Origin of the sequence: Konateibacter massiliensis, assembly GCF_900184995.1 — a bacterium.
Taxonomy (GTDB): domain Bacteria; phylum Bacillota; class Clostridia; order Lachnospirales; family Lachnospiraceae; genus Lachnotalea; species Lachnotalea massiliensis.
In genome coordinates, this window is sequence record NZ_LT860099.1 from 1393931 (window position 1) to 1450625 (window position 56695).

Annotated in this window: 58 protein-coding genes, 1 riboswitch and 1 other annotated feature (1 of these 60 only partly in view); of the genes, 17 read left to right on the top strand and 41 right to left on the bottom strand. The window is 41.1% G+C overall.

All coding sequences use genetic code 11. The features are described 5' to 3' along the window. Positions 1–42 precede the first annotated feature (42 nt). From CTY48_RS12225 to CTY48_RS12240, 4 genes are all read right to left on the bottom strand, one after another. Entirely contained in the window at positions 43–294 is a 252-nt protein-coding gene (locus tag CTY48_RS12225; RefSeq protein WP_099468763.1) for a DUF4366 domain-containing protein, read from the bottom strand. Positions 295–468: 174 nt separating this feature from the next. Next, complete coding sequence (gene pcrA, locus CTY48_RS12230) at positions 469–2676, bottom strand: DNA helicase PcrA (RefSeq protein WP_099468764.1); 2208 nt, start codon at positions 2674–2676, stop codon at positions 469–471. 49 nt (positions 2677–2725) lie between these two features. Further along, a complete protein-coding gene (locus tag CTY48_RS12235; RefSeq protein WP_099468765.1) occupies positions 2726–3760 on the bottom strand; it encodes an SPFH domain-containing protein in 1035 nt (344 codons plus the stop codon). Positions 3761–3878: 118 nt separating this feature from the next. After that, complete coding sequence (locus tag CTY48_RS12240; protein WP_099468766.1) at positions 3879–4559, bottom strand: PspA/IM30 family protein; 681 nt, start codon at positions 4557–4559, stop codon at positions 3879–3881. A 146-nt stretch (positions 4560–4705) separates the two neighbouring features. Here CTY48_RS12240 and CTY48_RS12245 point away from each other — a divergent pair, with 146 nt between their 5' ends. After that, positions 4706–5314 (top strand): DUF1836 domain-containing protein, encoded by a 609-nt coding sequence (locus CTY48_RS12245; protein WP_099468767.1) that lies wholly within the window; start codon positions 4706–4708, stop codon positions 5312–5314. A 76-nt stretch (positions 5315–5390) separates the two neighbouring features. Here the strand turns inward: CTY48_RS12245 and CTY48_RS12250 are convergent, their stop codons facing one another. The 4 genes from CTY48_RS12250 to CTY48_RS12265 form a co-directional block, all read right to left on the bottom strand. After that, positions 5391–5798, bottom strand: coding sequence for a bacteriohemerythrin (locus CTY48_RS12250; RefSeq protein ID WP_099468768.1), 408 nt, complete (start codon positions 5796–5798; stop codon positions 5391–5393). A gap of 300 nt (positions 5799–6098) precedes the next feature. After that, positions 6099–6410 carry a YerC/YecD family TrpR-related protein gene (locus tag CTY48_RS12255; protein ID WP_099468769.1) on the bottom strand — a complete coding sequence of 104 codons (312 nt, stop codon included), beginning with the start codon at positions 6408–6410 and terminating at the stop codon, positions 6099–6101. 79 nt (positions 6411–6489) lie between these two features. Further along, positions 6490–7200: a phosphatase gene (locus tag CTY48_RS12260; protein WP_099468770.1), complete on the bottom strand. Its 711-nt coding sequence runs from the start codon at positions 7198–7200 to the stop codon at positions 6490–6492. Between the two features lie 270 nt (positions 7201–7470). After that, positions 7471–8010, bottom strand: a complete 540-nt coding sequence (locus CTY48_RS12265) for a rubrerythrin family protein (RefSeq protein WP_099468771.1) — start codon at positions 8008–8010, stop codon at positions 7471–7473. A 139-nt stretch (positions 8011–8149) separates the two neighbouring features. On the opposite strand from CTY48_RS12265, the gene CTY48_RS12270 reads away from it, so the two are divergent. Beyond that, the gene (locus CTY48_RS12270; RefSeq protein WP_099468772.1) at positions 8150–9151 is read left to right on the top strand and encodes an ABC transporter substrate-binding protein; all 1002 of its coding nucleotides are present in this window, start codon (positions 8150–8152) and stop codon (positions 9149–9151) included. Positions 9152–9268: 117 nt separating this feature from the next. Then, on the top strand, positions 9269–9664 hold the full coding sequence (locus tag CTY48_RS12275) for a hypothetical protein (protein ID WP_236354914.1): 396 nt from the start codon (positions 9269–9271) through the stop codon (positions 9662–9664). A gap of 150 nt (positions 9665–9814) precedes the next feature. On the opposite strand, the gene CTY48_RS12280 is transcribed toward CTY48_RS12275, so the two are convergent. Further along, positions 9815–10690, bottom strand: a complete 876-nt coding sequence (locus tag CTY48_RS12280) for a methionyl aminopeptidase (RefSeq protein ID WP_099468773.1) — start codon at positions 10688–10690, stop codon at positions 9815–9817. A 72-nt stretch (positions 10691–10762) separates the two neighbouring features. Further along, on the bottom strand, positions 10763–12256 hold the full coding sequence (locus CTY48_RS12285) for a cohesin domain-containing protein (RefSeq protein ID WP_099468774.1): 1494 nt from the start codon (positions 12254–12256) through the stop codon (positions 10763–10765). A 298-nt stretch (positions 12257–12554) separates the two neighbouring features. Between CTY48_RS12285 and CTY48_RS12290 the strand changes: the two genes are divergently transcribed. Continuing rightward, positions 12555–12914 carry a hypothetical protein gene (locus CTY48_RS12290; RefSeq protein WP_099468775.1) on the top strand — a complete coding sequence of 120 codons (360 nt, stop codon included), beginning with the start codon at positions 12555–12557 and terminating at the stop codon, positions 12912–12914. 204 nt (positions 12915–13118) lie between these two features. Here CTY48_RS12290 and CTY48_RS12295 read toward each other — a convergent pair whose 3' ends face one another. After that, positions 13119–13505, bottom strand: coding sequence for a hypothetical protein (locus CTY48_RS12295; RefSeq protein ID WP_099468776.1), 387 nt, complete (start codon positions 13503–13505; stop codon positions 13119–13121). A gap of 152 nt (positions 13506–13657) precedes the next feature. On the opposite strand from CTY48_RS12295, the gene CTY48_RS12300 reads away from it, so the two are divergent. From CTY48_RS12300 to CTY48_RS12310, 3 genes are all read left to right on the top strand, one after another. Continuing rightward, a complete protein-coding gene (locus CTY48_RS12300) occupies positions 13658–14494 on the top strand; it encodes an AraC family transcriptional regulator (protein ID WP_099468777.1) in 837 nt (278 codons plus the stop codon). Positions 14495–14562: 68 nt separating this feature from the next. Next, positions 14563–16332 carry an arginine--tRNA ligase gene (argS, locus tag CTY48_RS12305; protein WP_099468778.1) on the top strand — a complete coding sequence of 590 codons (1770 nt, stop codon included), beginning with the start codon at positions 14563–14565 and terminating at the stop codon, positions 16330–16332. Between the two features lies 1 nt (position 16333). After that, entirely contained in the window at positions 16334–16984 is a 651-nt protein-coding gene (locus CTY48_RS12310) for an HAD family hydrolase (protein WP_099468779.1), read from the top strand. 66 nt (positions 16985–17050) lie between these two features. Here the strand turns inward: CTY48_RS12310 and CTY48_RS12315 are convergent, their stop codons facing one another. Next, the gene (locus CTY48_RS12315; protein WP_099468780.1) at positions 17051–17737 is read right to left on the bottom strand and encodes an energy-coupled thiamine transporter ThiT; all 687 of its coding nucleotides are present in this window, start codon (positions 17735–17737) and stop codon (positions 17051–17053) included. A 36-nt stretch (positions 17738–17773) separates the two neighbouring features. Continuing rightward, positions 17774–17874: riboswitch (TPP riboswitch) on the bottom strand. A 168-nt stretch (positions 17875–18042) separates the two neighbouring features. Between CTY48_RS12315 and CTY48_RS12320 the strand changes: the two genes are divergently transcribed. Beyond that, entirely contained in the window at positions 18043–19059 is a 1017-nt protein-coding gene (locus CTY48_RS12320; RefSeq protein ID WP_099468781.1) for a glycosyltransferase family 2 protein, read from the top strand. Between the two features lie 113 nt (positions 19060–19172). Here the strand turns inward: CTY48_RS12320 and CTY48_RS12325 are convergent, their stop codons facing one another. Further along, positions 19173–19841, bottom strand: coding sequence for a phosphatase PAP2 family protein (locus CTY48_RS12325; protein ID WP_408609847.1), 669 nt, complete (start codon positions 19839–19841; stop codon positions 19173–19175). Between the two features lie 97 nt (positions 19842–19938). Further along, positions 19939–20862 carry a diacylglycerol/lipid kinase family protein gene (locus CTY48_RS12330; protein ID WP_099468782.1) on the bottom strand — a complete coding sequence of 308 codons (924 nt, stop codon included), beginning with the start codon at positions 20860–20862 and terminating at the stop codon, positions 19939–19941. A 280-nt stretch (positions 20863–21142) separates the two neighbouring features. Between CTY48_RS12330 and CTY48_RS12335 the strand changes: the two genes are divergently transcribed. Further along, complete coding sequence (locus tag CTY48_RS12335) at positions 21143–22363, top strand: 6-phosphofructokinase (protein WP_099468783.1); 1221 nt, start codon at positions 21143–21145, stop codon at positions 22361–22363. Positions 22364–22433: 70 nt separating this feature from the next. Here CTY48_RS12335 and CTY48_RS12340 read toward each other — a convergent pair whose 3' ends face one another. The 4 genes from CTY48_RS12340 to nudC all read right to left on the bottom strand — a co-directional run bounded on the left by CTY48_RS12340 (position 22434) and on the right by nudC (position 25199). Next, entirely contained in the window at positions 22434–23039 is a 606-nt protein-coding gene (locus CTY48_RS12340) for a hypothetical protein (RefSeq protein ID WP_099468784.1), read from the bottom strand. A gap of 83 nt (positions 23040–23122) precedes the next feature. Further along, positions 23123–23320 carry a small, acid-soluble spore protein, alpha/beta type gene (locus tag CTY48_RS12345; protein WP_099468785.1) on the bottom strand — a complete coding sequence of 66 codons (198 nt, stop codon included), beginning with the start codon at positions 23318–23320 and terminating at the stop codon, positions 23123–23125. A gap of 80 nt (positions 23321–23400) precedes the next feature. Beyond that, on the bottom strand, positions 23401–24318 hold the full coding sequence (locus CTY48_RS12350) for an ArsR/SmtB family transcription factor (protein ID WP_099468786.1): 918 nt from the start codon (positions 24316–24318) through the stop codon (positions 23401–23403). 23 nt (positions 24319–24341) lie between these two features. Next, a complete protein-coding gene (nudC, locus tag CTY48_RS12355) occupies positions 24342–25199 on the bottom strand; it encodes an NAD(+) diphosphatase (protein ID WP_099468787.1) in 858 nt (285 codons plus the stop codon). 375 nt (positions 25200–25574) lie between these two features. On the opposite strand from nudC, the gene CTY48_RS12360 reads away from it, so the two are divergent. Further along, positions 25575–26504 (top strand): S1 RNA-binding domain-containing protein, encoded by a 930-nt coding sequence (locus CTY48_RS12360; protein ID WP_099468788.1) that lies wholly within the window; start codon positions 25575–25577, stop codon positions 26502–26504. Between the two features lie 88 nt (positions 26505–26592). On the opposite strand, the gene CTY48_RS12365 is transcribed toward CTY48_RS12360, so the two are convergent. Beyond that, positions 26593–26949, bottom strand: coding sequence for a SpoVA/SpoVAEb family sporulation membrane protein (locus CTY48_RS12365; protein WP_099468789.1), 357 nt, complete (start codon positions 26947–26949; stop codon positions 26593–26595). A 253-nt stretch (positions 26950–27202) separates the two neighbouring features. Here CTY48_RS12365 and arcC point away from each other — a divergent pair, with 253 nt between their 5' ends. After that, positions 27203–28135 (top strand): carbamate kinase, encoded by a 933-nt coding sequence (gene arcC / locus CTY48_RS12370; RefSeq protein ID WP_099468790.1) that lies wholly within the window; start codon positions 27203–27205, stop codon positions 28133–28135. 126 nt (positions 28136–28261) lie between these two features. Here arcC and CTY48_RS12375 read toward each other — a convergent pair whose 3' ends face one another. The 4 genes from CTY48_RS12375 to glnA all read right to left on the bottom strand — a co-directional run bounded on the left by CTY48_RS12375 (position 28262) and on the right by glnA (position 31431). Next, positions 28262–28492: an RDAC family protein gene (locus CTY48_RS12375; protein WP_099468791.1), complete on the bottom strand. Its 231-nt coding sequence runs from the start codon at positions 28490–28492 to the stop codon at positions 28262–28264. Between the two features lie 31 nt (positions 28493–28523). Continuing rightward, entirely contained in the window at positions 28524–29360 is an 837-nt protein-coding gene (gene dapF / locus CTY48_RS12380; RefSeq protein ID WP_099468792.1) for a diaminopimelate epimerase, read from the bottom strand. A gap of 150 nt (positions 29361–29510) precedes the next feature. Continuing rightward, positions 29511–30059, bottom strand: a complete 549-nt coding sequence (locus CTY48_RS12385) for an ANTAR domain-containing response regulator (RefSeq protein ID WP_099468793.1) — start codon at positions 30057–30059, stop codon at positions 29511–29513. Between the two features lie 40 nt (positions 30060–30099). Further along, a complete protein-coding gene (gene glnA / locus CTY48_RS12390; RefSeq protein ID WP_099468794.1) occupies positions 30100–31431 on the bottom strand; it encodes a type I glutamate--ammonia ligase in 1332 nt (443 codons plus the stop codon). Between the two features lie 162 nt (positions 31432–31593). Between glnA and CTY48_RS12395 the strand changes: the two genes are divergently transcribed. Beyond that, positions 31594–32037 carry an FMN-binding protein gene (locus tag CTY48_RS12395; protein ID WP_099468795.1) on the top strand — a complete coding sequence of 148 codons (444 nt, stop codon included), beginning with the start codon at positions 31594–31596 and terminating at the stop codon, positions 32035–32037. Between the two features lie 49 nt (positions 32038–32086). Here the strand turns inward: CTY48_RS12395 and CTY48_RS12400 are convergent, their stop codons facing one another. Genes CTY48_RS12400 through CTY48_RS12410 form a run of 3 tightly spaced genes read right to left on the bottom strand, consistent with a single transcriptional unit; the run spans position 32087 to position 35648 of the window. Further along, the gene (locus CTY48_RS12400; protein ID WP_099468796.1) at positions 32087–34000 is read right to left on the bottom strand and encodes an NAD(+) synthase; all 1914 of its coding nucleotides are present in this window, start codon (positions 33998–34000) and stop codon (positions 32087–32089) included. Between the two features lie 11 nt (positions 34001–34011). Next, on the bottom strand, positions 34012–34893 hold the full coding sequence (hslO, locus tag CTY48_RS12405; protein WP_099468797.1) for an Hsp33 family molecular chaperone HslO: 882 nt from the start codon (positions 34891–34893) through the stop codon (positions 34012–34014). A gap of 2 nt (positions 34894–34895) precedes the next feature. Beyond that, a complete protein-coding gene (locus CTY48_RS12410; RefSeq protein ID WP_099468798.1) occupies positions 34896–35648 on the bottom strand; it encodes a class I SAM-dependent DNA methyltransferase in 753 nt (250 codons plus the stop codon). Between the two features lie 89 nt (positions 35649–35737). Between CTY48_RS12410 and CTY48_RS12415 the strand changes: the two genes are divergently transcribed. Beyond that, on the top strand, positions 35738–36703 hold the full coding sequence (locus tag CTY48_RS12415) for a DUF6709 family protein (RefSeq protein ID WP_099468799.1): 966 nt from the start codon (positions 35738–35740) through the stop codon (positions 36701–36703). A 115-nt stretch (positions 36704–36818) separates the two neighbouring features. Here CTY48_RS12415 and hisC read toward each other — a convergent pair whose 3' ends face one another. From hisC to CTY48_RS12435, 4 genes are read right to left on the bottom strand one after another with little or no spacing between them, the layout of a single operon-like run. Continuing rightward, positions 36819–37874, bottom strand: coding sequence for a histidinol-phosphate transaminase (gene hisC / locus CTY48_RS12420; protein WP_099468800.1), 1056 nt, complete (start codon positions 37872–37874; stop codon positions 36819–36821). Between the two features lie 12 nt (positions 37875–37886). After that, on the bottom strand, positions 37887–38786 hold the full coding sequence (locus tag CTY48_RS12425; protein ID WP_099468801.1) for a DUF2156 domain-containing protein: 900 nt from the start codon (positions 38784–38786) through the stop codon (positions 37887–37889). Between the two features lie 37 nt (positions 38787–38823). After that, positions 38824–39222 (bottom strand): D-ribose pyranase, encoded by a 399-nt coding sequence (gene rbsD / locus CTY48_RS12430; protein WP_099468802.1) that lies wholly within the window; start codon positions 39220–39222, stop codon positions 38824–38826. Between the two features lie 48 nt (positions 39223–39270). Next, a complete protein-coding gene (locus tag CTY48_RS12435; protein WP_099468803.1) occupies positions 39271–41016 on the bottom strand; it encodes an ABC transporter ATP-binding protein in 1746 nt (581 codons plus the stop codon). A gap of 222 nt (positions 41017–41238) precedes the next feature. Here CTY48_RS12435 and CTY48_RS12440 point away from each other — a divergent pair, with 222 nt between their 5' ends. Continuing rightward, positions 41239–42090 (top strand): response regulator, encoded by an 852-nt coding sequence (locus tag CTY48_RS12440; protein WP_099468804.1) that lies wholly within the window; start codon positions 41239–41241, stop codon positions 42088–42090. A gap of 2 nt (positions 42091–42092) precedes the next feature. Continuing rightward, the gene (locus tag CTY48_RS12445) at positions 42093–42554 is read left to right on the top strand and encodes a chemotaxis protein CheX (RefSeq protein ID WP_099468805.1); all 462 of its coding nucleotides are present in this window, start codon (positions 42093–42095) and stop codon (positions 42552–42554) included. 122 nt (positions 42555–42676) lie between these two features. Here CTY48_RS12445 and CTY48_RS12450 read toward each other — a convergent pair whose 3' ends face one another. The 9 genes from CTY48_RS12450 to CTY48_RS12490 form a co-directional block, all read right to left on the bottom strand. Then, the gene (locus CTY48_RS12450; RefSeq protein WP_099468806.1) at positions 42677–43717 is read right to left on the bottom strand and encodes an ABC transporter permease; all 1041 of its coding nucleotides are present in this window, start codon (positions 43715–43717) and stop codon (positions 42677–42679) included. Further along, the gene (locus tag CTY48_RS12455) at positions 43704–45353 is read right to left on the bottom strand and encodes an HlyD family efflux transporter periplasmic adaptor subunit (RefSeq protein WP_099468807.1); all 1650 of its coding nucleotides are present in this window, start codon (positions 45351–45353) and stop codon (positions 43704–43706) included. The genes CTY48_RS12450 and CTY48_RS12455 overlap by 14 nt, the downstream gene beginning before the upstream one ends. Positions 45354–45367: 14 nt before the next feature. Next, a complete protein-coding gene (locus tag CTY48_RS12460; RefSeq protein WP_099468808.1) occupies positions 45368–46213 on the bottom strand; it encodes a carbohydrate ABC transporter permease in 846 nt (281 codons plus the stop codon). After that, positions 46203–47072, bottom strand: coding sequence for a carbohydrate ABC transporter permease (locus tag CTY48_RS12465; protein WP_099468809.1), 870 nt, complete (start codon positions 47070–47072; stop codon positions 46203–46205). The genes CTY48_RS12460 and CTY48_RS12465 overlap by 11 nt, the downstream gene beginning before the upstream one ends. An 11-nt stretch (positions 47073–47083) precedes the next feature. Continuing rightward, positions 47084–49375 (bottom strand): extracellular solute-binding protein, encoded by a 2292-nt coding sequence (locus CTY48_RS12470; protein ID WP_099468810.1) that lies wholly within the window; start codon positions 49373–49375, stop codon positions 47084–47086. 112 nt (positions 49376–49487) lie between these two features. Beyond that, a complete protein-coding gene (locus CTY48_RS12475) occupies positions 49488–50780 on the bottom strand; it encodes a sensor histidine kinase (RefSeq protein WP_099468811.1) in 1293 nt (430 codons plus the stop codon). A 5-nt stretch (positions 50781–50785) separates the two neighbouring features. Then, positions 50786–51460: a response regulator transcription factor gene (locus CTY48_RS12480; RefSeq protein ID WP_099468812.1), complete on the bottom strand. Its 675-nt coding sequence runs from the start codon at positions 51458–51460 to the stop codon at positions 50786–50788. A 131-nt stretch (positions 51461–51591) separates the two neighbouring features. Continuing rightward, the gene (locus tag CTY48_RS12485; protein WP_099468813.1) at positions 51592–52308 is read right to left on the bottom strand and encodes an L-2-amino-thiazoline-4-carboxylic acid hydrolase; all 717 of its coding nucleotides are present in this window, start codon (positions 52306–52308) and stop codon (positions 51592–51594) included. Positions 52309–52438: 130 nt separating this feature from the next. Beyond that, entirely contained in the window at positions 52439–53602 is a 1164-nt protein-coding gene (locus CTY48_RS12490; protein ID WP_099468814.1) for a cation:proton antiporter, read from the bottom strand. A 51-nt stretch (positions 53603–53653) separates the two neighbouring features. Beyond that, positions 53654–53705 (bottom strand) — a sequence feature (sodium ion sensor (DUF1646 type); this cis-regulatory element may regulate processes involved in with the transportation of sodium ions). Positions 53706–54186: 481 nt separating this feature from the next. On the opposite strand from CTY48_RS12490, the gene CTY48_RS12495 reads away from it, so the two are divergent. Next, a complete protein-coding gene (locus tag CTY48_RS12495; RefSeq protein WP_099468815.1) occupies positions 54187–55095 on the top strand; it encodes a helix-turn-helix transcriptional regulator in 909 nt (302 codons plus the stop codon). Positions 55096–55163: 68 nt separating this feature from the next. Next, a complete protein-coding gene (locus tag CTY48_RS12500) occupies positions 55164–55490 on the top strand; it encodes a TfoX/Sxy family protein (RefSeq protein WP_099468816.1) in 327 nt (108 codons plus the stop codon). A 99-nt stretch (positions 55491–55589) separates the two neighbouring features. Here the strand turns inward: CTY48_RS12500 and CTY48_RS12505 are convergent, their stop codons facing one another. Both CTY48_RS12505 and CTY48_RS12510 read right to left on the bottom strand, forming a co-directional pair. Beyond that, positions 55590–56267 (bottom strand): ATP-binding cassette domain-containing protein, encoded by a 678-nt coding sequence (locus tag CTY48_RS12505; RefSeq protein ID WP_328587807.1) that lies wholly within the window; start codon positions 56265–56267, stop codon positions 55590–55592. A 5-nt stretch (positions 56268–56272) separates the two neighbouring features. Further along, a protein-coding gene (locus tag CTY48_RS12510; protein ID WP_143452724.1) for a hypothetical protein crosses the window boundary here: on the bottom strand, positions 56273–56695 show its 3' portion. 201 nt of this gene lie beyond the right edge of the window; only the last 423 of its 624 coding nucleotides appear in the window; the start codon falls outside the window, past its right edge; it ends in the stop codon at positions 56273–56275.

The window sequence follows — 56695 nt, forward strand, 5'->3', positions numbered from 1 at the left end:
TTTCTGAACCGCCATATTTTTTTGCAGCTTTAAGCAGCTAAATTATTCTACTTCTTCTTCCTCTTCGTCAAAAAAGTCATCATCAAAATCATCTTCGAAATCGTCCTCGAAGTCTTCTAAGTAATCCGGTGTAAAGAACTTATAAGCGGCATAAGCAATTCCAGCTACGGCTGCAACCGCACCGATAATCGCAAACACCCAGAGAATCGTGTTTTTGCATTTCTTCTCTTCTTCCTGCTTTCTCAATAGTTCATTAACCTTTGACATACTTAACAATTCATCAAGCTTACCCATAATCTGCACGCCCTTTCTCAATTTGCATCATTTTGATACATTCATTTTCATTATTAAAACTTTATTTCCAAATAAGTTTAACCCTTTTTCAAAAACCAATTCTCACTTTATTTATTATACCATTATTTCACTCATTTTACTATAATATATGAAATATAAATCGCAAGTTTTCTCTTACTCAGCCTTTTTCAGCTTCGCAAACGAAGCAAACATCTTCTTCACTCCGGCTATTTCAAAGTTGACTGTGACCTCGTAATCCCTGCCGCCTTCCACGATTGCAGTCACAACACCGCTTCCAAACTTAATGTGCCGCACAGTATCTCCTATGCCATAACTCAAGCCTTCTGCCTTTTTCACCTCAAACATTTTAGGCTCAAACACTTTTGTCTGGAAAGAACTCTTTGCCTGCCGGTAAATATTGGACGTTGGAAGCTCTTGGATTTTTTCCTCCGCTACCTTCGTGTCAATCAGATCATTCGGAATTTCCTTCATAAATCTAGATACTTTATTATATTGCGTTTCGCCTCTAATCATGCGCTGTTTGGCACAAGTCATGGTCAAATGCTCCCTCGCCCTTGTGATGCCTACATAACAGAGTCTCCGCTCTTCCTCAACCTCTGTCGGGTCATCTGAGGTTATCGTCATGTAGCTTGGAAATATTCCATCCTCCATTCCTGCCAGATAAACATTCGGAAACTCCAAACCCTTTGCACTGTGCAGCGTCATCAAAACAACATGATTGCTCTCCTCGTCCAAATTATCGATGTCCGCCACAAGAGCCACTTCCTCCAAAAATCCGCTTAACGTCGGTTCATCCGTTGATTCCTCATAGGTTACAATCTTACTGATCAATTCATCAATGTTTTCAATTCTTGCCCTTGCTTCTTCATCATTTTCAGCCTCAAGCTCCTTTACATAACCTGTTTCCTCAATGATTTCATTCATAATCTCCGATACAGACAAGAACCCCAGCTTACTTCTAAGCACCTGAATAAAGTTCACGAAAGGCTTAATTTTTACCGCACTTTTTCCGAGAGTCGGTATTTCCTCCGCCGCACGGCAGGCATCATAGAAGGTCATCTCATGCTCAAGAGCAAAGTCCTGTATCCTTGTGAGCGTTGTCGCACCGATTCCGCGCTTTGGAACATTAATAATTCTTCTCACGGAAAGGTCGTCCCTTGCATTGTCAATTGTTTTTAAATAGGCAAGCAAATCCTTAATTTCTTTTCTGGAATAGAAGTTAATGCCGCCGACAATTTTATATGGAATATTTGCCAAAATAAATTTTTCTTCAAATGTTCTGGACTGTGCATTCGTTCGGTATAGTATTGCACAATCGTTATATTCGTATTCGCCGTCTGCAACCTTCTTTGCAATGTCGCCGGCGATATATTCTGCTTCTTCGTAGCCGTTCATAAATTGCTTGTAGCCGATTTTTTCACCATCCGCATTGTCCGTCCAGAGTTTTTTATCTTTTCTGCCCAGATTGTTATGTATGACTCCATTTGCCGCATTCAAAATATTCTGCGTCGATCGATAATTCTGCTCCAGTTTTATGACCTTTGCATTGCTGTACACCTTCTCAAAATCAAGGATATTACTGATGTTGGCTCCACGGAATTTATAGATGGACTGATCGTCATCACCTACCACGCATAAATTCTTATACTTGGAGGCAAGCACGCTGATCAGCTGAAACTGTGCCGTGTTGGTGTCCTGATACTCATCGACCATGATGTATTTAAATCTCTCTTGATAGTAATCCAGAACATCCGGGTTATCCTGAAACAATTCCACTGTTTTTGCAATCAAGTCATCAAAATCCAATGCATTGTTATTTTTTAACCTTTTTTGGTACTCCTCATACACCTTTGCGATTTTTTCTCTGGAATAGTCACCCTGTACCTGAAGCCGAAACTGTATCGGACCGATAAGCTCATCCTTTGCCTTGGAAATTGCCCCAAGGAGCATCTTTTCCTTATAAATTTTCGTGTCGATATCCAAGTGCTTGCACACTTCCTTCATAATCGTCTTCTGGTCATCTGCATCGTATATGGTAAAATTATTGTCATAGCCCAGACGGTCGATGTATCTTCTCAAAACTCTCACACAGGTAGAGTGAAAGGTGCTGACCCAGATACTCTCTGAGCCAAAGCCCACGAGGGAATCAACCCTCTCTCTCATCTCTCCTGCCGCTTTATTTGTAAAGGTAATCGCCATGATATTCCACGGATTAATTCCCTTTTCTTCTATTAAATAAGCTATTCTGTGTGTCAAAACTCTTGTTTTACCCGAGCCTGCTCCCGCAAGTATCAGCACCGGTCCTTCGGTCTGAAAAACGGCTTCCTTCTGCTGTGTATTAAGGGTATCATATATACTCATCTTTGCCTCCTGTGAATACGCAGATATACCCGCCTATCCATTTGTTTCATTAATTCAATTTTGTTCCGCAATTGGAGCAGAAATTTGCTCCGCTTGTCTTTGCCCCACAGTTCGGACAGAAATTAGGGATTTCTTGGTCGGACTGTGTACTGTTATGATATGTAGTAGTACTGCTGCTCTTCCACGTACCTGTTCCATTTTCTTGCAGGTCTTGCTGCACCTTATCCAACTCGGCAAATACTTGGTTCATCTGGTTCATCATCTGCTGTCCCATCATCATTCCCATCTGCATATTCATCATATCGCCTGCGATTGTGGAACCGTTGCCTTGCCCTTTTCCCATGCTGTCTGCCATAGCAAACTGCGTATATTTTCCCATGTCGCCCATCATGCTTTGGGAGGCTGCTTTTTCTGCCATCTTTTGTATTTCATCCGGATAGGAAAAACTCTCAATTGCAAATCCTGTGATACCGATACCTATTTTGCACATTTCCATATCCAAATCTTCCATAATTCCTTTGGAAATTTCATAGGCATCTGCCTGCAAATGGAACATATCCCTTCCCCTCTTCATAATCCATTTCATCAAAAGCTGATTCAATACGGCAACAACACGCTCTCTTATGTCATCCACAGAAAACTGCTTTTTAACACCTGCTATTTTATCAATCAGAGCACTATGGTCCGTCACCTTACAGTTAAAATTTCCAAATGCACGAATTGGCATTCCGCCCGGAAGTCCCTGCGCCGGAATATTAATTGCATTTTTCGTCCCCCAATTTATCGTAAATTCCTTTGTATTAATAAACAGCACTTCTGCACGTACTCCACTGTTAAATCCAAAGCGAAAACCTGCTAATGTAGAGAGGAACGGAATAATTTGCGTTTCCATGTCAAACCTTCCCTCATCGGTAAAAATGCCTTCTACTTTACCGTTGTACATAAAAATAGCGTCCTGCCCCTGACGTATGATAAGCTTACTGCCTTTTTTAATTTCTTTATTGTCCCATTTCCAAAAAATGATGTCGTCTCTGTACTCTTCCCATTCTACGACATTCGATAACTGTCCGCCAAATATTCCCATATATGCCTCCTGTACTAACTAGATATGACCAGCAGAAACTATTTTTGTTTCTGCCAGCCCTATTTTAGACTTCCTATTATGTAAAACAAGGTATTCTACGCAGTTTCCCTGTTATAACTTAAATTCCCATTTTTGCCTTTAGTGCTGCTAATTCATCCTCTACCGCACTGTCTGCCTGACCGTCATATTTGTTCATCAGGTCTTTTGTCTCATCCCTGCTTTCGCCGTTAAGCTCCGCCATTGCGTTTGCCTGATCCAACATGCGGTCTGCCTTCGCTTCCATTCTGTCAAAAGCAGAAATACTGTTTGTTGCTCCCTGAATACTCGAGCCAATCTCATTTAATCTTTCCTGCGTCTTTGCCACTGCAACCTTTGCCTTAATCGCATCTTTTCTTGCATTTAGGTCGTTGATATCGCTCACCAGCTTATCATGCATAGTTCTCATCTTAGAAGCATTTGCTGCCGCAACGTCGTATACCTTTTGCATTTCTGTCTGCTTCTGCACTTTCTGTGCCTTTTTCGTCAAGAATGTCTTCGCATCTTCATCATTGCCAGCTAACACTGCCTTTTCTGCATATTTTTGCAGCTTTTCTACCTCGCCGCTGCATTCGTCAAGCTCTCTCTTTGCCCTTGTCTCTTCTGCCATAATAGCAGCCGTTTCAGCCTTTACTTTACCCAAATCACTTTCCAGATTTCTGAGGTATTGATCAATCATCTTTGCCGGGTCCTCTGCCTTATCCAGCAATGCGTTAATGTTCGCTGACATAATGTCACTAAATCTTTTTAAAATACCTGCCATAATTATTTCCTCCTGAACTTCACATGATAAGTAAATTTTGCTTGCTATATAGTATTATATTATACTTTTTCTTCTGTGTCTAATCTTTTGCGAAAGTACTTGTCATCTAGTTTTCAATACTATATAATGTATACGAGGTGATTGAAATGACAATAGACCGTGATGATTTACTAAATAGTATTTTAGAGAGTCTATCTAGAATAGATTATATTAAGCCCGATGAGATACCGAATATCGAGCTGTACATGGATCAGGTTACGACCTTTATGGATTCGCATTTAAAGGCTTCCAAGCGCCATCAGGAGGACAAGGTCTTAACGAAGACAATGATTAATAACTATGCAAAAAACAACCTTCTGCCTCCTCCGGTGAAGAAAAAATATTCCAAAGAGCATATTTTTATGCTTATTTATATTTATTATTTTAAAAATATTTTATCCATCAGCGATATCCAAAGTCTTCTGAAGCCTTTGTCTGAAAAATATTTTTCTTCCGACTCTGCGCTTAGTATGCAGGATATTTATCTGGAGGTATTTGGCTTCGAAGCAAATCAGGTTGATGTGCTTAAGCAGGATATCGTAGATAAATTCAATATGTCCCAGAAGACCTTCGAGGAAGCTTCCAAGGACGATCGTGAATTTTTAACTTTATTTTCCTTTATCTGTATGCTGAGCTTTGACGTCTACACGAAAAAACAGCTTATAGAGAAAATAATTGATCAGCTTTCGGATGATAGTTCCGGTAAGAAAGCCTAGAATCGAATATTTCTAGCATATAAAAAACTTCATTTTATCATAAGACTATGGCTTAATGATAAAATGAAGTTTTATTTTAATTGCTTCTATTTTGCGGATCTACAATTGTTTTATCCTTTTCCAGAATGTGGTGAATGAGCCAGTCGTTCAAGAATTCCAAAATATCTACCAACGCCTCAAGCTGATTGCGGTCCATATTATCAAAATCAATACTTTCCACTTTGTTGATAAATTCTATATGTTCTGCCTTGTGAGATAAAAATTTCTTATAGCCGATGCTCAGCATATAAGCTTCTTCATCTTCAAAATGCTGTACTGCATACTCCTTTAATCGAACAATAAGAGCTACAATATCATCAAACTTATCTACGATAAAGTCATCCTTCAAAAGCATATATGCCTCATCTGCCAAATCAAACAAGCCTTTATGCTGACTGTCAATTTCTTCCACACCTATGTAGTATTCGTCCTTCATTTCGTACATGTTTCCTTCTCCTTTGTATGAACTATTTTTCTGTCTGAACAAAGAATGTGCAGAGCACATTCTCCGCACCTAAGCGGGTTGCGTAGCAACTACTTCCACTCCGCGAGGTATGCCTAAAAAACGCACAAGTCCATTGAACTCCCGCCTCCCTCACCCATGAGGGACTTGGCTGCTTTTTTTGCAAGATGCGTATCATATTTTTGTACCATAAAAAATCCGCAATAATTTTCTATGATACGAAAAACACCTCCCAAGCTTGGAACGGTGTCAGTATCCCTTATTCATTACGAAACATGCCGATTACTCTTCTGTTTCTGCTTCCTCTTCGATTTCAATTCTTGAAAAAACCATATCATACCCGTCATTTCCATAATTTAAGGAACGATTGACGCGGCTGATTGTAGCAGTGGATGCACCGGTCTTCTCAGCAATCTCCAAATAGGTTCTATGCTCTCTTAACATTCTTGCCACTTCAAAACGCTGAGACAACGACAGCAGCTCATTGATGGTACATACGTCCTCGAAAAAGGTATAACATTCTTCTGCATTTTCAAGGCTCAGTATAGCCTGAAACAAATGATCAACTGCTTTTGTTCTTATTGTCTTCCCCATATCCAGTCCTCCTCTTCATATGGTCTATACGAGAATTACTTGTATCTTAACACATTAAAGTTCTAAAGTCCAGTTTAACCTAGCTCTTTAGGTATTTTTTAAGCTCGTCCACAGACCGATTTACAATAAGCTCCTCCGGGAAATTAAGCTCTTCAATCAACTCCAACGCAAGGTCATGTCTTCCCACATCACTGTCTGTATGGGCATCGCTTCCAATCACAATAGACACGCCATGTTTCTTGCACAGCTCCAGCATCTCAATATCATTTCCTCTTGCATTCTGTCTGGCACCCATCGGATTTAAGGAACTGTTATTCAACTCCAGAAGAACGCCATGCTTCTTCGCTCCGAGCACAAGCGCTTCCATGTCAACCGGATATCTGCTGTCATCAGGATGCCCGATGATATTCACATAAGGATTCTTCATTACGTTTAAATATGCCCTTGTATTTTCTTCCATTGTCCCCAAGGCATAACAAGGCGTATGCATGCTGGCTATTACAATGTCCATCTGCTTTAACAAATCCTCTGACAAATCTATATTTCCGTCTGTATCCAATATATTTAATTCCACGCCCAAAAGTAGCTCCACACCGCACATCTGCCTGTTTACTACCTTCAGATTGCTAAAGTAGAAATCATGGCAGGTCCCCGGCATCTGGGGTGCATGCTCCGTGATTGCCAAAAGCTCCAATCCCTTTTCCTTCGCCGCACAAGCCATCTCCCGAATGGTGTTGTAGGCATGTCCGCTTGCTAAAGTATGAGAGTGGGAATCTAACACGTATTTCATATCTTACACTGCCTCCGTAAATGTCTTTCACTCAAGTACATCTTCCATTTATTTAACCTATATATTATATATGAAACTATATAATATTTCAAGACATTCCGCCATGCGTTTTGAAGGCAGCGTTACTATTCAGCCTTTGGCTTCATAGCAACACTTTACCCACAGAAATACTGTTACACAGTATTTCCGGCCTACAAAACTTAGATTTTCTGTGATTTTGCTCACAAAGTGTACCTCGCTGCATCAGAAGCTAAACTGTAACCATTTTCCTCAATAATTTTCGCAATTAATCTCGTAATATCCCTGTGGATAGAAGCAGATTGGGCATATCTCCGGAGCGCAGTCACCCCAGTAAACATTTCCGCAATTAATACAAATCCATACCGTTTCCCTGTCCTTGCAAAATACCCTGCCGTTTTCTACGTTGGATGCCAGCCTCGAAAAACGATAATCATGATGCTTTTCGATTAATCCGACTCCCTCAAACAGTCTGGAAATCTCTTCATATCCTTCCTCTCTCGCCACTCTGGCAAAATCCTTGTACATTATAGTCCATTCATAATTTTCAACTGCAGCTGCAGATTTTAGATTTGTCAACGTGTCATTTAAATTTCCTCCGTTGAGTTCTCGCATCCACATAACTGCATGCTCCTGTTCGTTGTGCGCCGTTTCCTCAAAAATATCCCCTATTTGTATGAAACCCTCCCGTCTTGCCAGATTTCCGTATATGTGGTAATTTACACTGTTATTTCGTTCCCTGTCCAACGCGGCAAGTAGATTTTTATATGTCTGACTATCAGGAAAATCCATTTGATCACTCCATTTTCTATTCCTTCTATTCTATGCATGATGTTGTGATTATTTTCATCTTTTTTCCGCATTATGGGTGGTCATGCACAAATATAATTTTTTTCCATATGATGTAGTACTATCAAAAAAGGAGGAATTTATGAAAAAAAGAAAATGGTATATGATTTTTGCTCTTATACTCTGCATAAGTATGATTGCAGGCTGCGGTGGGGGCAAAACTTCTTCGGGTGCCGCAAAGGACATCACGTTAAACGAGGTGGCACATTCTATCTTCTATGCCCCGCAATATGTCGCAATCGAAAACGGCTACTTTGAGGATGAAGGACTGAATGTAACACTCGTAACCGGTTTTGGCGCTGACAAAACGATGACTGCCGTATTAAGCGGTGAAGCTGATATCGGTTTTATGGGTTCGGAGGCATCCATTTATGCTTACAGCGAAGGTGCAACTGACTATGCCGTAAACTTTGCACAATTGACGCAGCGTGCCGGCAACTTTTTAATTTCAAGAGAGCAAATTGAAAATTTTGACTGGTCCATGATAAAAGGCTCAACTGTACTAGGGGGAAGAAAAGGCGGAATGCCTCAGATGGTTTTTGAATACATTTTGAAAAAGAATGGAATTGATCCTGCCGCAGACTTGACCATTGTCCAAAATATCGATTTTGGTTCGACCGCTGCCGCATTTTCAGGCGGACAGGGCGATTACTCCGTTGAGTTTGAACCATCTGCTACTGCCTTAGAGCAGGAAGGTGACGGCTATGTTGTGGCTTCCTTGGGCGAAAGCAGCGGCTACGTTCCGTATACGGCTTACTGCGCAAAGACCAGCTATATCTCCGAGAACGCTGAGACAATTCAAAGCTTTGTCAACGCTCTTCAAAAAGGTATGGATTACGTCGCAGAACATTCCCCGGAAGAAATTGCAAAGGTCATTCAGCCACAATTTAAGGAAACAGACTTAGATACCATTACCGCCATTGTAACGAGGTATTATGAGCAGGATACATGGAAAGATAATCTTGTATTCGAAGAAGACAGCTTTATGCTGCTCCAGAATATTTTACAAGAGGCTGGTCAGTTGGAGGAGTACGCTCCTTATGAAGCTTTGGTAGACAATACTTTCTCCGAAAAAGCAAAATAGCGCTTATACACAGTATCTACATATATATTTCACACTTTATATATTGTATTCTTTGTTCAGAAATAGTATATTGTATATACAGTTAAGCAAGCTAAGGCTGAAAGGAGTATACTATACATGAAGGAAAAAATAAGACAATACATGGTTGGAAGATATGGTGTAGACGAATTGAGTCGTTTTATTTTAATGTTTGACTGCGTGCTTATGTTTTTTTCATTTTTGATTCGAAGCACTGTTTTAAATTCGATTTGCGTTCTGCTTATTGTGATTTGCTATATTCGTATGTTGTCCCGCAATCACAGTCAACGTTACAGAGAAAATCAGCTTTTCTTAAAATATTCTTCGGTCTGGTTTCAAAACCTTAACCGTTTTAAACAAAATTCAAAGCAACGTATGCATTATCATATTTATAAATGCCCATCCTGTAAACAAAAGATTCGCGTTCCCCGCGGAAAAGGGAAAATTTCTATTACCTGCCCGAAATGCAGGAATGAATTTATTAAGCACAGCTAACAATTCAGCTGTGCTTATTTATTATACCCAGAAATTCGCAGGAATTTCCGGGTATGTAAAAAAGGCACTTCGTGCCAAAATGCGCACCTCGCGAAGCGGAAGCCACTGCTACGCAACCCGCTCGGCACCGAGAATGTGCTTTGCACATTCTTAATCCGCCATCACTTCATAACCGGTTTCCGTCACAAGCACCATAATCTCCCACTGTGCCGACGGTTGATTGTCCTTTGTATATACCGTCCAGTCATCGGTTTCATCTATATAGATATCAGCTTTTCCCATGTTTATCATCGGTTCAATTGTAAATACCATGCCCGGTGCCATCATCATACCGGTATTTTTCGGGATTACATAGCTGACCCACGGGTCCTCATGGAATTCCAAACCGATTGCATGACCGCCGATTTCTCTTACAACAGAGTAGCCGTTTGCTTGTGCATGGTCATTGATTGCCTGTGCTACATCACCTAAAAAGCCCCACGGCTTTACCTGCTCCAGTCCCAAATAGACACACTCTTTTGCCACCTCAACAAGCCTTTTCTTTTCCTCGCTTACCTCACCGATTAAATACATTCTGGAGGAATCGGAGAAATAGCCGTTATAAATAGTGGAAACATCGACATTTACGATATCTCCCTCCTTCAATATTATATCCTCAGACGGTATGCCGTGACATACTACCTCATTGATGGAAACGCACACACTCTTTGGATAGCCGTCATAATTAAGCGGTGCGGCGATCCCTCCCATCTGCGTTGTCTTTTCATGGACAAGTCTGTCAATCTCTTCGGTTGACATGCCCGCCCTAATGTTCTTGCCCACATAGTCCAGTACCGCCACATTAATCTTGCTGCTCTCTCTCATTCTCTCAAGCTGTTCTGGCGTTTTTATCATATCGTGGCTGGGTATCATATGACCTTGTCTGTCTGCTGCCAGCAGTTTCTCGTCAAACCCCTCATGGCATTGCTTATACTTTTTCCCGCTGTCGCACCAGCACATATCGTTTCTTCCTAGTTTGTGTAACATATTCATTCCTTCTTTACTTTATTTTGATTTCCTATGATATAAAACGAAGTGCCGCTGGCGGCACTTCGTAAATTATTTTTTGTCGTCCAAGTCAAAAATCTGCATTTCAAAGTCATCCGAGTCGTCAAAATCGTCCTCGCTATTTTCCAGCTCTTCTTCCTCCTCATACTTCTGTGCTTTTTTCACTTTCTCTTTTTTTGCTTGTTCTTTTTTTTCAAGCTTTGCAGCCTTCTTTAACTCTTTCTTTTCTTTTCTGCTCAGCTTTTCCTCGTAGTCGTCTTCGTAATCGTCTTCATAATCCTCATCGTCATCTTGACCTATGATACCATAATCCGAGTCATCCTCACTGAAGCTCTTTTCTTCCTCATCAAAATCCTCTTCGTCATCCAGAGCAGCATGTCTTTTATCAGACAGGCGGAAAATAAGATTAATCACAGCAAATAAAAGGATTACGCTTATTATGATAAGCGCATAGACAAGCTTCATTCTGCCCTGTATATCCGCGTTGTATTTACTGTTAAGCTCTGCATACATAGTCTGATAGGAATCAGCCGTTTCCAGCGTTTCACCCGTTGCAATATTATAATATCTCTGAACTGTCTTCTCTACAACATCATAGCGATAAAGTCCTTTCGTCCCCTCTGAATTCATTAAATATAAAAGGTAAAATTCAGAACTTTCGCTGGACTGCCATGCCGTCACTGCCACACCGCCGACCGACACCTCTGTCTCCGCAAAGCCGTCCGGAATTGTAACACCTTCCTCAAGGCTTACCACAACATACTCAAAATACGGCGTAACCGGCGCATAAACAGAAAATCCATCTGTCTCCGCATCATATACATAGAAAACATATGGCGCTTCACCTTTCTGGTTTAAATAGAACAAGATTATGCTATCCTTCATAACCGCATCCACTGCAACACCATTATACATATATCCTATATATTCAAAACCTTCCGGAATAATGTCCTGTGTAATCTTGCAGGCATAAAATGGCGTACCAGCAATCTCTACCTCAACATTTTTTCCGGGCGGAGTCACAATTTTCTCTTCCTCTGTCTGTACATCGGTCTGTTCGGCTGTTTCGCCCTCTGCTTCCACGCTTTCCGTGCTGTCAAGAGCCGCTCCGTCACCGGATATCGTTACGGTTGAGGAGCCTACCTTGCTCATCTCTATTGCCGCATCATTACTGTCTTTCACATCATAGCTCGTAATTTTAATACTGCTGGTTGAGCTTTTCAGTGCCTTAAAATTCAATGTAAAAGTCTTAATAGCAGAATCTGCTGTACCCGACAGCTTGATCGTTCCGCTGTCACCCGTTGCTGATGTGCTGTTTTCAAATTCCAAAGCTTCTTTATCGTAGCTTAATTCCATATCTACGGATTTAATCGTGTCGCTTCCTGTTGCTGTAACTTTTACGGTAACTGCAACACTTTCACCTGCCTGTGCGGTCGGGTCTGACAAAGAAATCGTCCCGGTCGCAGCATACGCTGTCGTCTTTGCAAGTGGCACAATCAGCAGACATGCCAAAGCTATTACAATCAATTTTTGAAATGCTTTCATTTTTTCCTCCACTATAGGGCTGCTTCGCCCACGTAATGTTTTATTTTTGCAAACATATTTTTCATAACCTCACACCCCAAACTAACACTAACCGTTTGATTATAACTTATTTTTACCATTTTGAACATACTAAATTTATATAATATATTTTTCCAAGAATCGTACAATTTTATAGAAAAATCGATTTTTTTCTTGTAAAAATTGCGTAAAATATCAATTTACGTCACAAAAAGTTTGTGCTATAATGCCTTTTATGGGTGCTAAAAACAGACAGTTGACATTTGTAACGGAGGTCATTATGGAAGAATTATTAAGAGGATTTGTAAAACGTGCTGATGAACAGATTTGTTTTTATTTTGAAAATAGCGTAAAAAATATCGCAAATTTTATTTTCAATAATAAAAAACCTGACAATGAAGTTATCGTTGAAACAATCTTTGGCAAAGTGTTACTGAAAACAATAGACCACGGCAACCACCTTTCTGGCAAACCAGCCTATGTGCAAAATATCGGAGATTATCTTCTTCAGCTAAAAGAAGGCGATGTTCCAATAGACAGTGTGGATTTTTTTGACTTCTCTGATTTAAACAATCGCGATGAATTCGATTCCAAGGATATAGAAGAAAAAGAATTTGTCAAACTTTATGACGGACATTAAAATGGACATAAAAAAAATGGAAAGAACGAAAAGTTCTTTCCATTTTTGTATCACAGAAAATCCAAATGAACTCCTGCGACATAAGAAAATGCGCACTCATGCAAAATAGATATGCCGGCTATGCCGACTGCATGCGCGCGCGAATGTGCCGAGGCACATTTGTATACGAACAGACAATCCTTGGTAGAGGGTAGCTGTCTGCTGTTACCGGTTGCTTGAGTTAATATGCATCGGGATAGAGTTTTCAAGGCCTGGTGCCTCTACTGATAAGTAGTTTTTCACTAAATTAAACCGATAAGCTGCTGTGGCACAAGCCAGTGCAGTTTCATAGAGCTTTTCTTCCTCCGTCTGCGACTCGATTCTTATTTTTCCCGAATTTACCACTGTAATAAAAATCATATTTATTTTATTCTTGTAATATATTTTATCGTTCGGATATTTGATTACCTTTTCCAGCATAATCGTTGCCGCCGAATCATCCGTAGGTATATAGGAAGCGTTGTAGAGACTTCCTTCACACATAAAGGCTTCCGTATAAATCGGAGCAAAATCATCTTCTGTTTTCTTATATTCCATCATTGTTATTTCCATATCATCTCTTCCCTTCCTTAACTAATCTTTTCTTTACTATAATTATATACAATATCAAAACCATTTATAGTGAAATTATTGCTTGATACCTTGCAAAAAGTGCTATATACTTATCATAACTGTCATGAAATACAATAACAGAGAGGATTCTTATGGATAAGCAAAAACGAACAGGGTATTTAGACCAGAAATTCAAACTGTTTCATTTAAAAGATAAAACAAGCAAGGAATTTGATTTCCACTATCATGATTTTGATAAAATTATTATCTTTTTAAAGGGAAATGTCACCTATTTTATTGAAGGAAAGGCTTATTATTTAAAGCCTTGGGATATTCTGCTTGTCAACCACCACGATATCCACAAGCCGATTATTGACTCTACTCAAGAATATGAGCGCATTATCCTGTGGATTGACAACGACTACATAGCCTCACAAAACGACAGATCCTCGGATATCACCACCTGCTTTAAGCTAGCAGACGAACGAAGCTTTAATCTGATTCGCCTTGATACAAAATTTCAAAACAGGCTGAAATCAATTATTAAAGAGCTGGAGCTTTCTCTGCAATCGGAGGAATTCGGAAGCAATCTGATGAGCCATGCGCTTTTTATTCAGTTTATGGTGTATCTAAACCGGATTTTCCTTGGAAGTCTATATTTAAAAAGTGATGACTCGCTCAAATCCGATAAGCAGATAGAGGAAATCTTAAATTATATTAATGAGCATATCACAGAGGAATTGTCCATCGAATACTTGTCCGAGGCATTTTTCTTAAGCAAATACTATCTGATGCACAAATTTAAAAAGGAAACAGGCTTTACTCTTCACAATTATATTTTACAAAAGCGGCTGATGCACTCCTATCATCTCATTCAAAACGGTGTTCCGGTACTAAAAGCGGCTGAGCAAAGCGGCTTTAACGATTATTCCAGCTATTTGCGTGCCTTTAAAAAACTATTTCACAAGGCTCCTAGCGAAATCTCCTAGTAATTTGAATTATTTCGTATTATAATAGGAGGGATAGAAATATGTGTGAATTATTTTAGGAGGAAAACATGAAAAAAATACTTGATATCATTGAGCAAGAGCTTATTCAGGCTTTTGTCAATTGTGGATATAATGAAAAATACGCCCGCGTTACTCTCTCCAACCGCCCTGATCTTTGCGAATACCAGTGCAATGGTGCTTTGGCTGCCGCTAAGGAGTATAAGAAGGCACCTATTATGATTGCCAACGAAGTACTGGAAAAGCTGTCCGAGAGCACTCTCTTTGAGATGAAGGAAACCGCTATGCCGGGCTTTATCAATTTAAAGCTCTCCTCCGATTTTCTTGCGGGATATTTAAATAAGCTCACAGAAGATGAGCGTCTTGGCTGTGAAAAAGCAGCAAATCCAAAGACCATCATCATCGACTACGGCGGACCTAACGTTGCAAAACCGCTCCATGTCGGTCATCTTCGCTCTGCGGTTATCGGCGAAAGCATTAAGCGCATCGGTAGATTTGTCGGACATAACGTAATTGGGGATGTTCACTTGGGTGACTGGGGACTTCAGATGGGACTTATTATCACAGAATTAAAAGTACGCAAACCGGAGCTTTCCTATTTTGACGAATCCTTCGAGGGTGATTATCCGCCAGCGCCGCCTTTTACCATAGCGGAGCTTGAAGAAATCTATCCTGCTGCCAGCGCAAAGTCCAAGGAGGATGATGCTTACAAGGAAGAGGCCATGCAGGCAACCTTCCTGCTGCAAAACGGACGCCGCGGCTATCAGGCACTTTTAAAGCACATTTTAGATGTTTCCGTGACGGATTTAAAGAAAAACTATGCAAACTTAAATGTGTCCTTTGATTTGTGGAAGGGCGAATCCGATGCTCAGCCATACATTCCTGACATGGTAACATATTTAAAGGACAACAATTACGCCTACCTCAGCAATGGTGCGCTTGTCGTGGATGTTAAGGAAGAAACGGATACGAAGGAAATTCCCCCGTGTATGATTTTAAAATCCGACGGTGCTTCCCTTTATAACACAACTGATTTAGCTACCATTGTGGAGCGTATGAAGCTGTTTAACCCGGACGAGATCATCTATGTCGTAGATAAACGTCAGGAGTTATATTTTGAGCAGGTATTCCGCTGTGCGAAAAAGACAAAGCTGATAGGAGAAAACACCTCCCTGAAGTTTCTCGGCTTCGGCACAATGAATGGAAAGGACGGAAAACCGTTTAAGACAAGAGAAGGCGGCGTTATGCGTCTGGAAAACCTTATCACCAGCATCAATGAGGAAATGTACAAAAAGATTACAGAGAACAAGGAGACAATCTCAGAGGAGGAAGCACGCGCTACCGCAAAAATGATTGCACTGTCTGCTATAAAATACGGTGATTTGTCCAATCAGGCTTCCAAGGATTATGTCTTTGATGTTGACCGCTTTACCTCCTTCGAAGGAGATACCGGTCCATATATTTTATACACGATTGTCCGCATCAAATCCATTCTTGCAAAATATGCAGAAAACGGCGGCGATTTGAGTCAGGCAGCCATCAATCCTGCCAAGACAGACGTAGAAAAAACACTTATGCTCGAGCTTACAAAGCTTAACAGCGTAGTCGAGGCAAGCTTTGAGGAAATTGCGCCGCATAAGATTTGTTCCTATACCTATGATTTGGCAAATGCGCTGAACCGCTTCTACCATGAGACAAAAATTTTGTCTGAGGAAAATGAAGTGACTAAAGCCGGCTGGATTAAGCTTCTGACCCTAACCAGAGATGTTCTTGAAACAAGCATTGATTTGCTCGGTTTTGGAGCACCGGAAAGGATGTAACATGATTAAACTGATTGCCTTTGACCTTGACGGAACAATATGTGATTCTCTTTCGCTCTGCACTCATGCTTTCCGCAAAGCGGTTTCTCCTTATGCGGGCCATGAATTGAGTGACGAAGAAATCTTTCGTACCTTTGGCCTGAATGAAACGGGAATGATAAAAGCCATTATAGAAAAAAATTGGGAAGACGCTTTGCAAGATTTTTACACTTACTATGAAGAATTCCATTACATGTGTACCTCTTGCTTTTCCGGTATTCCCGAGCTTATTGGCTTTTTAAAAGAAAAAGGCATCACAGTTTCCCTGATTACTGGCAAGGGAGAAAAAAGCTGTCACATGACCCTTCAAAAGCTTGAACTTGATAACGCTTTTTCAGACGTGCTGTGCGGCAACGACCACGCCCACAATAAGGCTGAAAATATGCAGCTTTTGATTGATAAATACGCGCTGGCAAAAGACGAATTTTTATATATCGGCGATGCCATCACAGATGTTACCGCTTGCAAAAGTATCGGGATTACTTGCCTTTCTGCTGCTTGGCAGGAAGTGAGCAATGTGGAAAATCTTCGGCTGGAAAATTCTCCTTATGTTTTTGAGAGTGTGGAGGACGTGAGGGAGTTTTTAGCAGAAAGACTCTCATCTGATATTTAAAATAAGGCAGCTACCCATCACGGATAGCTGCCTTATTTTCTCTTCTTAAATACTTCTCTTTATAACCTAAACCAAAACCTTCTCATCCACTGCAAAACCTTTTATATAAGTAAATGCATGTGCCACCGGCGGAATGGCTATAATAATCAGTGTCAAAACACCCTCAGCTCCGATTGTCATACCGTTGTATGCCAGAGAATAGGCAAGCGGTGACATCGTTTCAGGCGCATACATTCCAAAGAAAATGACGCCGGACAAAACCGAGCAGATGTAGCGTCCGATTACGCCCACTGCGTAGCCTTTCAACAGTCCGTGCTTTTTATTGGAAAACAGACCGGAAAGCCCAAGTGCTCCGAATGCAAACATATAATCCAAAAGCATCTGCGGAAGGCTGATAATATAAGGGTCAATGATAAGCTGCAAAAATGCATAGGCAATACTTGTCATAAAACCGATTTTCAAGCCGTACCAGTATCCAATCAGGCAGATAAAGAGCATACTCATCAGTGTGATGGAGCCGCCCATCGGAAGTTTCAAAAATTTGATATTTGAGGTTACAATCGCGAGTGCCATTGCAAGCCCTGCAAATACCATAGATTTGGTATTAATCCGTCTCGTTTGCTCCTTCTTTCCGATAAAACCTGCTGCAATGATAAGTGCTGCTATTACAAGAATCAGCAGCACATAACCTGCACTTGTAATGGAATAGGTAACATCTCCGTCTGCTACTACCTTTGTTACAAAAAATGACATAAAAAAATCCTCCTTAAGTAAATGAACTTGGAGGGGCGTACTTTGGTATTGCTTCCTTACGCCGGTATTACCCGGTTCAAGTCATGAGGGTCCGTACAAATGTACTATCTCAGCCAAAGGCTCCCCTAGCATTAAAATGCTATGTAATTGTTTCACCCCTACTATACTTTGATTTTGGGTAATTGTCAATAACCCCTTAATGATTCTTTAAGAAATTTCACCCTTTCATTCTCCGGCAAAAGAGTTTATAATACTATGGGGTAATGAAAATTACAGAATGTTCCATTACAAGGAGGGAAACTATTTTGAAGCTTTTATCTATTGCAATTCCTTGCTATAATTCACAAAACTATATGAGAACTTGTATCGACTCACTGCTGCTTGGCGGAGAAGATGTTGAAATCATTATCGTAAATGACGGTTCATCCGATCAGACGGCTGATATTGCGAATGAATATGCCAAGGCTCATCCCACTATTATAAAGGCAATTCACCAGCCAAACGGCGGACATGGTGAGGCTGTAAATACAGGAATCAAAAATGCTACCGGACTCTATTTTAAGGTAGTTGACAGTGACGACTGGGTAAATGATCAGGCCTACTTTAAAATTCTTGAGACTCTTCGAAATATCGTACGAGGAAATCAAGCACTGGATATGCTGATCAGCAATTTCGTCTACGAAAAACAGGGTGCGACTCATAAAAAGGTCATGAGCTATAAGAGTGCCTTTCCACAGAATAAAATTTTTACATGGAACGAGGTAAAGCATCTTCACAGAGGACAGTATATCCTAATGCACTCCGTAATCTACCGCACCCAGCTTTTGATTGACTGCGGACTGGAGCTGCCAAAGCATACGTTTTATGTGGATAATCTGTTTGTATACCAGCCTCTTCCATTTGTAAAGACGATGTATTATCTGAATGTGAATTTCTACCGTTATTTTATCGGACGAGATGACCAATCCGTACATGAGAGCGTTATGATCGGACGTATCGATCAACAGATTTTGGTAAACAAGCTGATGATTGATTCCTATGATTTGTTTAAGCTGACTGATCGAAAGCTTCGCAAATACATGATTAGTTACATCGAGATTATCACAACAATCTCCTCTGTTCTCTTAATCCGTTCCGGTACAGATGAGAATTTTGAGAAGAAGCAAGAGCTCTGGCGCTACTTAAAAAAACAGAACCGACACCTCTACTATAAGCTTCGCTTCGGTCTGCTCGGACGCTATGTAAATCTTCCGGGCAAAGGGGGACGTAAGATGTCCATTGCCGGTTACAAGCTCACGCAAAAGTTTTTTGGATTTAATTAAATGAAATAAGAGTCTTTTCTTTTCATAAAAAGTGGCTGTCGCGATTGCAACAGCCACTTTTTTTATTATCTCAAACGAGCAAATCAGCTATCCGCTTCCTCTCGTCACATTTCTTAAGATAACGTTCTCTGGTATTCATTCTCCTTATCATTGGAGAATACCCAATCGTTATGGTAAACAAGAACATAGGCAATTCCCGCCATAATAAACGCCGTAATCATATCAAATATCGAATGCTGTTTGAGTAGCACTGTCGACATGATAATCAGCATCATCAAGACAAAGGACGCCGTACAAAGTCCTTTCTTCTTGTTCAGTCTCTCACTTTTTATAATCGCAAGGTGAGTACCGATGGAATTATAAACGTGGATACTTGGAAACAGGTTTGTAGGAGTATCTGCCTTATATAATCCGGCGACTGCCTGCGTAAATATATTATCACGCGCAAAGGTTACCGGACGCAGCAAATGCCCGTTAGGATACACCGTAGATATAATCAAAAATATGGTCATACCTGAAAATAAAAACAAACACATCTTGTGATAGCTCTTTATATCATTGAAAAAGAAAAATAAAAAAGTGGCTGCTACATATCCAAACCATAATAAATAAGGAACGATAAATACCTCATTAAAAGGAATTTTGTCGTCAATATCCATATGGATAACGTGATAGCTTTTTACACTCCGTCTTTCCAGCCAGAAAAACCACGGCAAATAAATGCCTGCATAAGCCCAGGTCACTGCATGTTTATATTTCTTCAAAAACTCCTTCAAATTCATAAATACCAACCTTTCAAAGAATGGAATTTCACCCTAATCTGGATTATAGCACACTGTTTTTACAGAAACAACCACTTACTCTCAAGTTTACAAAGTCTTAAACATTTCTTGCTATAATCGTAAGCTTCTCATTCAAAGTATGAACCGAAATCTCATTTTGCATTCCCATACTTTCACCATCCGTATGAACATTCATTTTTCTGGAGGTCTTGATTGTTATTTCATTGCAGCGTATCATGTCCACCCCACGAGATTTTGTGTGTTTTCCAAAATAGGCTGACGGCAGAAGGCAAAGCAATTTCAGCTTTTTGAGGTTCTTCACCACACAAACATCTATTTTTCCATCATTATAACTGGCTTTTGGGCAGATCATCAGCCCACCCCCCTCATATTTATGTATATGCGAGGATATGAAATATATTCCTTTATAGCTTCTTTTTTGCTTTCCGTCAATTAAAATTTCTGAACTTGGCATTTGAAATAACAGAATTTGCTTCAATGCAATCAATACATAAGTCAGTTTGCCAAGCTTTAATGTATTTAAAACCTTCTTTATTTTAGAATCCAGTGCCTCCTCACAAATAGAAGCATCAAGACCAATTCCGTTGCTCACAACAAATCTTCTTTTCCCTTTTTTTGTTCTTACCTCTCCGATATCCATTTGAATAAAATATTTCGGACTTAATATATTTAAAATTGCCTTCTTTGGATCTGTCGGAAGCCCCAGGCTTCTCGCCAAATCATTGCTTGAGCCGGTCGGAATATAGCCGAGGATTACATGTTCAAAATCCCCAATCCCCTCTACAACCTCATTTACTGTTCCGTCTCCGCCCAACACGACAATTCTTATATTTTGCTCTGTAAAAGTGAGGTCTTCCGCTATTTTGGTCGCATGTCCTTTGTATTCCGTAAAATACGTCTCATATGCGGTCCCCTGTTCCTGCAAAACCTCCTCGATTTTTCCCCATATTACTCTTGCATAACCCGATTTTGAATGTAAATTGACAATAAAATGCAGCATACTCCTTGTTCCTCCTTCATTCGCTCCTTTTTTAATAGTAGCATTTTCTGCTTTTTCGGTCAACTGGTTAAAGATTGGAAGTAAATTTAATGAGGTATTCCACGAGCTTAGTATTTATGGTATAATAATCGCGCTTAGCGAGGTACTTTCGAGCTTAGCAAGATATAATACCTAAATCCTTAGCGAGGTGTTTCACGAGCTTAGTATTTATGGTATATTATTTAATAGAACAAGAATACTATAAACGAAATGTAAGAAAGATATTTATGAGGAAAATTGTATGAAAAAAAATTTAATTGTAGGGCAGTCCGGCGGACCGACTGCTGTTATTAATTCCAGCTTGTATGGCGTTATTGCGGAGGCATTGAAATCTACCGATTCCATTGAGACTGTTTACGGCATGGAAAACGGAATTGAAGGATTTTTGAAGGGAAAGGTTATTCCGATTACCGGACAGTTTTCCGATGAAGAATTGAAGGTTATTCAGACAACACCCGGGGCTTATCTTGGCTCCTGCCGCTATAAGCTTCCGGCTGATTTGGAGAATGAGGTTTACCCAAAGCTTTTTCAGGAATTTGAGAAGCTGAATATCGGTTATTTTCTCTATATTGGCGGAAATGACTCAATGGATACCGTGAGCAAGCTCTCTCGATACGCAGAATCGATTCAAAGTTCTGTCCGTATTCTGGGAATTCCAAAGACAATTGACAACGACCTGGTATGCACTGACCATACCCCGGGCTTTGGAAGTGCCGCGAAATTCGTTGCCTCCTGCGTGAGAGAGATAGCTATTGATGCTTCTATCTACGATGCCAAGTCCGTTACCATTGTGGAAATTATGGGACGCCATGCCGGATGGCTGACTGCTGCTTCCGTCCTTGCCCGAAAGTTTGAGCAGGACAACCCAGTGCTTATTTATCTTCCGGAATCCAACTTTGACGAAGAAGACTTTTTAAAGGAGCTTGATCATCATCTGCAAACGAAGAAAAATCTTGTTGTATGCGTATCCGAGGGGCTTCACGATGCCTCAGGCACTTTTATCTGCGAGAAGGATGGCTGTGCGGGTGTTGACAGCTTCGGGCACAAGATGCTGGCAGGCTGCGGCAAATATTTGGAGGAGCTTGTAAAACAGCGTCTTAACATCAAGGTGCGCTCCGTTGAGTTAAATGTCGTACAGCGTTGCTCTTCTGCTCTTTTATCTGAAACTGATTTAAATGAGGCGGCATTAGCCGGACAGACAGGCGTACAATCCGTTTTGAAGGGCGAAACCGGAAAAATGGTGGCATTTAAGAGAATATCTGATACACCTTATGAACTGACACTTGATTTGGTAGATGTCAATCAGGTGTGCAATCAAGAAAAAAAGGTGCCAAAGGAATGGATTACCAAAAATCAGACCGATATCGGTGAGGAATTTCTCTCCTATGTACGCCCTTTGATTCAGGGAAATGTAACCATCCCTCATAAAGACGGCCTGCCTTTGTTTGCTTACCGTAAATAAATAGGAAAGAATGCATATCATTCAAAACAGCAGGGACACCTTCCGAGTGCTCCTGCTGTTTTAAAATTAACTATTTTACAATTTCGTCAAAACTATTTAGCTCAAGGTCATCGTATGACTGCCCTATCTCACTTGATTTTATATATTCCTCCATCTTCTTGTTAAGATTTTTGGAACTTGAATTTTGTATTGCTGCCTGGATGGCATCCGTATAAAGTCCTGCGCCTGTGGAAACCTCTCCACCTGATTGCCCTGACGTATCTGCTGAAGCAAGAACGCTTGCCTCTGCCGATGCCGCTGCAATCGCATTTGCCTTTTCCGTATCTGACTTCGCCGATTTTAATGCTCGCTCCAGATTCTCCCTTATCCTGTTAGCATTTACCGCTTTCCGGTACATATCAGGACTTTTTTCTTTTAGATATTGCATCTCTTCTTTCGTTACACTTTTTCCGCACGCAATCTTTCTCGCAATGATTTCAGGAGACATTTTTTTCTTGCTTCCTGCTTTCATTTGATCAAACAGGGATACTCTCTCCAATTTCACGGTCTGACTGCTTTTTGCAGAAGTGCCGGTAACTGTACCGCCGATTGATACAGCATTTGTACTTGACAGACCATTTTGATTATCCGGATTATGCTTTGAATAAAAGCTTCTGGCGTCAATATTGATATTCATAACTCATCCTCTCCCTTACATAACTTCATAGTTCATATCGTCATAAATATCAAAAACATAACCTTTTTCAGAAAATCGTAAGGTTATCCCTCTTTTTTTTGCTCAAGGTGTCTTTTCCGATTCATGATACCACCGATTCGACCTGTCTCTTTTGCCGAAAGACTTTTCCAGCCATCCTCTAACACTCTGTCCAGCAGCCCCAGCTCCTCCGCAATCTCATACTTCATTTTATCCTCCGGTGCTATATGGTTCAAATCAATTTTCTTCTCCGTTTTGCTCATAAAAAATACTCCTTTCGCTTCTGCTACTAGGAGTATCGCCGTTTTTCAGTAATTTATTCAATTTTTATTCCGCAAAAAGCTTATTCATAATCCAGCTTTAATACAATATTTTGCGGATAATCTCCAAAGGAATCACCGAAAATATTTACGCCGCCGATATGTTCGGCATCCTCCTTGATTCCTATTTTCACTGATATATAAGGGTTATCTGCCAAACGATAGTCGTTTATTGCCCTCTCACTTATCTTCTCTGTATCAATGAAGGTTCCTGCCTTTGTAAGCTGCCATGCCTTAAGCTGTCCGTACTGAGTATTTTTATCCGGCCACCAATCAGGATTTAGCTTTCCCCTTCTTCCTCCAAAATCACTCGGGCACTGCCATGTTCCTGCCTCCATACCGTTAATCCAGACCGTAATGTCGGACTTGCAGTTTAAATCATAATCGGATGCCTCGGAGCATAACTCAACGGAAAGCTCTGCAAGCTTCACCTTACGGTTTTGTATTGCTGCATTCGGAAAACGATATTCCACATAGCCTGCGCCAAACCAGATGAGCTTTGCGGTCGTTCTGGCAGGATTGTAAAAGCATCTTGGCTCATCTTCGTCATCAATATGTCCTTTTTCATTTACAATACCGCAGGTCGGGGAAACCTTATAATCCACATAGTTTCCGATTGGCATACTGATCATCTCTGTTTTCTCATTGATGCTCTCCTCCATATCCAAGCGGATATGCAGGTCGTCAACCTGTTTGTAGCACACCTTCATAGAGCCTCTGATACCCGGCTGCAAATCACAGTAAATTAAGCCTGCCTCCTCCAGCACTTTTACATTTAAGGCTGCCGTGGAAGCCGGAATATCTAACCTTTCCGCAATTTCATTTACCTTTAGGCTCTCCTTACACAAAAGCTTTAATATATCAATCCTGACTTCCGATGCCAAAGCTCTTGCTGTTAAAACCAATCCCTCATCGTTCAGGTCCAAAGTTCTTTTCTCCATCTGTTTCTCCCGTTATCCTAAAATTATGAACACTGCATCCTTACAAATTTATCTCTGTCACGAAACACCTCAATCATTTCATTTGTAAGACTGATTGTGGAAGTAGTTTTCGGAACATCCTCACGCTTGAACCAAGTTGCCTCCGACAGCTCACTCTCTTGGAGCGTTACCGTGTCCTCCCCGTCAATTTCCGCAAAATATCCGACCAATAATGAGCCTGAAAAAGGCCATGGCTGTGTTTTATAGTAGGTGATATCCTTTACCTTTAAGCCTACCTCCTCCATCACTTCACGCCTGACTGTCTCTTCCAGCGTTTCTCCAATCTCCGTATAGCCTGCCACCAACGCATAGTTTTTATAAATGCCGTGGGCATATTTTGTCAGTAAAATTTTATCCTTATTCGTGATTGCAACAATTACTGACGGGCTTAGATTTGGATACACTATATTTTTGCAAGAATGACATGTCATGGCGCGCTCTGCCTTATGACGAATCATTTTTCCGCCGCATCTTCCGCAGTATTGATGGTTTTCATACCACTGGCGAAGCTGACCTCCCACCGCAGCGGCATATACCTTCCACATTGGCTTCTCCATTCGAATGCCATGGAGATTTTCATACTGCCATGGTCCATTTTCCTCTATTTCAATGTTTTGTATGTAAAAATAATTATCTGTATCAATTGAGAAAAGATAGATGTAATTTTCTTCCCTGCCCGCGTGTATCTCCTCAAAATCTGAGACCTTCGGCAGCTCAATTCCCTCTTCGTTCTTTTTTATCAAAATGGAGTTCTCTTTGAATATAAGAAGATAGTCGCTTTTAGACGGCTTTTTATTCTCGTATTGGTTACTAAAAATATGTGGTGCTATATCCTGAATCATTTCCATATCTCCTGTCTGAATAATCTGATGATATAATGTCTATGATACCAAGGTCAGAAGGTCATGTTTTTCATGCTGGCATGAAAAAACATGACTTTGGGACCTGCAAAACATGAGAAAGTAGCCCGAATAGGGCGGATTTCGAATGTTTTTAGGATTGTGGGAGCACAAAGTGCGTAACAATCCGTAGGTATCAGGGCGCAAAATACCTTTTGACCCCAACATCATGTCTATTACACTACATTACATTATATTAAATTACTTCGTAATTCATTGGTATCCCCATCCGGGATGATATAATGTCTAACGACATTATATCATATCCTGCGTATTTGTGTTATACTGGTAATTATAAAATGATTATGAGGTGATAAAATGTCAGAAGAAACAAACGTTACAGAAATAACCCCTTCCATGGCGGATTTTGAAGCTGAGCTTGAGCGCTCTTTTCACAAGCTAAAAGAAGGAGATATTTTGACCGGATCAGTGATCGGTGTGTCCGAGACAGAGGTTACTGTGGATCTTGGAAGCTATAGCGAAGGAATTATCAAACTGGAGGAGTTGAGCAACGACCCTCGTTTTTCCATTAAAGCTGATATTCACGTTGGTGATGAGGTTTCCGCCGAGGTTCTCTATGAGGACGCGGAGGGACGTATTTTTCTGTCCAGAAAAAATGCGTATAATGTACTTTCTTGGGAAGGCTTAAAGGAAATGCTTGCAAACAAGACTGTCAGCACAGTTAAAATTGCAGAAGCCGTAAACGGTGGTGTTACCACCTTCTTAAACGGAATCCGTGCTTTTATCCCGGCATCTCAGCTTTCCCTGCAATATGTAGAGGATTTGCAGAGCTTTGTAGGCGAAAAGCTGGAAGTTCAGGTAATCGAGGTCAATCAGGAGGATAACAGACTTATCCTATCTGCCAAAGAGCTGTTAAAAGAAAAAGCTCTCGCTGACAAAAACAGTAGAATTTCCAAGCTGCAGCCGGGACTTATCGTGAGCGGCAAGGTAGAAACCATTGTCCCTTACGGCGCTTTTGTCAATATCGGCGAGGATTTAACCGGCTTGGTTCATATCTCACAAATTTGCGGACGACGCATTAAGTCTCCGAAGGAAGTTATAAAAGAAGGCGATGAGATAAAGGTAAAAATCATCGACATAAAAGACGGCAAAATAAGCCTCAGCATGAAAGCTGTGGAAGAAAATGCAGACGCCTTAGCAGATGTAGAGGAGGCAGCATTTGAATATACCTCCGGTGAAGAGGCTTCCACAAGCCTTGCTTCTTTACTCGGTAAGATTAAGCTGTAGATTTTGAAAGAATTTCATCTAACTATTAGTGCCTCCCCGGCATTAAAAACTGCCGGGGAGGCACTCTTTTTCTTCATCGAACAACAGACTAACTCTTCATCTTCGGATTAAAAATCAATGACGCCAGATATCCTAAAATTAAGGCTCCTGAAATTCCTACCGCACTCGCGGTAAAACCCCCCATAAAAATCCCCATAAAGCCATCCTTGTCAATAGCTTCACGAACTCCTTTCCAAAGCACATTCCCAAAACCAAGCAGCGGAACGCTTGCTCCCGCTCCGGCAAATTTCTGAAACGGCTCGTAGATTCCCAATGCTCCAAGTACAGCTCCACTGCATACAAGCAATACCATAATTCTTCCCGGCATCAATTTGGTTCTGTCCATTAAAATCTGTATCAGAGCACAAATTAAACCACCTATCCAAAACGCATTTATATAATCCATTTTTTCACTCCTTTTCTTATCATTGGTATTATATTTCCCTTTCATTTGTAATCTATTCATAGCAGTGATTCATGTCTTATTTTTCTTTATTTTTGCCGTTGTACGGTGCTTTAATCTATGCTATTATAAATATATAATTCAGGTAACTGTTCAAAGCCAAGCAAATTTGATAAAGATACGCGCAGTGTTTTCGAGATTTGCTCTGAACAGTTACTAATTTTAGTATATTCTTACATGAAATGAGGTATAGATTATGGCAAAGAAAAAAGTTGTAGTTGCCCTTGGGCGTGAGGCATTCGGAGCTAAAATACCGGATCAGAAAAAAGCGGTAAAGCGCGCTGCTAATGCAATCGCAGATTTGGTGGAGGCGAAATATCAGGTTGTCATCACACATAGCAACGGCCCTCAGGTCGGCATGCTTCACACCGCCATGACAGAATTCAGCCGTCTTGACAATGAATACAGCGTTGCACCTATGTCTGTCTGCGGTGCTTTAAGTCAGGGATACATCGGTTATGACCTTCAAAATGCAATCCGCAGTGAACTGTTAGAGAGGGGAATTTTTAAGCCTGTCTCCACGATTATCACGCAGGTTCGCGTGGACCCTTTTGATGATGCATTTAACCATCCTACAAAAGAAATCGGTCGCTATATGTCCAAGGAAGAGGCTGACGAGGAAATCAAAAAAGGAAACTATGTTACCGAGACGAAAAAGGGCTTTCGAAGAATTGTCGCAACACCAAAGCCGGTTGATATTTATGAGATTGATGCCATCAAGGCTCTGAGTGATGCCAACCAGCTTGTGATTGCATGCGGCGGCGGCGGAATTCCTGTTTTGGAGCAGGGTACTACACTTAGAGGCGCTAGTGCCGTCATTGAGAAGGACAGCGCAACTGCAAAACTTGCAGATATGCTGGATGCCGATACGATTCTATTCCTCACAGGAGTTGAGAAGGTTGCCCTTCACTACCAGACCCCGGAGGAAACATGGCTTGATACCATTACCACAAAAGAAGCAGAGGAATATGTAAAAGAAGGGCATTTCCCTGAAACCTCCATGCTTCCAAAGATTGAGGCTTCCATTGATTTTGTTGGGAAGAAAGCCGGACGTAAGGCGATTATCACCCACCTTGATAAAGCAAAAGAAGGCATCGGAGAAAAAACCGGTACGATTATTATTTCATAAAAAATCCCACAGATATCATTTCTATTTCGATATCTGTGGGACTTTTTATGTCATCGGGAAACTTTTCCGAATTTTCTATATAATAAGCAATTGTTATGCACACCTGCATAATGGATACATCCGCCTCTACTGTACGGTAAATCCACTCTTATCCTCCGTGTAAACTACACGCATGCCCTGCTCCAGAAAATATTTCTCAAGCACCTCATAAAGTTCCTGCTGCTTTCCTGCCTCCAACTCTTCAATGGAAAGGCTCTGTCCGCCGCAAGCATCTCTCAAATGAAGCTTATAAGGCAATCCTTTTTCCTCCAACTGCTTATTTATCTCCACAATCTGGCCGATTGTCACTATCTTCATACATAAGCCTCCTTCTACCAATCATCTTTTCTTAGGAAAGGGCTATCTCTCCCTCAAACACAATGGTCGCCGGTCCTGTCATATATACTTTGTTTTCACTGCGGTTCCACTCTACCATTAAATCTCCGCCAAGCAATCGAACGGTTACCTTATCCTCCGTCAAGCCGTTTAAAATGGATGCAACTGCTGTCGCGCAGGCTCCGGTGCCGCAGGCAAGCGTTTCGCCTGAACCTCTCTCCCACACACGCATGTCGATTGTCTCTCGGTCGATGACCTTTGCAAATTCTGTATTGATACGTTTTGGAAATCTTTCGTGGTTCTCAAAGCCGGGTCCTATTTTTTCTAAATCCAAATCCTTTACGTTATCCATATAAATAACGGCATGCGGATTTCCCATCGAAACACAGGTCATATTATAGTTTTTTCCGTCCACCTCAATCGGGGCTGCTATCACGCTCTCACCGTCCGCAACAACAGGAATTTTTGCAGGGTTAAGCTCAGGGCTTCCCATATTTACTTTTACCAAGACAGCCTTATCATTCTCTACTGTCAATTCAAGCTGTTTAATCCCTGCAAGCGTCTCCACAGAAATACTAGTCTTATCGGTCAGCTTATAATCGTAGACATATTTTGCCACACAGCGTATCCCATTTCCGCACATTTCGCCCTGTGAACCGTCCGCATTATACATCTCCATCTGAAAATCCGCCACCTTTGAAGGCTTGATTAAAATCAAACCATCCGAACCGATGCCAAAATGCCTGTCACTCACCATTTTTGATACTTCACTTGGATTATCTATTTTTTCCTCAAAGCAGTTTATATAAACATAATCATTTCCTATTCCATGCATTTTTGTAAATTTCATGATACTCTTCCTCTCTTTGCTTCTGTTAAGCTACAGTATAAACCATATTTGTAATAAAAACAGCGCATTTTTTGCTTCATGGCTTGCAAAAAATGCTTTGTTTTATATCATGAGTGAAGGCTGTGAGAGTTGATGCAGACTTGGCTGTTTTTACTCCTTCATCATGGTCAATAGCATCTGAGCTGTTTCCACCATGCTGGAAGTGTTGTCCATGCTGCGTTTTTGAATATAACGGTGAGCCTCCTCCTCCGTCATATTGTTACGGTTCATAAGCAATTCCTTCGCTTGAGCGATAAGCTCTCTCTCTCTCTCATTTCGTTCGCGCGGCTTCTGCTTTTGCTTCTTGCGCTTTTTCTCAAGTGCTACGTCCATCATTTGAACGGTATTAATCAAATCATAGGCTTTAATCGGCATCGGCAGGCATACGATATCCTTGCCGCCCACATTGTTTAAAACGCTCGGGGACGCCACTAACAGCATATCAAAACCGGCAGGAAGCCAGTCTCTAAGCTGAGCATATACCATATCCGGAAATTTATAGCCGCACACGACAATACCGTGGCTTAGGCTGTCCGCATAGTTTAATGCCTGCGCTCCCGAGGTGCACACTCCTGCGACAGAATAGCCGCTTCTGACTAACAGATTTCTTATGCTTTTCCCATCTTCTGCTTTGGGAAAAACAACGATTAAACTTGCCACAATTACACCTCCTCAAATAGTTCCTTCTGGCATAATTGTGCTAAAATTTATATAGGTATTCTTCAATCTCCCAGTTAGTCACCTGCGTGCGGTAGCTCTCCCACTCCTGTTTTTTGGCGCTGATATAGCGTTCGCTGATATGTTCTCCAAGCACTTCTAAAATTAATGAATCATTTTCAAGCTCTCTGATTGCTTCCTCAAGATTTCCCGGCAAAGAATCAATGTGCTCGGCTGCTCTCTCCTCATCCGTCATGGCAAAAATATTTTTATCCACGCTTGCAGGAGCCTTAATCTTATTCTTAATACCGTCAAGACCTGCTGCAAGGCATACAGCAAGTGCCAGATATGGATTGGTGGAAGGGTCCGGGCATCTAAGCTCAACTCTTGTGCTCTCTCCTCTGGACGCCGGAATACGGATCAGAGGGCTTCTGTTTGTCGCAGACCATGCGATATAAACGGGCGCCTCATAGTCCGGTACAAGCCTCTTATAGGAGTTAATAAGCGGGTTTGTAATCGCTGTCATACCTTTTATATGCTTCATGATGCCGCCCATAAAATAGTAAGCATCCTGACTCAAGCCTAATTTATCGTCTGGGTCATAAAACGCATTTTTTCCGTTTTTTGAAAGGGACATGTTTGTGTGCATACCGGAACCGTTCTCGCCGTATTTTGGCTTTGGCATAAAGGTAGCATAAAGACCATGCTGCTTTGCGATGGTTTTCACAGCAAGTTTAAACGTCATAATATTGTCTGCCGTTATAAGTGCCTCATCATATTTAAAATCAATCTCATGCTGTGCCGGTGCAACCTCATGGTGAGAGGCTTCAATCTCAAAGCCCATCTCCTCAAGCGTGAGTACCATATCTCTTCTCGCATTTTCTCCCAAGTCCACAGGTCCTAAGTCAAAATAACCTGCCTTCTCGTGGGTCAGAGTAGTCGGAAGTCCGTTGTCATCTGTGTGATAAAGGAAAAATTCACACTCCGGTCCTACATTGAACGTATAGCCCATCTCTTCGGCTTCCTTTAAGACTTTTTTCAGAATATAACGCGGGTCTCCCTCGAAAGGCTTTCCCTCCGGTGTGTAAATATCACAGATAAGACGTGCCACCTTCCCCTGCTGCGGTCTCCACGGAAAAATCTCAAAGCTATCTAAATCCGGGTATAAATACATATCGGACTCTTCAATTCGTGCAAATCCCTCAATCGAGGAACCGTCAAACATACACTCGTTGTTCAATGCCTTTTTAAGCTGGCTTGCTGTAATTGCAACATTTTTCATCATTCCGAATATATCGGTAAACTGCAGTCTGACAAATTCAATATCTTCCTCTTCCACTAACCGGATAACATCTTGCTTCGTATATTTACTCATTGTTTTCGCTCCTATTCTTATTATTTTTCGTTTTTATCGGTTTCCTTGTATACTTCTTTGCTTATTTTATTCCCTGCTCCTTCTGTTTAACACAGAATATTAGTCATAAATTTATTTAAGATCTAATACATTGTATAAAGTAAAACAATAGGAGGGCTTTCCATGAGTTCCAAAACAAAAATCGTAGTGATACAGCTAAAAGAATTAATTTATACCGGGCTATTTGTCGTGCTTGGAATTCTTCTTGTGTTGCTATTGATTTTTATGTTTCTTCCCAAAAATGCAAAAGATAATCAAGCAGCTCCTACCATGAACTACGTTGCCGGTGTATATTCCTCCTCACTGGTAATCAATGACAATACCATCGATGTCGAGGTGGTTGTTGATGAGGATCATATTAATTCTATCCGTTTAGTTAATCTGAGCGAAGCTGTCACTACCATGTACCCGCTCATGCAGCCTGCCTTAAGTGATTTGACTGAGCAAATTATCACAAACCAATCTCTTGAGGGCGTTACATATTCGGAGGATAATAAATATACCTCTATGGTACTTTTAGATGCAATTGAAACAGCATTGGAAAAAGCGACTCCGGCGGCTGAGTAAGCTCTTCCATTCCTTATAGGAAGACCTTTTTAAAAGGTCTTTCTATAATCTATGACAGGCTATCCAAATCCTCCAGCCAAATTCTTGCGCAGGCATCACTTGGCATACGCAAATCACCACGCGGTGATACCGCAACGGAGCCTACCTTTGGTCCGTCAGGCAGGCAGGAACGCTTGAACTGCTGGCTAAAAAACCTGCGGTAAAACACGCGAAGCCATTTTAATATGACCTCATCCTCATAAATACCTTTAAATGCGAGCTTTGCCACTCTGTAAATCTTGGACGGCTCATATCCAAAACGCAAAAGATAATAAAGATAAAAATCATGCAGCTCATAAGGACCCACAATGTCCTCTGTCTTTTGGGCAATCTTTCCGTTTTCCGGTGGCAGAAGCTCCGGACTTACCGGTGTGTCCAAAATATCATACAATACGCTCTTCAATTTCTCATCCTTGCAGCTATCCGCGTAATATTCCACCAGATGTCTGACTAAGGTTTTCGGAACAGAGGAGTTTACTCCGTACATGGACATGTGGTCACCGTTATAGGTCGCCCAGCCAAGTGCCAGCTCCGACATATCTCCCGTTCCCACAACCATTCCGTTCACTTTATTTGCCACGTCCATCAAAATCTGGGTACGCTCTCTCGCCTGTCCGTTTTCATAGGTCACATCATGGATACTGCTGTCATGCCCGATATCACGAAAATGAAGATTTACGGCTTCTTCGATATTGATTTCCATAAAGGAAGCACCCAATATCCGAATCAATTCAACGGCATTTTGATATGTTCTGTCCGTCGTGCCAAAGCATGGCATTGTGACCGCCGTAATTTTCTCTCTTGAAATAGAAAGACTGTCAAACGCCCTCACGGTGACAAGAAGTGCCAGCGTCGAATCCAATCCTCCTGAAATACCCACAACTGCACTCTTACATCCGGTATGCTTTAACCGCTTTTTCAGTCCAAGGCTTTGCATCGAAAGAATTTCCTCACAGCGTCTTTCCCTGTCTGACTTGCTCTTTGGAACAAACGGAGAATTATCAAACCTTCTGCTTAAAACGGTCTCTTCCTGTTTTAAAGAAAATCCCACTTTTACGTAGCTCTCATCTTCCTTACTCTCAAAGGTTGTCATTCTTCTTCTCTCACTTCTTAAGCGGTTAATATCAATGTCCGCCACAATCGTCTCATTTTGGAAACGAGTGGACTCGCTTAATGCAACTCCGTTTTCTGAAATAATGTTGTGACCCCCGAAAATCAAATCCGTTGTGGATTCCCCTTCTCCCGCATTTGCGTAGAGGTAGGCACACAGTATTCTTGCGGACTGCCCGTTAATCAGACTTCTGCGGTATATATCCTTTCCAGTTGTCTCATCACTTGCCGAAGAATTTACAATAATGGTTGCTCCTGCAAGCGCATGGCGGATGCTTGGAGGATTCGGTGCCCACACATCCTCACAGATTTCTCCGGCAACGACAAGCCCTTCCATCTCCCTGCACTCAAACAGGAGATTCGTTCCAAATAAAACCTCTTTTTCATTTACCGTAATTACAATCGGCTTCTCATTGCCTCTTGTGAAATGTCTCGCCTCATAAAACTCAGAGTAATTCGGTATATGCGTTTTCGGAATCATGCCAAGTATTTCCCCATTGCAAATTGCCGCTGATACGTTGTAGAGCTTTCCGCAAACCTCGATCGGCAGCCCCACAAAGATAAGAATAACCTTATTTTTTGAAAACTCAGCCAGCAAAATAAGCTGCTCCTTTGCTTCCTTTAAAAGCTTTTCCTGCAAAAACAGGTCACTGCATGTATATCCGGTCAGAACAAGCTCCGGAAACACAATGAGCTTTACGTGTTTTTCCAATGCTTTTTCTATCTCTTTTTCAATTTCCAGTCTGTTAAATTCGCAGTCTGCCACTTTGATCTCGGGCGTTGCGGCTGCCACCTTTACAAATCCCTGCTTCATATATCAGTCTCCTATTTGCTCTTTTTGTACAGTTCCTTTAATTCGTCAACGCTGTATTTGTAATGTGTATTGCAAAAATGACAGTTTACTTCAATTTCTTCTCCGTCATCTATCATTTCCTGAATCTCATTTCTGCCAATAGCGATGATTGCCTTCTCCACACGTTCCTTGGAACAGTTGCAGTAAAATGCAGTCGGAACCGTCTCCATAATCTGCAAATCACCGAAATCTCCCAAGATTTTTTCTAAAATCATCTCCGGTGTAAGGCCGTCATCCAACAATTTTGTCACGGAGGTAATTTCTGCGAGCTTTTCTTCCAGCTTGCTTATCACTTCCTCCTCCGCAAACGGCATAAGCTGAATAATAAAGCCTCCTGCCTGCTTCACGGTATTATCGCGCTCCATAAGCACCCCAAGTCCCACGGAGGAAGGCACCTGCTCTGAGGTTGCAAAATAGTAGGTCAAATCCTCTGCTATCTCACTTGTCTGCAGGACAGTCTGTCCGATGTACGGCTCCTTCATACCCATATCCTTGATAACATTTAGAAATCCTACTCCGACAGCCGTTGCCACATCCAGCTTACCCTTTGCATTAGCCGGAATAATAACCTCAGGGTTATTTACATAGCCCTTCACATTTCCTTTGGAATCTGCTGTTACGGTCATTCCGCCAAGGGGACCGCCCGCTTTCACCTGAAGCGTCAGAATATCCTTCTCGCCCTTCATCATAATTCCCATCATACTTCCAACTGTCAGAAGTCTTCCAAGTGCCGCTGTTGCCACCGGGCTTGTGTTGTGTGCCTCTCTTGCCTTTTCTACCAAGTCCCTGCTTGTCACGGCAAATGCTCTAATCTGGTTGTTTGCTGCTGTTGCTCTTACTATATAATCACTCATATCTATTTTCCTTTCTCTCTTGCAATCACATAAATTCTTTCACTGTCTGCCTTTGGCTCTTCCTTTGTAAAGGCATTATATGCCGCTATAAATTCCATTCCGGCTTTCTCCAAAAGTGACTTAACTTTTTCAAGCTCATATGCTTTCTGATAGTGGCTTTCCTCATATTTTCTGTATAAGTCGCCCTCCTCCTTGATATAGAGGGTCAAATCATACTCGTTAACACATTCCTCTTCATAATAATAGTTATCCCATATAAAGCTGCACTCCTCACGCTTCTCTGCAATTACTCTTTCTCCGAGCAGGTGCTCGTATTTATACTTCGTGTTTAAGTCAAATACAAAAATCCCCTTTGGGTCCAAATAGTTATTGACCAGCTTAAATACGTCCAAAAGCTCTTCTTCCTCCATGATATAATTTATAGAGTCGCATATGCTCACAATTGCTCTCACGGTTCCGTAAAGCTCAAATTCTCGCATATCCTGAAGCAAATATAAAATATCAAGGCCGGATTTTATTTTTTTCTCCATTGCAATCTCAAGCATTTCTTCTGAGTTGTCAATGCCTATCATATCAAAGCCTGATTTTGCCAAGATTTCAGTCAGACTCCCTGTCCCGCACCCAAGGTCCAATACAAGCCCCTTATCAATCCCGTATTCCTTTAAAATGTCTATGATATAGTTCGACCATTCCTTATAAGGTATGTTGTCCATAAAGGTATCGTATACTCTCGCAAAACTTGTATAAGCTTCCATTTTTTCCTCTTTTCTGTATTTAATCGTTTGTTTGCTTTCAGTCAAAAAATCCTGTATACTAATCTTACTTACGGAAAGGAATCAATTGCATGAAAAAACAGATGATGACACAAACCATAAGGCGCATTTATATCGCAAAATTAGTACCTGCGCTCTTATTTCTTATTTTAATTGGCTTTCTACTCTATACATATCCGTTTCGGGAGGTTTTATTTCCCAAACAGCTCGATACTATCAATAGTATATTGGATGAACACGGTAACGGTCAAGAATTTCTTACAATGACTGTTCCTGATTTATACTACACCGGCTATGACAGCGAGGAAAAGTTTTTGAAAAAAGGCTCTTATTATTATTGTTTTATCGATGATAAGTGTGTATTCTTTCTTCTCAATAAAAAAGGAAAGACACCACTTCCTGCCGAGCTGCATGACGTTACAATAAAAGCAAAGCTTATACCCAATTCTGCCGAACAGGATTTCCTGCTTGAGCGATTTGCCCTTGATTTAAAGTGGACAAAGACCGATTTATCTTCGGTCAGCGCCGACTTTATTGTCAGTGAGCCGGATGCCTTCGTTTTGCAAACCTACTTGCTGCTGGTTTTGCTCGTTGCTTTTGGTATATACGCATTAGGTTCTCTGCTTTTATCCCTGCTTTGTCTCATCCTGCCGTTTCTTTCTCCGGTGTGCAGACCTCTTGGCAGAGGTGCAAAAGCCAAACAAATGCTTTCGGAAGCCGATTTGGAGCTTGATGCCTATCGGGAATTCAGTATTTCAACCATGCAGATTACAAGAAACTACTTCTTTGAGTTTCACACCTATGAAGCAAAGGTCGTTCCGATTGAGAAAATTGTCTGGATTTACAAGCACAGCACCTTAAGTAAATTCTGGGGCATTTCCTATACGCTTGTTTTTCACACCAAACGTGGAAAAGTGAAATTTAAGCATAAGGAAAAATTTGAGGCAGATGCTGTCTTAGAATATTTATCTCAGAAAAATCCTTCTATTCTGGTCGGTTACTCCAAGGCAAATGCAAAACTTGCAAAAGCAAGATAAGGCTGTAAGCCGCTTTATTTATCAAAAATAAGCTAAAGCTGTCTAAGACCAGTTTTTTGACTGGCCAAGACAGCTTCTTTGCTGTATGACAGAAATTCCTGTCATGTAAAATCTATTATGCGCTCACGATCTGTTCCAACGCCTCTAGCAGTTTATCCATCTCTTCATCCGTTCCAATGGAAATTCTAAGATAATTGTCAATCCGCGCGATGTTGAAATACCGAACATAAATTTCTTTCTCGCGAAGCGCCTCAAATATATCCTTCGCCGCCATCTTACCATGGCTTGCAAACAGGAAGTTAGCCTTCGAGTCGGTAAAGTCAAAGCCAAGCCTTGCCATTTCCCCCTTCATACGCTCCCTCGTCGCAACCACCTTGTCTATCATCGCCTCAAAATATTCCTTATCCTGTAACGAAGCAACACCTGCTGCAATTGCTGTACTGTTTATTGTGTAGGAGTTGTAGGAATTTTTCACCGCATTTAAGCACGCAATCAACTCCTTGCTTCCGATTGCATAGCCGATACGGATACCTGCCATTGAACGTGACTTAGAGTAGGTCTGTATGACAAGCAGGTTATCGTATTTTTCAACAAGTTCCAACGCCGATTTACCACCAAAATCAATGTAAGCCTCATCAATCATAACAACAACATCTCGGTTATGAGAAATGATATCCTCCATCACTGACAGCTCCTCATAAATAGCTGTAGGCGCATTAGGATTTGGTATGATAATTCCGCCGTTTTCCTTGTAATAATCCTCTTTTACAAGGCGAAACGCCTCATCCAGCATCGGACGTTCATAAGGAATCTGAAACAAATCCGCCCACACGCTATAAAAGGAATAGCTCACATCGGGAAACAAAATTGGCTTGTCGGAATTGAAAAACGTTAAAAATGCCATTCCGATTACATCATCCGAGCCGACACCAACGAAAACATTTTCTTCTTTTACTCCGTGGTAATCTGCCAGTGCTTTTACAAGCTTTGCGGCACTCGGACTTGGATACAGTCTCAAGTCATCGGTCCCAAATTCCTGAAGTGTCTTTTTCACAACATCGGAAGGAGGATACGGATTCTCATTTGTGTTGAGCTTAATTATCTCCTTGCTTTCCGGCTGTTCCCCTGGTACATACGGTACTACTTTTCTAACATTATCCTGCCAAGCCATCGTTTTCTCCTCCTACTTTTTCTTTCTTGTGACACGTCCTATCTCTACCATAAATACCGGCCTATAGGACAACTTCGCCTTTCTAAGTCCTTCGGCTCCTGTGTCTTCCTCACGGTTTACATAAGTATACTCTGCGCCGTGATGTTCAAGAAATTCTCTGTTTATCATCGGATAAGCTCCGTCTACATCTGCATATGCTTTTTCAATATGAATCACATAAGTATCGTCTGTCAGAGCCTCTCCGACGGTAATTGCCACAACCTTTCCCTGCGCACGGATTAAACCGCCTGTCAGGTTAAGCTCCTTTAGCTTCTTCAAGGCATTGAGCGCCACACAAAACTCAATTGACTTTAACTCGTTTGTGTCACAGTCGTTTTCAGTCCTCCAGCCATACGCCATCTCGATTGCTTCCTCTAGGTTCTCATCGGTGATGTCCTCGTACTGCCAGTTATCATTCATCTTCTTAAATTTATTGATATGATTTTTCTTTCCGTGATACTTTTTTCCTGAAAGATTAATAAGCTTCTCTGTTTCATACACATAGTTCGCCTCGTCGCGATCGTACTCTATCTGAAATTCATCTGGGTACAGCTCTTCTATCACCTGGAATTGCTGCTCAGTAACACCGTACATCTTATATTCCAGCCCGTTTTCCTTACAGTAATCCATTGTGGCATCCATCGCTTTTTTCACATCTGCTCCGCCGATCGGAAAGGAAAAGCTTGGATTTTCACCCTTTGACTTAAATACAAGCATATCCTCCACAACAGCGAAGGTTACCTTGTAATGCGGTTCCCACAAATATATGTTGGCAAAGCTTAGAGAACAACTCCTTGAGCTTTGTTTTTTAATATATGAGCTGATTAGCTCCTTGTCCTCAAAGACTATCTTTTTAAAATTAATATCCATAATTACCTCTGCATTCTAATCTCTTTTGTTACGTTCTTCTTTATTCAATTATCGTTCCGGCTCTCAAAATGTAATTCGCATAAGGGGTCATATCTCCGGTACGCACTGCAAACTTCACATTTCTTGTGAAACTCTTAAAGCCGATGAACGGATTTGCCTCCTCCTTCGCATCCGGCATAAGCTTCTTAACCGCCTCATATTTTTCCTTCTGCTCTTCTCTTAGCTCCTCCGGAATAAAATAGTATTCTATCTTCATCTCCTCTGCCATTGCCTTTAATACGGTGTCTATATCAGGTGTTCCTGCCGTGATTGCCAAGTCGATTGTCAAAATATTGTTCGGGACCGCAAGTCCCGCGTTACAGACTAAAATTAAATCCTGATGCCCTATCTGTGCGATTTGTTTCGCTAGTTCGCCATGAATAATTCCGGTTCGTTTCATCTTATCCTCCTATTTGTCTCTTAGCTGAGTCATCAAAAGTGCTACGCCTTATCTCTCTCTATCCTTAAACTGCATATTATAAAGCCCTTCGTAGATGCCGCCCTTTGCAAGTAATTGCTCGTGTGTTCCTTCTTCCTCAATTCCTTTATCCGTCAGCACAAGAATTTTTTCTGCATTGCGGATTGTGGATAAGCGGTGTGCGATAACAAAGGTTGTCCTGTTTTTCGCCAGTTTTTCAAGGGATTCTTGTACTACTCTCTCGCTCTCATTGTCAAGTGCCGAGGTCGCCTCATCAAAAATAAGAATAGGCGGATTTTTCAAAAATACTCTGGCAATCGAAAGGCGCTGCTTCTGACCACCTGAGAGCTTAATTCCTCTCTGTCCGATATCGGTGTCATAGCCGTTTGGAAATGACATGATAAATTCATGGGCATTCGCATTTTTTGCTGCCTGCAAAATCTCCATATCCGTCGCCTCCGGTTTTCCGTAGCGGATATTGTCCATAATCGTTCCTGCAAACAAATATACGTCCTGCTGCACAATACCTATATTATCTCTCAAATTCTTGATTTTAATCTTTCTGATATCTACACCGTCAATCAGAATGTTTCCCTCATCGACATCATAAAATCGCGGAATAAGACTGCAAAGCGTTGTCTTTCCGGCACCTGACGAACCTACTAAAGCAATGTATTCTCCCTCATTCACCTTCAGATTAATATCGCTTAGCACATCTTCATTACTCTCATTATAGCGGAAGGTCACACCCTTGAATTCAATGTCGCCCTTTACTTCTTTTAAGGCAACGGCATCCTTCGCATCTTTGATATCCGGCTGGATATCCAAAATTTCCAAGAAACGCTCATACCCACTATAACCATTTTGGAACTGCTCGGTAAAGTTAATCAGCTTTTTAACCGGCTCGGTAAAATTATTGATGTATAGCAAAAAGGTAATCAAGTCTGTAATCTGCAATGTATTTTTTGTAATCAGAAGGGCTCCTGTCGTGACAACTCCGATTGTAATCATTGTTGTCAATGCACCAAGTCCAGAATGATAACCTCCCATATAAAGATAGCTTGTCTTTTTAGAGCTTACAAATCTGGCATTTCCCTCATGGAATTTCTCCATCTCAATTTCTTCATTCGCAAAAGACTTTACGACGCGGATTCCTGACAGATTATCCTCAATCTGGCTGTTGATATCCGCTATTTTCGCTCTATTTTCCTTAAATGCACGCTTCATCTTGCGATTAAAATAAACGGCATAAATCACCATAACCGGCACAAAGGCAAATGCAATCAACGTCAGCTTTGGATTGATGGTCGTCAGAATAATAAAGGAGCCTGCAAATTTAATGATGGAAATAATGACATCCTCCGGCCCATGATGTAAAAGTTCTGATATTTCAAATAAATCATTGGTAACTCTCGACATCAATTGCCCGACTTTTTGATTATCATAGAAGGTAAAAGAAAGTTTCTGATAGTGGGAAAAGATTTCATTTCTCATATTAAATTCCATTTTTGCTCCCATGACATGACCATAGTAAGCAATAAAGAAATTACAAAAGGCTTCTATCAGCACAAGACCCATCAGCCCAATTCCAAGCTTAATAATTATCTGAACAGACTCGTCTACCCCCATATATACGACCGTAGAAGTAATGTAGCGCACAATCAGCGGTATAACGAGTGTCACCGATGCTCCTAGAATTGCAAAAAACAAATCGGCAATCAGCCATTTCTTATACGGTTTATAATAACTAAATAATTTCTTCCATTTCTGTTCCATTTCTCTGTCCTCTTACTTATTATATTGTTTCAAATTAAATCACGCAAACGTTTTTTAACCGATTGTAATATCATACCACATTTCTTTCGTTGTGAAAAGAGCTTCCCAATTTTTCCTTTTTTCAATTCTTAAATTTGTATAAACTATTCAAAACCTCTGTGACTTTTGTACCAGTTTATGGTATGTTAATTACTATAATAAGAAAAAAGGCAGGTATATCATATGAATAAGATAAAAGCTGTAATTGTTGATGACTCTTCCTTTTCTATCGCATATATTCGAAGCATTCTGGAGGAAAACGGAATCACTGTTGTCGGTGAGGCCGATTCGCTTGAGACAGTTAGGAGTGTCGTGGCAGAGACAAAACCGGATCTGGTTACAATGGACATGACCTTACCGGGAACTGACGGCTTAGAATGTACCCGTGCTGTCCATGAGATTGACAGCAGTATCAGAGTTGTTGTGGTAAGCTCCATGATGGACGATGAGATTGTGGAAGAAGCGAGGAAAAACAAGGTATCCGCTTATGTACAAAAGCCGGTTGACGCTGATGAGCTTATCACGGCAATTGATCGTATTATGGCAACGGACAGGCTCTTTGAGCTTTTAGATGCAGAATACGCCGCGGTATTTAAGGAAGGCCTTATGGATGGATTAAACCGCATGACCAAGACTCCCCTTACTTATAAGGAAGAATATTTCTCCAATAAAGAATATGAATCGAATGGTATGACAGTGATTGTCGGAATTATCGGAACATTCTCGGGAAGAATGCTTCTTGATTTTTCCAAAGAAACCGCTAATGCTCTGGCAGCTGCCCTCCTTAGGCGTGAGCCAAAGGATATGGATGAACTGCTCGCCGCTTTAGGTGAGTTTTCCAATATCGTCTCCGGCAATGCTTGTTCAATATTAAACAGAAAAAACAAAGCATTGGGGCTTCGTGTGGCTCCTCCGTCCATTCTGCACGGAGACAGCCTGTATATCTCTACACCTAGCTTTAAGACAACAAGCGCGATTGCCAAGACAGCTTTCGGTGACATGTTACTTAATGTAGGATTTCAAAGGAGCGAATAAAAATGGATATCAGATATGTAAACCCTTTCGTTGAATCATTTACTTCGGTAATGCCCCAGCTTGGTTTCACAAGTATTGTAAAAGGAAATCTCAGTGCCAAAGGAAAAGAGTTGATAAGCTCAGGAGTTATTATTATTGTCGGAATTGTGGGCACAATTAAAGGAAATGTTGTCTACTCGATTGATATGGAAAGTGCAAAGAAAATTGCTTCCCAGATGATGATGGGAATGCCTGTTGAAAGCCTTGACGATATGGCAAAAAGTGCTTTGTCAGAGCTCACAAACATGCTGACCGCAAATGCAGCCACCTTCTTTTCTCAGTTGGATATTCCGATTGATATCTCCACACCGACACTGCTGCACGGTGAAAATGTAACGGTTGAGATGAGTTCCAACAAGGTGCTCTGTATTCAGTTGCTTGCTGACCAAATTCCGGTTGATATTAATATTTCTTTTGAGAAATAAGTATTTTCTTACATAGCATAAAGAATGTGCAAAACATATTCTTCGCGCTCGGCAAAGTGCGCAGAAAAAACAGCCAAGTTCCTCATGAGTGAGTGACTTGGCTGTTTTCGTACGTATTTATACTATTTTTCTGCTTTCAAAAGTTGAATCAAACCAATCATTCCTCCTACCGCCACCGCTGACATCAGATGACACATCAAAAAGGTTCTCTTCAATATCTGCTCCTTCGGAAGCGGAAGCAGATAGGAAAAGTCCGTCAGCTTCTCGCGCCATTCTTTTGCAGTCCGGCTCCAGAACTCAAAATCGGACCATCTCGTGGGTATAAATCGGTCTGGATAGTAGAAATCAAACTGTCCGCTCCCCAAATACAAAACCAGTATAAGTACAAAAAGAACAATATACAGTCCGAATTGCAGCGGAATACTTCTTTTTCTGTACGCCTTTCTGCCGCAATACAGCAATAAATAAAGCCAGATTACAATACTCGGGAAAAGGATGGTATTATGAAGAAGCTTGGCATAAAAACTTCCCTCAATTATCGTTATATAATCAAACGTTAACGCATAATTGCTGATAAAGCTTTTTGCAAGCTCCTCTCCCTGCTCCATATTTCCAAAAATCAACTCCAAATTTAGATATTTCGCATCCTCCTGATAATCAGAGAGAAGTACCATCCGTTCCTTTGATTTCACAATGCCTCGTATCACATATTGCTTATCCTCGTAGGAAATCGTGTTTCCGACCACATTTTTATTCCGGAATAAGTCATACGCCGTCTTGTCATCTATGACACATCCATCCTTGTCATCCTGGTAGCAGAAATTTCCATATAACAGCTTTACTGGGCATATCTCTGCCATTGACCCGTATATCTCAATGATTCTTGTCTCTGCGCTTGTACCAAGCTTTTTATTTTCCAATGTAATTCTTGGTCCCCTATTCCACGCCGTTACCTGTATGGGGGTATGTGCATTGTCTATGCTCTGCGCCTCAACAACTGCTTCCTCCAAATCGCTTTGCTCTACTCCGTTTCCCTCCAAGCGAACACTGACCGTATCATAATTTTTTGCCGCAAAATTCTCCAAATAAACACTATAACCCCAGCTTGCAAAAATCAGTAACGTAAGGAGCACTATTTTTATTCTATGTCTATTCACTCTCATCAATACGCACCCTGTCTCCCACTGCAATCTCCTTGTTACTTCCGGCAATTACCTGTTCCTCATAGGAAAGTCCTCCTTCCACAGCTGCCGTGCTTTTGTCCTTCTCAAGAACGTTGACATCAATTCGAAAAGTAACCAGTTCATCTCCCAAAATACTTTCCTTGCTTTTTGTGACAAGCACATAGGTCTGACTATAGCCATCCTCTCGCAGTGCAGCAATGGGGATGCAATAATCATATTGCACCGACTCCTTACCCCACTCAAAGGATGCACCGTTTCCGATGCGATAGCTTCCCTCCGGCATCTGTACCGTACATGTAATCATTCCTTCCGTCTCCTCGGTTCCAATGGATGCAACCGATGCCTCCACCTTCTCTTTGCTGTCTCCTGCTTGTACCTGAATGGTATCTCCCACAGAAAGCTTTTTTGCCTCTTCCTTTTCCACACTAAATTCCAGCATTACTCCGTTTATCGCAAGGGAAACCACCTCCGAGCCGCTCACTGTGCTTCCCGCCTTAACGTCCATGGATACGACAGTTCCTGCTGACGGTGCCGTGACAATTCCCTTGTTATCCAGAAGTGCTTTCAGCTCCTCCGTTTCTTTCTCCGCCAAATCAATGTCGAGTTGCAGACTATCCGAAGATAATTCCGCCGTTTGTTTTGCATTACTTTGGTTTGTCTGTGCTGACTCTATGGACACATCAGCCTGCTCCAAGGCTTTCTCTGCGGCTGAAAGTGCACTGTTTGCATCACTTAATCCTGCTGTATAATCATAGGAGCCGTCAGTGATGGTATCCCAAGTCTCCTTGGCATCTGCAAGGGCAAGCTTCGCATTCTCCACTGTTTCACTCCACTCACTTTTTACCTTGCTTAGATTTTCCTTTGCATCCTCTGCTGCCTTTTTCGCCTGCGCAAACTCCTCCTCGGTTACAGTCTCTGCCGTGCTGTCTGTCTGGGCTGCTGCCTTCTTTTTCTCTAGCTCTTTTAGTTCCGCCTTTTTGTCCTCCACTTCCTTCTTTGCCTCTGCAACAGCGCTCTCCTTATCCTCCTTCGCCTTTTCATAGGTATCTGACGCAGCGTTATAGGCTTCCTCCGCCTGCTTATCAATTGCATTTTTCGCACTGTCTAAATCCTCTTTTGCCGATTGTAAGCCTTGCTCTGCATACTTTTTATCAAGCTGGGCACTCTTTAATGCAGTTTCTGTATCATTGAGTGATAGTTTTTTCTGCTCCAGCCTGTTTTTCTCCAACACCGCATACTTTTCCTCATATTGCTTCTGTAAGTCCTCCATGTTATAGGAAAAAAGTGCATCTCCCTCCTGCACTGCGGCACCTTCCGCCGCATAAACCTGCTCAATCATAAGGCCTTGCCGCAGCTTCACAATCGTCGTATCTTTCTCCTTAAGTATTCCGCTGCCGTTTATTTTGAAATTTAATTTTGCACTCTGCGCTCTCTCCACGCTAATCTTTGCTGTCATAACAGAGTCAGCGGCTCTTGATAAGAAGGAGAAACCAAACATGGCAATAAAAAACAACAAAAGAAGCTGTTTTGCCGTATTCCGCACTGTTTTTTCCTGTTTCTCAGGCTCCCTTTTCATTTCCTGTTTTATCACTTGCTTTAATTGATCCAGCTTCATTTTATTCCTCCATTTTATTGCTTAATTCCCGAAGCCACAATGCCTTCCTCCAGATACTGCTGCCCAAACAAGAAAATCAGACATGCCGGGGTCAGCATAATGACGGATGCGACAAAGGATACGGACAGCTCTGATACCGATATCTCCGGCAGATAAAGCGACAAGGGCCAGAGTGCCTTCGTCTTTAAAAAGGTCAGCGGCTGCTCCAGCGCATTCCAGTACTCAATGAATTCCAATGTGATGACGGAGACAATCCCCGCCGCAGCATTTGGCAGACCGATCTTAAAAAATATCGTTCCTTCCCCTGCACCGTCTATTCGTGCCGCTTCCACAAGCGCCATCGGAATCGCCTCAAAAAATTTAACCAGAATAAAAACCGGAAAGGTGGCAAACACGTTCGGCAGTATAATCGCCAAATGACTGTCCAGCAGGCTTAAATAATCAAGCACAAGATAGCTCGATACCATCGTCACCTGAAAGGGCATAATCATCAAAATAATATAAAGATAAAACAAAAACCGCTTTCCGCGAAATCGAAACCGTGCGAAGCTCCACGCCGCTGGGAGTGCAATCAAAAGCTGCCCTATGATGCTTGGCACCACCTGCTTCATTGAATTCCAGAACATAACGAAAAATCCGGGAGAATCAAAAAGAAGGCTGACATAAGGCTGCAAGGTCGGATATTGGGGCAAAATATGCCACACCGCCATACCGCCTCCGCTTGCAAGCACACCTCCAAAGCTTTCTAAAATCTCCTGCTTTCCAAAAAAAGAGCCAAATACAATCATGCCGAGCGGCAGCCATACCAAAAGCCCCATGAGACCCAAAACCAAAAGGGAGAGAACACGTTTAATCCTCATTTGCACCTTCCTCTCTCCTCATCAGATGCCCCAGCACAACCACAAGAGAAGTGATGGCTGCCGCAAAAATAACGGCGGCGGCACACATTTTATGTACCTCCAGATTCACAAACCAGTTGTTGAATAAGTGCTGTATCATATAAATGCTTTTATCGGGATAATTGCCCGCAATCAAATACGCTTCTCGAAAAACCTTAAAGGAGTTGACAAGCGAAAGCACACTAATTACAAAAGCAGTAGGAAGCAGCATCGGAAGAGTAATGTAGCAAAACTTTTGAACCCTTCCCGCACCGTCAAGCGCCGCCGCTTCGTATAAGGAACCTGGTATTGTACTAAGTCCCGCAAGCCACAGTATCATGTCATACCCAATATTTTTCCATAAATAACTAAACACAAGCACATGAAACGCATACTTGGAATTCATCCACTCGGTTGGCACAACGTCAAAGAAAAGAAGAAAGGAATTGAGCAATCCGTTTTTGTGAAAGATAATTTTCCACAGCAGGACAACTGCTGCTACGGGTATTGCCATGGGCAGCAAAAAAGTCGTCTTAAAAAAGCTTCCATATCTCTTTTCTCCATAGACAAGAAGGGAGAGCATCAGGGAAAGTACCAGCAACAGCGGGATACACACCCCCGTAAAGCGCAATGTGTTTTTTGCCGCAAGCAAGAAGGCTTCATTTTGCATTACGGTCAGATAGTTTTGTACTCCGACAAAGCTCTTTCCCATTGCATTTAAGACAGACCTTCTCACTGCATCGCAAAAAGGAATTAAAATAAATATCCCGACACCGAGGAGGCTCGGCATCAAAAATACATATGCCTTTGCCTCTTCTCGTCTAAACAGCTTTGATTTCATACTTTACTCCGTTATTCCGCCAGATAGGTACTGATTCCCGATTGGATTTCATTTACCGTCTCTTCTATGGAGGATTCTCCTATATAATATTTTGCCGATAATTGTACGATTTTCTCAATTAGAACCTGATCATATTCAATCGGTACCGCTAGTGTCAGTACCTTATTATATAGCCCGTTTCGGTACTCCTCTTGCGGCCACGTTGCTGACATTTGCTCCCCGCCTTCCAGTGAAAAGCCTACCATCAGGTTATCATTTTGTTCCTCAAACCATGTCTTTAACGAATTTTGGTTGAGCGGAAAGCCGTCGTAGAGATTTGCTGACTGTACTTCTTCCGATAGAACCGCTGTTAAAAACTCTCCTGCAAGCTCCTTGTCCTGGCTGGCACTGTTAATTCCCATTATTCCCAGAGGAATATATGAATTATTTAATGTGCTGTATTCATAAGAGCCGTTCTTGATAACCTCAAACGGCATCATCATATCCATAATATTTTTTATCGTCTCGACGCCCAGCTTTGTTTTTTCCTTGGATAAATCCAGCTCTCCTTTCACCTCAAAGTATTCTAATATATTCGTGATATTCGTATAATCAATGCCGTTTACTTCCTCCAAATCCCCGGCTTCAGCACTATCATAAGACATTTTAACTATCTCCAAAAGGCTTTGCAGAGCTTCTTTATCTATTGTTTTAGCATCCGGTATAACATCTGCATAATAATAGTTTAAAAGCAACCTCACCATCGCGCCGGTATCAGGCAGTACCGATAGCACTTTTTCCCCGTTTGCACTGTCCATATACGCCTCTAAACTTTTGACGGAAGAAGCGACACTTAGTGCCTCTTCTCTTCCATATAGAAGCGGTACAGAAAAACGGGTCGGAACGGCATACAGCTTTCCGTCTTCCATATAGGCATTTAGCATATCCTTTGACAGCTCACCGCTCTCTGTTTTCGGCGAAATCAAGAAACTGATATCCTCCAATACCCCTTTTTCTATGTAGGAGTCTTTTGGAAGTCCGTCCAACAGAATAATATCTGCACCTTTTCCCGCCAGCAGCTCGGTGTTTAGTGCCTTTACATAATCCTCCGCCGTTCCGCTTCCTGTGTCTGCCATCGCGACGTTGTAGGTAATTTTCACATCGGTATTTTCTCGCTGATAGGCTGCAATCGCCTGTCTGATTGTACTGTTTTCCGTCAGGGAATAAATCGTCAGCTCCTTATCCGGCACGCTTGGCACGGTGCTGTCATAGGTGTATTTTAATATCTTCCCTCCACCCTCACTTGAGTCATATACATAAGAGTAAAAAACCGGTTTGCCGTTTTCTTCGCCGTTTTGCACAAGGCCGTTTAAGCTGATACTTGGCATACTCAGGGAGCAGAGTGCACCGTCCACGATATTTTCCCACAAGGTTCCGTCCGGACTTACCTTCGTAATGCCGTCTGTGTCGCCAATATAGATTGTGCCGTCCTCTGCAATATGGAACGTCATATTGCCGCTGTAATTATCAATTGCAATCTCTCTTTCCGTCTTCTCCGTCTCTGTGTTATATACAACAATTTTATCACCTGCCGTGCCGGCAAGAATAATGTTATTTCCCTCCACATCAAACGGTACGCTGTAACGGCTTGCTTTTGCATCAAAAAACCCGGCTACCTCGCCGATTTTTTCGCCGGAAACCGGGTCTAAAATCAAAACTCCATTAAAGGTTGCATCCGTTATCACAATGTTCCCGTTTTTTAACACCTTTGCATCCTCAAGAGTTGGATAAATGGTAAGTCCTTCTGTTTCATTTTCAATCTCCTGTAAGTAAGCTAAATTCAGTGCCTCACCGCTTTGTCTGTCATCGCTCGCCTTCAAAAATCCAGTGTAGGCGATATCACTTCCATAGGCGCTATAAAATGCGTATAACCCGCCATCTTCTCCGTAAAATACATGTATTGCATCCCTGCCGCCGTTCCATGAATCCTCCGTCTCAAGCCACGATGCCGCTTCCTTTGTAAAAGAGTCGTCCGTCTGCTGTGTATAGCTGTAATAGCTCTCTTCTTCTCTTGTATAAATAATCAGATTATCCTCTTCTCCCTTTAATACGGATATCATATTTTCACCTGTCACACCATCGGGCAAAGTAACAGCTTCCTCCATATATCTACCCATAGCAACCTGCTCATTTTTTGTCTCTTGATTGCCATCCTCGCCTGCGGCAGTACCGGAAGTCTCCTTAGACTTACATCCGGCAAGGCTTGTTACGATTAGCAATGCTATCATCAGAATTATCCCTGAAAAATATTTTTTTGTTTTCATGTTTCCTCCTTATTATCGGTATTCTAATTCTACCTACTTATCATAAAGGGCAGTTCTCTAAATAATCTCTAAGAATCAAAAAAATGCAGAAAATAAAAAATCTGCATTCTTTTTAAATTCCTCTTGGCAATTTAATTGTAAAAGTGCTTCCGCCCCCTGTCGTGTCGTCACAGGATAAAATACCACCGTGCATCTCAATGATTTCCTTTGCTATGCTAAGTCCCAGCCCAAAATGGTTTTTATCGTTTCGTGCCTCATCTGCCCGATAAAAGCGGTCAAAAATATACGCCTTCTTCTCCTCTTCAATGCCTGTACCAAAATCAATTACATTGATGTAGAGATAATTTCTTTTCTCATATGCCTGCATCACAATACGCTTATCACGCTCTGCCTTTGCATAGGACAGCGCATTGTCTATCAAAATGGCTAACACCTGCTTTAACCTCTCAAAATCCCCTTGTATGTTGGCAAGAGGCTCATCAGGCAACTGAATGACAAGCTCATAGTCTTTCTTCTTACAAAGTGGCTCTAACAGCTCAAATGTCTCAATAAGCAAAGTGTCAGTGTCGATATGGTTCTTGTGAATGGACCAGTTTTTCGCATCAGTGGAGGCGAGAAGAAGCATCTCGTCAATGAGCTTAGACATTCTCGTACATTCCTTTTCAATGTTGTTTAGGAAGCCCTCCTCCTTCTCCTTGTAGCGAAGAGCCGAGGCGCTTGTCTGAATAACCGCAAGCGGAGATCGAAGCTCATGAGAGGCGGCGGCGATAAACTCAGTCTGTCTCTTTCTATTCTCCTCCACGGGTCTTAAAGAATTTCCTACAAACTTCCAGCTTACCAAATACAGTGCACTGATTCCCAATCCATACACGAAAAACATGAGGATTCCGTTTCGAACTGAGGTAAATCCTACTGGATAATACTGCAGCAACACCACACTCCGATAGCCCTCTTCCAGCTTCAAAATGGACACAGCACCTGAGTATTTCACCTTATCGGAGCCCTTCACCGAATAAATTTGGCTGACAAGCTTGTCCGAAGAGATAGGCGGGGTATTTAAATCAATCTCCTCTTCCGCCGCAAGAGACTTCACCTTCTCGACAAGCTCCCCACGCAATCCACTCTGGTAGCCATAGCCTTCATAATCAATCGGCCTGCCTTTGTCCTCTATATAGATCAGCAGATTGTTTTTATTTTCATAGTCCGCCAGCCAGGAATATTGAATGGTGGAGTCTGTTTGCAGTTTATTTTGTATCGTGTAAAGGCTGCTCTGAAAGCTTTCCAAATTTTTCGCCTTAAATTCTCTGGAAAAACTGATGATAACAACAACAATGACAAACGTTAGAATAATACCGGTCGTGACCGTATATAACGCAGTCAAACGTTTTCTTAGTGTTTGAAACATAATTTCTACTCCATCTCCATCTGATAACCTACTCCATGTATGGTTTTTATTTTGGCACTGCTCTTAACAGCACTGAGCCTTCTTCGCACAAAATAAATATAGTTGTCAATGTTACCCTCTTCAACAAAGTTATCCGTTCCCCATACCTTCGATAATATCTGGTTTCTCGAAAGAACCTGATTTTTATTTTGCATGAAAAATTCCAATAAAAGCGTTTCTTTCTTCGAAAGTGACACTTCCTTTTCCTCGTTTTGCAGGGTGTGAAGCCTTATATCAAGCCGCAGGCTTCCAAGTGTCACAAAATCTGTATCCACCATTTTCCCGGGTCTTCTAAGCAGTGCTCTGATTCTTGCGAGCAGCTCCTCCATCGCAAACGGTTTAATCAGGTAATCATCCGCACCGGCATCCAAGCCGTCAATCCTGTCATTGATACCGTTCATCGCCGTCACCATAATAACAGGAGTCGCTATCCCATCTTCCCGGATTTTTTCCAGCAGAGTCAAGCCGTCTACCTCCGGCAGCATGCGGTCCAGAATAATTGCATCATACGCCCCCTGCTTAAAATAATAGTCCGCTTCATCACCCCGGCAGCAAAAATCAACCTCATATCCCTCCTGTCTTAGCTGGTAGACAAGAGTATCACATAATTCTTTATCATCTTCAATAATCAGCAATCGCATAATGTTTTATATGATGTATTCTGCTGTAATACATGCTTTCCTTTCTTAATTCTTTCATTATTGTATAAAATATAAGTCACCAGATAATTTATGCTATCTAGTATTGTATTGACTTGTTCTTAAATTGGAATTTAATCGTTATACCAATAACCGTCTGTATCTGTTCTGCGGGGATGCTCTTTGAGAAAACGGCTTTTATCTCCAACAATCCAGTAATCACATCTGCTCCCATTAGAGCATGTTGTTTTTCTGATTAATCCCGCATGCATTGCTTCGAATATCGGATAATCCCCATTACATATAGCCGGCATGAGATGTAAGTAACCATGTTGTCTTGCAAACTCGGCAATCGGGCATCTGGAAAAATAATAATGAATTCCTGTTTGCTTATTATAAGGTTCTACCTCCATAATGTAATCTCCATGCCAATCTTTTGCATGCTTTTTATCTGATCTGGCAGTAGCCTTAAATGCAAAATTCATAACTCTTAATAAAATTTTATTATTTGCATTCACGAATTTTCCAAGTTGTTCAAAAGAGGGGCGAAGCAGCTCTATATTCATTTCATAAAGTTCATCCAGTGTCGGCTTGTTTTCCTGAGCCTCATAATATGCAAATAGAGCGATACAATCATAGGTACCACCGGTTCCATTGTGAGTATTCTTAATTCCACCAAGGTATGGAACATCTTTTAAAAATTCCACATATTGTTGCTGAACTTTTTCCCACACATAATCTACTTCGCTTTTCGGATAATGCATAGAAAGATGTTCAAGCATCACTCTTTTTGCCAAATTTGAGTAACATATATGTTTTTCTCTATCAAAGGCAAGTAAGCTTTCATCCATTTTATTAATCTCCCCCACTCTCCCAAAATCTCTCCACAAATTCTGATTTATTCAATTATAGCAGAGAAGGAATCAAAAATAAAGCACTGCATATTTTTATCACAATACACAGTGCTTTAAGATATTCTGTTTATTGCCTTGCAAAGGAAAGCTTTAGCAAAACAGGCGTAATAATTGTTGTGAGGATAACGACAATGAGTGTCGGAAGAAAAATTTCCTCTGAAATAATTCCTTTTTGGAGCCCCAGATTGGCGGTAATAATTGCCACCTCACCTCTTGAAATCATTCCGGTTCCAATCTGTACAGCCTCCTTCTTACTCATTTTAAGAAGCCTCGCGGCACCAGCACAGCCGACTAATTTTCCCAGCACGGCGATTACAAACATAACGATTGTGATGAGAATAACCGTAGTGTTCAGCCCATTTAAATTTGCCTCTATACCCACACTTGCAAAAAAGATAAGGGATAAAAAGCCGGATGAAATTGCTTTTACATTTTTCTCCAGATATTTCTTGTGAGTAAGTGTTGATAGGATAAGTCCGCATATATAAGCACCTGTAATCGCTGCAATACCTAAACTTTCCGCAATATACGCAAGAAATATGGCAGCAGCAATTGAAAAGGTGAGAAATTCAACATTTGGCTTGATACGATCAGTAAAACGGTTCAACAATTTTGGCAGATAAACCACTCCTAAAATGGAGAATAGGCAAAACAGAACTATTTTTACAAAAACATAAACAATTGCTAATGTTCCTACAGAACCGTCATTTGAACCGGAGGTCTGTGCAACAGCAAGCACAACCGATATGAGTATAAGCCCCAGTATATCGTCGATTACCGCAGCTCCAAGTATATTCACACCTGCCTTTGTATTGAGTTTTCCAAGTTCCTTCAGTGTTTCGACCGTGATGCTCACACTTGTAGCGGTCAGAATAACTCCGACAAATATATTTTCCCATAGGTTGTCAAAGAACAGATAAGCGCCTAGCGTTCCCAAAACAAGCGGAAGCAAAATACCCGCTATCGCAATGATCAGAGAGGAAAAACCTGCTTTTTTAAATTCCTCCACATTCGTTTCAAGTCCGGCAAGAAACATAAGCATAATCACACCAAGGTTTGCAAGCAGCTTAATATGGTCGTCATACTGAACAAGGTTCAATACAATCGGGCCAAGAACCACACCGGCTATAAGTGCCCCTAGCACTTCCGGCATTTTCAGCTTTCTGCTTATGATTCCGCCAAGCTTTGTAAATATCAGTATCAGTACAATGTTTAATAGTGTTGTTTCCATGTAGTCCTCCTTTTAGACAAAAAATGCAAAAAAATAGAAAGCCCCGCTAAGGACTTCCCACCCCAAAAGTCGTGTTCTCTTGAATCAAATTTTTTGTTCAACCGTTGCTTTCCGTATCAAATTTTTATTATTGTAACATAAAAAAGCAAAAATTGCAATTTGTGAGTAAAGCAATTATAATAAATTTATTCATTATGAATCTTGCTGTATTCTAATTTTCTTAGCGGCTATACAGCCGCTGGCAATCGTGTTACAGGGTGGTTGACCTTCATTCTACATAGAATGGAGGTGATGCTTATGAAGAATAATTTTAATTTCAAAGATATTATGTCTTTTGGAATGTTTCTCATAGCACTACTGACATTTATTTACCTGATATGCCACTAGCATAACAAAAACCTCCCCTGTACTTTGACCAGTCGGGAAGGTTTCCGTTTCCTAATTAAATAGGCAACCACTCTGTGGCGATTGCCTTTTTGTAATTTTATTATAACAAATTTCCGGGATATTACAAGCATTTTGGGATTGATTTTGAAATGCTTAGATTATTTATATACTATCACATATGGGAAAGGAGCAGTCAAGTGAAACTCGACAGGCTAATTGGCATTATTACAGTATTATTGCAAAAGGGAAAAGTGACAGCACCTTATCTTGCAGAAAAATTCGAAGTATCAAGGCGAACTATCCATCGAGATATAGAAGATATTTGCAAAGCTGGTATTCCTATTATTACACTGCAAGGAAGCAACGGTGGAATTACGATTTCTGAGGGTTATAAAATTGATAAAACACTTTTCACTGAGGAAGAACTGCATGCTGTTTTTGTTGGTCTTTCAAGTCTTGACAGTGTAGCGCAAGATAAAAAATACCAAAATATTATTGATAAGTTTTTTCCTAGCAAGAGCGAGATTTATGCGTCAAACCACATCTTAATTAATTTATCCTCTCATTATAAAAATTCGCTTGCTCCTAAAATCTCTGATTTAAAAAATGCAATTGAAGCTTCTTTTTCAGTCCAATTTACATATTGTAACAGTTCCGGCGAACGACAGGTTGTTTTTAACCCATACTTTATAGTTTTTCAGTGGTCAAGCTGGTATGTTTTTGGATATGATCAAACAAAATGTGAATTTCGATTATTCAAGCTTAATCGGCTTTGGAAGCTTCAAGTGACCGGTCAATGCTTTGAAATGCAAGAAATTCCTGATAAAAAATTAGATTTTAATAAGTATTTTACTGATGAGATACAAGCTGTCATACGATTTGATAAAGCCGTTAAATATCGAATCATAGATGAATATGGAATAGATAGTTTTACGATACTCTCCGATAAACGATTACAATTCGAATTTCCCTTCACCAACAAAGAATACCTGATAGAATGGGTTCTGGGATTCGGTGAGAAGGCTGAGCTTATTGAGCCAAAGGAGTTGCGAATGGAGCTTCTCGACAGGCTGAAAAAAACACAGAATTTATATAGCCAAACATGACATACAGCTGTCATGTTTATTGTGTTATTCTAATAAAAAATCAGGTAGATGAATGGAGTAGGTGAATTATGGCAACATCAGTTGAATTTATTGAATATGTCTGTGAACAAATCAGCGGTTTTGGCATCATACGTTACAAAAAAATGTTTGGCGAATACATGGTTTATGTCAATGATAAACCAGTTCTTTTGGTTTGTGATAACACGGTATATGTTAAATTACTTGACTGCATATCAGAGAAAATGCAAGAAGCGTCTAAAGGTGTCCCTTATCAAGGAGCAAAGGAGCATTATATATTAGACATTGATAATTCCGATTTCAGCAAGGAAATTATCGCTATTATTGAACCGGTGACACCCTTGCCCAAATCGAGAAAAAAGAAACAAGGAATATAGGATTTTTAAGGAGAATACTAGTATGATTAAACGCTTTAGACAAATTAAACTTGCAACAAAAGGCATTAGCATTTCATCTAGTATTCTCCCTCTATATTTCTATTTAATGAATGATATTTCCAATCCATTTATGTTACCTGCTTCATACCTTTGAATCACTTTTCCCTGATCCAATTCTACTACATAATCACACAAAAGCTGGATATCTTCCCGATTATGACTTGCCAATACGATGGTCTTTCCCTTTTTCTTTAATTCCAAAAATAATTGCTGCATTTGTTTTACTCCTATATTATCCAGCCCATTCATCGGCTCATCCAGCAATAAAATATCCGGTTCTTCCATAAGTGCCTGTGCAATGCCAAGTCTCTGCCGCATTCCAAGAGAATATTTTCCCACGGGCTTTTTTTCATCTGGATTTAGCCCCACTAATTCCATCGTTTCCTTTATTTTTTTCTTATCAATCCGCTTTTGTATGAGAGATAAAAATTCTAGGTTTTTAAAACCTGAATATTGAGAAAGAAATCCAGGTGTTTCAATTATTGCACCCACAGGAATACCTGTTTTCGTAATATCATCAAACGTTTCTCCATCCACAGAAATAACACCTTCATCCAGCTTTATAAATCCGCATAGAGCTTTTAAAATCATTGTTTTACCAGAACCATTGCGCCCAATCAATCCTGTTATGGTTCCTTCGAGAAATTCCAGTGATACATGGTTAAGAACTGTTATATTTTCATATTTTTTCGTTATCTCACTTATTTTTATATTCATAGTTTTCATTCCTTAATTCCAATTTTTTCTAATGGTTTTCTTCTATGGTATCCAATTGTAACACAAGCTAATATAGTACAAATAATGAGTAATACTACTGTCGCTTCCATCGGCTCTAGCATACTTGACATTTTATTTGTTGCCAAATTTTCAATGCTGCTCCATGATATGGGGGAAAAGCGAAGCAATTCCGTCTTCTCCGTCATATTTATAACAGGATCAATTAATATTAGACCGCAGCATACACAAACTCCTATTCTCCTGCTAAAAATACTATTGAAACAAAATAAAAGCAAACCTATGAGGGTGTTGGTAAGCCAAACCAAAAGCATTGCCCATATCGTTGCTTCCAATGGATTATAGTTGCTAATGACTTTCCAAGGAAAAATTAACAAAGGAACCTGATAAGCCGCATCAGTAAGTGCCAA

What these genes read in the sequence shown, in the direction of transcription:
- CTY48_RS12225 (WP_099468763.1), bottom strand. Translation starts at nt 294, where the DNA reads ATGGGTAAGCTTGATGAATTGTTAAGTATGTCAAAGGTTAATGAACTA.
- pcrA (WP_099468764.1), bottom strand. Translation starts at nt 2,676, where the DNA reads ATGAGTATATATGATACCCTTAATACACAGCAGAAGGAAGCCGTTTTT.
- CTY48_RS12235 (WP_099468765.1), bottom strand. Translation starts at nt 3,760, where the DNA reads ATGGGAATATTTGGCGGACAGTTATCGAATGTCGTAGAATGGGAAGAG.
- CTY48_RS12240 (WP_099468766.1), bottom strand. Translation starts at nt 4,559, where the DNA reads ATGGCAGGTATTTTAAAAAGATTTAGTGACATTATGTCAGCGAACATT.
- CTY48_RS12245 (WP_099468767.1), top strand. Translation starts at nt 4,706, where the DNA reads ATGACAATAGACCGTGATGATTTACTAAATAGTATTTTAGAGAGTCTA.
- CTY48_RS12250 (WP_099468768.1), bottom strand. Translation starts at nt 5,798, where the DNA reads ATGTACGAAATGAAGGACGAATACTACATAGGTGTGGAAGAAATTGAC.
- CTY48_RS12255 (WP_099468769.1), bottom strand. Translation starts at nt 6,410, where the DNA reads ATGGGGAAGACAATAAGAACAAAAGCAGTTGATCATTTGTTTCAGGCT.
- CTY48_RS12260 (WP_099468770.1), bottom strand. Translation starts at nt 7,200, where the DNA reads ATGAAATACGTGTTAGATTCCCACTCTCATACTTTAGCAAGCGGACAT.
- CTY48_RS12265 (WP_099468771.1), bottom strand. Translation starts at nt 8,010, where the DNA reads ATGGATTTTCCTGATAGTCAGACATATAAAAATCTACTTGCCGCGTTG.
- CTY48_RS12270 (WP_099468772.1), top strand. Translation starts at nt 8,150, where the DNA reads ATGAAAAAAAGAAAATGGTATATGATTTTTGCTCTTATACTCTGCATA.
- CTY48_RS12275 (WP_236354914.1), top strand. Translation starts at nt 9,269, where the DNA reads ATGAAGGAAAAAATAAGACAATACATGGTTGGAAGATATGGTGTAGAC.
- CTY48_RS12280 (WP_099468773.1), bottom strand. Translation starts at nt 10,690, where the DNA reads ATGTTACACAAACTAGGAAGAAACGATATGTGCTGGTGCGACAGCGGG.
- CTY48_RS12285 (WP_099468774.1), bottom strand. Translation starts at nt 12,256, where the DNA reads ATGAAAGCATTTCAAAAATTGATTGTAATAGCTTTGGCATGTCTGCTG.
- CTY48_RS12290 (WP_099468775.1), top strand. Translation starts at nt 12,555, where the DNA reads ATGGAAGAATTATTAAGAGGATTTGTAAAACGTGCTGATGAACAGATT.
- CTY48_RS12295 (WP_099468776.1), bottom strand. Translation starts at nt 13,505, where the DNA reads ATGGAAATAACAATGATGGAATATAAGAAAACAGAAGATGATTTTGCT.
- CTY48_RS12300 (WP_099468777.1), top strand. Translation starts at nt 13,658, where the DNA reads ATGGATAAGCAAAAACGAACAGGGTATTTAGACCAGAAATTCAAACTG.
- argS (WP_099468778.1), top strand. Translation starts at nt 14,563, where the DNA reads ATGAAAAAAATACTTGATATCATTGAGCAAGAGCTTATTCAGGCTTTT.
- CTY48_RS12310 (WP_099468779.1), top strand. Translation starts at nt 16,334, where the DNA reads ATGATTAAACTGATTGCCTTTGACCTTGACGGAACAATATGTGATTCT.
- CTY48_RS12315 (WP_099468780.1), bottom strand. Translation starts at nt 17,737, where the DNA reads ATGTCATTTTTTGTAACAAAGGTAGTAGCAGACGGAGATGTTACCTAT.
- CTY48_RS12325 (WP_408609847.1), bottom strand. Translation starts at nt 19,841, where the DNA reads ATGAATTTGAAGGAGTTTTTGAAGAAATATAAACATGCAGTGACCTGG.
- CTY48_RS12330 (WP_099468782.1), bottom strand. Translation starts at nt 20,862, where the DNA reads ATGCTGCATTTTATTGTCAATTTACATTCAAAATCGGGTTATGCAAGA.
- CTY48_RS12335 (WP_099468783.1), top strand. Translation starts at nt 21,143, where the DNA reads ATGAAAAAAAATTTAATTGTAGGGCAGTCCGGCGGACCGACTGCTGTT.
- CTY48_RS12340 (WP_099468784.1), bottom strand. Translation starts at nt 23,039, where the DNA reads ATGAATATCAATATTGACGCCAGAAGCTTTTATTCAAAGCATAATCCG.
- CTY48_RS12345 (WP_099468785.1), bottom strand. Translation starts at nt 23,320, where the DNA reads ATGAGCAAAACGGAGAAGAAAATTGATTTGAACCATATAGCACCGGAG.
- CTY48_RS12350 (WP_099468786.1), bottom strand. Translation starts at nt 24,318, where the DNA reads ATGGAGAAAAGAACTTTGGACCTGAACGATGAGGGATTGGTTTTAACA.
- nudC (WP_099468787.1), bottom strand. Translation starts at nt 25,199, where the DNA reads ATGATTCAGGATATAGCACCACATATTTTTAGTAACCAATACGAGAAT.
- CTY48_RS12360 (WP_099468788.1), top strand. Translation starts at nt 25,575, where the DNA reads ATGTCAGAAGAAACAAACGTTACAGAAATAACCCCTTCCATGGCGGAT.
- CTY48_RS12365 (WP_099468789.1), bottom strand. Translation starts at nt 26,949, where the DNA reads ATGGATTATATAAATGCGTTTTGGATAGGTGGTTTAATTTGTGCTCTG.
- arcC (WP_099468790.1), top strand. Translation starts at nt 27,203, where the DNA reads ATGGCAAAGAAAAAAGTTGTAGTTGCCCTTGGGCGTGAGGCATTCGGA.
- CTY48_RS12375 (WP_099468791.1), bottom strand. Translation starts at nt 28,492, where the DNA reads ATGAAGATAGTGACAATCGGCCAGATTGTGGAGATAAATAAGCAGTTG.
- dapF (WP_099468792.1), bottom strand. Translation starts at nt 29,360, where the DNA reads ATGAAATTTACAAAAATGCATGGAATAGGAAATGATTATGTTTATATA.
- glnA (WP_099468794.1), bottom strand. Translation starts at nt 31,431, where the DNA reads ATGAGTAAATATACGAAGCAAGATGTTATCCGGTTAGTGGAAGAGGAA.
- CTY48_RS12395 (WP_099468795.1), top strand. Translation starts at nt 31,594, where the DNA reads ATGAGTTCCAAAACAAAAATCGTAGTGATACAGCTAAAAGAATTAATT.
- CTY48_RS12400 (WP_099468796.1), bottom strand. Translation starts at nt 34,000, where the DNA reads ATGAAGCAGGGATTTGTAAAGGTGGCAGCCGCAACGCCCGAGATCAAA.
- hslO (WP_099468797.1), bottom strand. Translation starts at nt 34,893, where the DNA reads ATGAGTGATTATATAGTAAGAGCAACAGCAGCAAACAACCAGATTAGA.
- CTY48_RS12410 (WP_099468798.1), bottom strand. Translation starts at nt 35,648, where the DNA reads ATGGAAGCTTATACAAGTTTTGCGAGAGTATACGATACCTTTATGGAC.
- CTY48_RS12415 (WP_099468799.1), top strand. Translation starts at nt 35,738, where the DNA reads ATGAAAAAACAGATGATGACACAAACCATAAGGCGCATTTATATCGCA.
- hisC (WP_099468800.1), bottom strand. Translation starts at nt 37,874, where the DNA reads ATGGCTTGGCAGGATAATGTTAGAAAAGTAGTACCGTATGTACCAGGG.
- rbsD (WP_099468802.1), bottom strand. Translation starts at nt 39,222, where the DNA reads ATGAAACGAACCGGAATTATTCATGGCGAACTAGCGAAACAAATCGCA.
- CTY48_RS12435 (WP_099468803.1), bottom strand. Translation starts at nt 41,016, where the DNA reads ATGGAACAGAAATGGAAGAAATTATTTAGTTATTATAAACCGTATAAG.
- CTY48_RS12440 (WP_099468804.1), top strand. Translation starts at nt 41,239, where the DNA reads ATGAATAAGATAAAAGCTGTAATTGTTGATGACTCTTCCTTTTCTATC.
- CTY48_RS12445 (WP_099468805.1), top strand. Translation starts at nt 42,093, where the DNA reads ATGGATATCAGATATGTAAACCCTTTCGTTGAATCATTTACTTCGGTA.
- CTY48_RS12450 (WP_099468806.1), bottom strand. Translation starts at nt 43,717, where the DNA reads ATGAGAGTGAATAGACATAGAATAAAAATAGTGCTCCTTACGTTACTG.
- CTY48_RS12455 (WP_099468807.1), bottom strand. Translation starts at nt 45,353, where the DNA reads ATGAAGCTGGATCAATTAAAGCAAGTGATAAAACAGGAAATGAAAAGG.
- CTY48_RS12460 (WP_099468808.1), bottom strand. Translation starts at nt 46,213, where the DNA reads ATGAGGATTAAACGTGTTCTCTCCCTTTTGGTTTTGGGTCTCATGGGG.
- CTY48_RS12465 (WP_099468809.1), bottom strand. Translation starts at nt 47,072, where the DNA reads ATGAAATCAAAGCTGTTTAGACGAGAAGAGGCAAAGGCATATGTATTT.
- CTY48_RS12470 (WP_099468810.1), bottom strand. Translation starts at nt 49,375, where the DNA reads ATGAAAACAAAAAAATATTTTTCAGGGATAATTCTGATGATAGCATTG.
- CTY48_RS12475 (WP_099468811.1), bottom strand. Translation starts at nt 50,780, where the DNA reads ATGTTTCAAACACTAAGAAAACGTTTGACTGCGTTATATACGGTCACG.
- CTY48_RS12480 (WP_099468812.1), bottom strand. Translation starts at nt 51,460, where the DNA reads ATGCGATTGCTGATTATTGAAGATGATAAAGAATTATGTGATACTCTT.
- CTY48_RS12485 (WP_099468813.1), bottom strand. Translation starts at nt 52,308, where the DNA reads ATGGATGAAAGCTTACTTGCCTTTGATAGAGAAAAACATATATGTTAC.
- CTY48_RS12490 (WP_099468814.1), bottom strand. Translation starts at nt 53,602, where the DNA reads ATGGAAACAACACTATTAAACATTGTACTGATACTGATATTTACAAAG.
- CTY48_RS12500 (WP_099468816.1), top strand. Translation starts at nt 55,164, where the DNA reads ATGGCAACATCAGTTGAATTTATTGAATATGTCTGTGAACAAATCAGC.
- CTY48_RS12505 (WP_328587807.1), bottom strand. Translation starts at nt 56,267, where the DNA reads ATGAATATAAAAATAAGTGAGATAACGAAAAAATATGAAAATATAACA.